This window comes from Microvirga arvi, from assembly GCF_016892765.1.
GTDB classification, from domain to species: domain Bacteria; phylum Pseudomonadota; class Alphaproteobacteria; order Rhizobiales; family Beijerinckiaceae; genus Microvirga; species Microvirga arvi.
In genome coordinates this window covers 1-56,368 of sequence record NZ_JAFEMD010000036.1, presented here as the reverse complement: position 1 = coordinate 56,368, position 56,368 = coordinate 1, and the positions used below count along the sequence as shown (strand labels likewise).

Below are 56,368 nucleotides of genomic sequence, written 5' to 3'. Positions count from 1 at the left end.
CGCGGCCGGCTGAACCATGCCTGGCTTGCGGCGCTCGCCGAAGACATCGCCGATCTTCATGCCAAGGGCGCCGATGTTCTCGTCGTCTCCTCCGGCGCCATCGCCATGGGGCGAACGGTGCTGGGGCTGCCGTCCGGTCCGCTGCGGCTCGAGGAGAGCCAGGCGGCGGCGGCCGTCGGGCAGATCGCGCTCGCCCGCATCTGGTCGGAGGTTCTGGCCCATCACGGCATCACGGCGGGCCAGATCCTGGTGACGCTCGCCGATACGGAGCAGCGGCGGCGCTACCTGAACGCCCGCGCCACCGCCCTGAAGCTTCTCGAGATGCGCGCCGTTCCGGTGATCAACGAGAACGACACGGTCGCAACCTCCGAGATCCGATACGGCGACAACGACCGCCTGGCGGCACGCGTCGCCACCATGATCGGCGCCGATCTCCTGGTGCTGTTCTCCGACATCGACGGGCTGTACACGGCGCCGCCTGCCTCCGATCCCGATGCCGAGCACATCCCGGTGGTCGAGCGCATCACGCCTGCCATCGAGGCCATGGCGGGAGGCGCGGCCTCCGAGTTGTCGCGCGGCGGCATGCGGACCAAGGTCGAGGCCGGCAAGATCGCGACGGCCGGCGGCACGCATATGATCATCGCCGATGGCCGCACGAAAAATCCCTTGAAGCGTGTCACCGAGGGCGGGCGCTGCACCTGGTTTCTCACGCCGTCCAATCCCGTGACCGCCCGCAAGACCTGGATCGCGGGTGCGCTGGAACCGCGCGGCACGCTTTACGTGGACGAGGGCGCCGCGCGAGCGCTGCAGAGCGGCGCAAGCCTGCTGCCGGTGGGCGTGCGGCGGATCGAAGGTTCATTCCATCGCGGCGATGCCGTGACGATCAGCGATGGACATCGGGTCCTGGGCCGAGGCCTCGTGGCTTATGACGCGGATGAAGCCTCCCGAATCATCGGCCGCTCCAGTCGGGAGATTGAAGCCGCTCTCGGCTATCCCGGTCGCGCCGAGATGATTCACCGGGACGACATGGCGCTCAGTGACTAGCGCATCGTGCGGAAAAGTGGACCCGGTTTTCCGCAGACAACGATGCGCGTTTCAAAGAGTGGAGCATCGGACCCAAAAGTGGAGGCCACTTTTGGGTCCGATGCTCTAGTCCTCGCCCAAGAGGCTCCGCAGGGTCTGCGCGTCGCCGGGAGCTGCGCTCTTGATGTCGTTGTCGAAATAGACATAGACGCTGCGCTCGTTCCTGCGCCAATCTTTGATGCGGTGGGTCCAGTCCTGCAGGGTCTCGGCCGAGTAGCTGCCGGCATAGCGTCCATTGGTGCCATGCGCACGCACATAGACGAAATCCGCCGTGGCCTCCCAGGGCGCCGGCGCATCCGCATGATCGGAAATGCAGAGCGCCGCGTTGTGATCGCGCAGGATCCGGAAGGCATCCTCCTCGTACCAGCTCGATGGCGGAATTCGAAGGCGCAGCGTCGGTCTTGAGGCACGAGCGACAGGCAGCGCGCCACCCGCTCCCGTGTCTCGGCATCGGCCTTGAAGGTGGGCGGCAGCTGGAACAGGACCGGGCCGAACTTGTCGCCCAAGGCATTCATCCGGCCGAAGACCAGATCGATGCTCTCCTCGATCCCTTTCAGCCGCTTCATATGGGTGATGAAGCGCGAAGCCTTCCAGGCGAACAGAAACTGTTTCGGCGTGGCATCGTGCCAGGCCTGCACCGCCTGCTCGGTGGGAAGCCGGTAGAAGGAATTGTTGATCTCCGCCGTGTCGAAGCGCTGGACGTAGTAGGACAGGAAATCCTTGATCTTTAGGCGTGCCGGGTAGAAAGGTCCGTGCCAGGATCGGTAGTGCCAGCCCGAGGTTCCGATCCGGACCTCCGGCGCGGACAGGGCAGGGGAAACGGCACGGCTTGGCTCCGGCTCTGCCTGTCGTGCTATGGGTATCGATCGGGACATTTCCCCTGAAGGGGTCAGGGGCTGGGACTTGGACATGGACGACATTCGCGCCTTGATTGCAGAAGTGCTCGCTGACCACCTCAACGCGCCAGGTGCGACTTCGGTTGGAAACCCGGATTTTCCGGCTCTCATGAATGAACTCGGCCGCCGGGCACGGGCGGCTGCGCGGCGCGTGGCCCTGGCCTCCGCCGAGGACAAGAACACGGCCCTGCGGGCGATGGCGGGCTGCATCCGGGCACAGGCCGATGCGATCCTCGCAGCCAATGAGAAGGATCTGTCCGAGGCGAGGGCCAAAGGTCAGCCTGCCTCATTCATCGACCGCCTCATGCTGGACCCAAGGCGCCTCGAAGCCATCGCGGCTGCGGTCGAGAGCATCGCCGACCTGCCCGATCCGGTCGGGCGCGTGCTGGCGCGGTTCGAGCGCCCGAACGGCCTGCAGATCGAGCGCATGGCGACCCCGCTTGGCGTCATCGGCGTGATTTTTGAGAGCCGCCCCAACGTGACGGCGGATGCGGGTGCGCTCTGCCTCAAGGCCGGCAATGCCGCGATCCTGCGAGCCGGTTCGGAGAGCTTCCGCACGTCGCTGGCCATCGCCCAGGCGATGGGAGAGGGGCTGGAGCAGGCGGGCCTGCCCGCCGACGCGATCCGCCTCGTGCCGACCCGCGACCGGGAGGCGGTGGGCGCCATGCTCTCAGGCCTCGACGGCAACATCGACGTGATCGTGCCGCGCGGCGGAAAAAGCCTGGTGGCGCGGGTGCAGGAGGAGGCGCGGGTGCCGGTCTTCGCCCACCTGGAAGGGCTCAACCATGTCTACGTGCATGGCAAGGCCGATCTGGAGATGGCGAAGACGATCGTTCTGAACGCCAAGATGCGCCGCACCGGCGTCTGTGGCGCGGCCGAGACGCTCCTGGTTGACCGCGCCTGCGCCGGAACCCATCTGAAGCCCCTGATCGCCGCACTGATCGAGGCAGACTGCGCCGTGCGCGGCGACGAGGCCGTCCAGGCAGCCGATCCGCGCGTGACTCCGGCCACGGAAGAGGATTGGCGCACCGAATACCTCGACGCCATCATTTCCGTGCGGATTGTCGATGGACTCGACGAGGCCATTCGGCACATCGAGGCTTACGGCTCCCACCATACGGATGCCATCGTGACCGACGATCAGGCCGCCGCCGAGCGCTTCCTGGCCGAGGTGGACTCAGCCATCGTGCTCCACAACGCCTCCACCCAGTTCGCCGATGGCGGCGAGTTCGGCTTCGGGGCCGAGATCGGCATCGCCACGGGGCGCATGCACGCCCGCGGTCCCGTGGGCGTGGAGCAGCTGACCTCGTTCAAGTATCGAATCCGCGGCTCGGGCCAGACGCGTCCGTGAAGCCTTCGACATCCCGCTTCCGCATCAGGCCCTCGGGCCTGTCCCGTCTGCCGCGGGCTGTTCCCGGCATGCGGATCGGCCTCTATGGCGGGTCCTTCAACCCGGCGCATGACGGGCATCGCCATGTCAGCCTCATGGCCCTGAAGCGGCTCGGCCTCGACCGGATCTGGTGGATCGTCACGCCAGGCAATCCCCTGAAGGACACCGGCGAACTGGCGACGACCGCGATGCGGGTGGAAGAGGCCCGGCAGGTCGCAGACCATCCCCGCATCGATGTGACCGCCTTCGAGGAGGAGATCGGGGCCCGCTACACCGTGGACACCCTGGCCTATCTCAAGCGTCGCTATCCGAAGGTGCGCTTCGTCTGGATCATGGGGGCGGACAATCTGGCGAGCTTCCACCGCTGGCGGGGCTGGCGACGGATCGCCCGAATGATGCCGATGGCCATCGTCGACCGACCCGGCTGGACCCTCAAGGCCGTCCGCTCCCGCAGCGCCGCGGCCCTGTCGGCGAGCCGGGTCGCCGAGGCCGAAGCCAAGGCCCTGCCAGGGCTGAGGCCGCCCGCCTGGATCTTTCTGCATGGCCCCCGCTCCCATCTCTCATCCACGAAGCTTCGCCAGCTGCGGCGAACTTCTCCCATCAGAGGACGTTGAAAAATGGGGCCTTCCCGCATTATCTTAAGGGTCGGCACCCTTGAGTGCCGTTGAGAAAGGGTCTGAACCTGAACCGACTATCTTCCGTCGAAGCGGATGTTAACCCGCTTCCGCCTCTCTCCGGAGCGAATGCTCCGCACGATGAGGATATCCGGGCCGTTGCCCTGGCTTCCCTCGAGGACATGAAGGCCGAGAACACGGTCGAGATCGACTTGGCCGGAAAAACCTCGCTTGCCGACACCATGATCGTGACATCGGGCCGTTCCGACCGCCATGTCGGCGCCATCGCCGACCGCGTGATCAAGGACCTCAAGGACAAGGGGTTCGGGAATGCGCGCGTCGAAGGCCTGCCAGCCTGCGATTGGGTGCTCATCGATGCCGGCGATGTGCTGATCCACGTTTTCCGTCCCGAGGTTCGTGGCTTCTACAACCTCGAGAAGATGTGGGGCGCCGACCGCCCGCAGGACCGCGCCAGCTAGCATAAGGCTCTCATCGTGCGACTGAGCTTGCTGGCCGTAGGCCGTCTCAAGAGCGGCCCCGAGCGGGAGCTGGTCGAGCGATACAGGCAGCGGGTCGAAGGCATGGGCCGAGCCCTGGGCTTGGCCGGGTTCGATATTGTCGAGCTGCCCGAGAGCCGGGCGCGCCGGGAGGACGACCGGCGCGCGGAAGAGGCTGCAGCCTTGCTCGAGAAGGCCGGCTCCGCCGTTCTGATCGTTTTCGACGAGCGCGGCAAGAGCCCCTCCAGCGAAGCCTTCGCCGACCGAATCAGGCAATGGCGCGACGAAGGCCGGTCGGGAGTGGCCTGCGTGATCGGCGGCCCCGATGGCCTCGATCCCAAGCTGCGCCAGCGCGCCGATCTCGTCGTATCCTTCGGGGCGCTCACGATGCCGCACCAGATCGTGCGGGCGCTCGTGGCCGAACAGCTCTATAGAGCCATGACAATCATGGCCGGTCACCCCTATCATCGCGCCGGCCACGATGATTCCTGACGGATGACCCGCTTCAATTTTTTTCCCTCCAGCAAGGCCATTGGTCTTGCCGCATGCATGGTTGCTGCCAGCCTGAGCCCGGTGAGGGCTCAGCAGCCTGCATCTGCGGCACCGTCCGTTCAGGCTGAAACGGCCGAGGAGAAGGCCCGGCGCGAACAGGATCTCAAGGTCCTGGAGGAGGCCATCACGGCCAACGCCGAGGCGCGCCGGCGCCTTGAGGCCGAGATCGACTCCATCAAGGCGGATCGGGCCAAGCTCAATGCGGCCCTGATCGAAACCGCCGAACGGCTCCGCGGCACCGAAGATCGGATCGGAGGCCTGGAGCAGAGGCTCCAGACCCTGACCTCCAGCGAAGCGGCCATTCGCCGCTCCCTGCAAAGCCGTCGGGGCGTCATCATCGAGGTCTTCGCCGCTCTGCAGCGCATGGGCCGCCGCCCGCCGCCCGCTGTGCTGGTCCGGCCCGAGGACATGCTCGAGGCGGTCCGGGCCTCGATCATGCTGGGCGCCGTTCTGCCGGAGCTGCGCGTCGAGGCCGAGATTCTCTCAACCGATCTGGCCGAGCTCGTGCGCCTGAAAGAGGCGATCGGCACCGACCGGACGACCCTGAATGGGGAACTGACAGCCCTCAATCGTGAGCAGGAGCGCATCGCAGCCCTCATGGAAGCCCGTCAGGGCCGTATCGCCGAGGTCGAGCGCAATGCCGGCGCCGAGCAGAAGAAGGCCCAGGAGCTGGCCCGGCAGGCCGGAACCCTGAAGGAGCTCATCGACCGCATGGAAGGGGAGATTGCCGGCGCGCAAAGGGCTGCGGAGGAGGCCCGCAAGGCCGCGGAAGCGCAGCAGCGCGAAACCCGGGAAAAATTTGCCCAGCTTGCCTTCAGGGATCCTGCCCGGCTGGCTCCGAAAATTCCGTTTGCGGAGGCCCGTGGCCTCCTGCCGCGCCCCGTCGGTGGCGAGACGGCCCTGGATTTCGGCGCCCCTGACGGCTATGGCGGAACGACGCGTGGCATTTCGATCACGACACGGCAGAATGCAACTGTGGTATCACCCGCGGACGGATGGGTGGCGTTTGCCGGCCCCTTCCGGTCCTATGGTCGACTCTTGATCATCAATGCCGGTGGGGGATACTATGTTCTTCTGGCCGGCATGGACCAAATCAAGGTCGATGTCGGACAATTCGTGCTCGCTGGCGAGCCCGTTGCGACTATGGGAGAGGCTCCTCTCATGAGTTTGATCGGCGCTGCCATAGAAAAGAACAATCCCGTCCTCTATGTTGAGTTCAGGAAAGACGGCGGTTCAATCGATCCAAGTCCCTGGTGGGCAAAATCGCAAAGCGAAAAGGTTCGCGGATAATGCGCAAACTATCCCTCTTGATTCTCGGTGCGGCTATCGGCGCAGGCAGCGCGACCATGGTGTCGCAGACCAGCCTCCTGTCGGGCATGAGCGCGATTGCCGCCTCGTCCGACACGTACCGGCAGCTGAGCCTTTTCGGAGACGTCTTCGAGAAGGTTCGCACGGACTACGTTGAAAAGCCCGAAGAGTCGAAGCTGGTCGAGGCTGCCATCAACGGCATGCTGACCTCTCTCGATCCGCATTCCAGCTTCATGGATGCCAAGAGCTTCCGCGACATGCAGGTGCAGACCCGCGGCGAGTTCGGCGGCCTCGGCATCGAGGTCACCATGGAGGACGGCCTCGTCAAGGTCGTGACCCCGATCGACGAGACCCCTGCCTCCCGCGCCGGCGTGCTGGCCAACGACATCATCACCCACATCAACGACGAGCCTGTTCAGGGCCTCAACCTGAACCAGGCGGTCGACAAGATGCGCGGTCCGGTCAATTCCTCGGTCACCCTCAAGATCCAGCGCAAGGAAGCCAAGGATCCGGTGGTGGTGAAGCTGACCCGCGAAACCATCAAGGTGCGCCCGGTCCGGGCCCGCGTCGAGGGTGACATCGGCGTGCTGCGCGTGACCCAGTTCAACGAGCAGACCTTTGAGGCCCTGCGCGCCGGCATCGACAAGCTCTCCAGCGACATCGGCGCCGACAAGGTGGCCGGCTTCGTCATCGATCTGCGCAACAACCCGGGCGGCCTGCTCGACCAGGCGATCATGGTCTCCGATGCCTTCCTCGACCGCGGCGAGATCGTCTCGACCCGCAGCCGGAATGCCGAGGACACCCAGCGCTTCAGCGCCAAGGCAGGCGATCTGACCAAGGGCAAGCCCCTGGTGGTGCTTGTCAACGGCGGCTCGGCTTCGGCCTCCGAGATCGTGGCCGGCGCCCTGCAGGACCACAAGCGTGCGACGGTTCTCGGAACCCGCTCCTTCGGCAAGGGCTCGGTGCAGACCATCATCCCACTCGGCGGCAACGGGGCCGTGCGCCTGACGACGGCGCGCTACTACACCCCGGCCGGCCGCTCGATCCAGGCCAAGGGCATCGATCCTGACATCGAGGTGCTGCAGGACGTTCCCGAGGAGCTGAAGGGCAAGGACGAGACCAAGGGCGAAGCCGGTCTGCGCGGCCACCTGCAGAATGGCGGCGAGAAGGAAGAGCGCGGCGGCTCCTCCGCTTACGTTCCGCCGGATCCGACCAAGGACAAGCAGCTCATCGCGGCCTACGACCTGCTGCATGGTGTTCGCAAGGGCGCGGCCAACACGACCACGACGCCGAACTAAAGCGTCGGACCCAAAAGTGGATTTGCACTTTTGGGATCCAATCCGATGCCTGCTCTAAGGACGGATCGTCCTTTCGTTCGAGAAACAGTGATGCAGAAGGGCCTGGCGAGTTAACATCCCGCTAGGCCCTTTCTTGTTCGGGCTTCCACAGCCCTGCGGAAAGGCTTGTGCAAGGGCCGGTGAAGCGGCACTCTCTTGACTTGCGTTGGAACCATGAGCAAGCGCCGGCACTATCAAGAACCGGCCACATCGGGTTCTGCAATCAAGGGAGTAAAAGTCGGATGAGGAGCGCAAGAGGATCACAGGCCAGAAAGGATCTGCCCTACCGCTCCTGTGTCGGAGTCATGCTGATCAACAAGGATGGTCTGGTCTTGATCGGCCGGCGCCGTTCAGAGGCCGATGCCGCGTCGGATGGTTATTCGTGGCAGATGCCCCAAGGCGGGATTGATCCTGGTGAGGAGCCTTATCAGGCCGCTTTGCGCGAGCTCTACGAGGAAACGAGCGTCCGCTCCGTGAGTCTCCTGGCCGAAGCGCCCGAATGGTACGCCTACGATCTGCCATCCATGGTGGCGGGTCGTGCCTGGCGCGGGCGCTATCGCGGACAGAACCAGAAATGGTTCGCGTTCCGCTTCGAAGGCGACGAGAGCGAGATCAACATCCTCCAGCCGGGCGGCGGTGGGCACAGGCCCGAATTCGACGAATGGCGCTGGGAGGAAATGCACCGCCTTCCGGAGCTGATCATCCCGTTCAAGCGCCCGGTCTATGAGAAGGTCGTCGCAGCCTTCGCACCCTTCGCATCCGAGCGTCTGCACACCTCGTGAAAAGCGGGTGAGGTGACATGCAGGCTGTGCAAAAAAGCGATTGTTTCAGCCGATTTCGTTCATATTCCTGAACCGCGGATGTACGCCGCTGCCCCTTGAGAAGGGGAGGGGAACCCGCCCTGAGAACCTCCGTTGATACGCAGCAAGAGGGCCCCTTTTGGGCTCTGTATCATCGGGAGGTTTCATCCAATGCGTGTCACTTTACTGGCTGGTGTAGCGGCAGCGGCTTTTTCCCTGAGCGTGGCGGCGATGGCGCAGACGAGCGGCAGCTCAGGCGGCGGCAGCAACTCGGGCGGTTCCTCCGGCGGCTCCACGATCATGACGCCCGGCGGCTCCTCAGGCTCTTCGTCCGGAGCGACGATGGGCGGCTCGGGCACGTCCGGCACATCGAGCGGGACGACGTCGGGTTCCGCCTCCAGCAGCACCGGCGGCTCGTCCGGCACCTCGACGACAGGCAGCAGCGCGACGGACAGCGCCCAGTCCGGAACATCCGGCACGACGCGGGGTAATGCGTCCGGCACCGCTTCGGGCGGCACGAGCACCACAGGCAATGCGTCCAACGCGACAGGCGGCGCGGCCAATACCAACACCACCGGCAGCACAGGTTCGGCCGGCTCCGCGAACATCAGCGTCACCTCGGAGCAGCGGACCCAGATCTCACAGTCGTTCCGCAGTGTGAACGTGCAGCCGCTGACCAATGTGGAGTTCAGTGTCAGCGTCGGCTCGACCATTCCGGCTTCCGTGACGACCTTGTACGATTGCCCGGACAATGTTGAGCGGATCCTGACCGGTCTGCCGGAATGCAAATACATTGTCGTACGCGATCAGGTCGTGATCCTGGAGCCGCGCACCCGGCGGATCGTGACGGTCATCGAGCGTCGCGGCTGATCGTTTCCGTTCCAGCATCAACCTCTTGAAGGCCAGCGCCCGCGGTTTCGCACCGCGGGCGCTGTCACATCAGGTGAGCATTTTCTGGAGGAAAGACCTGGGTCTGTCAGGGTGCATTCCCGCGCGTTGAAACAAATGTCCTGATAGGGCGCTCGGAAACTACGCCGCGTAAGGAAAGGAGATGGGCTCTGCTTCTGCCGCTTGCTGCCGGCGATGCTGGACGAGCATCTCCAAGGCTGCACGGGCATAGAAACGGAACTCTTCCTTCACGATGTCAGGTTCGCGTTCCCAAAGCTGGGTATCCTCTTCGGCAGAGTGCAAGGCGCGCGCAACGCTTTCGATTTCACAATCCATGGCAAGCCCCTCTCCTCGTGGTTTGAAACGTTTGTCTGTTCTGCCGAAAAGCCCTTGGCGACGCCCTTGGCATTGCCGAACCGCCGTATCTGGCGTTTTCGACCGCGGCCATTTGTTCCAAACGGGGTGCAGCTCGCAAGATCGAAGGTGGGGTAGCTCAGAAGTGCTAGTTGGCCGAGGTCTCTGATCCAAGGTCGTGCCACGTGCCAACAGGCTTCCGTGAGAGTGGAAAGACCCGATAGTAACGTACAGCCATCGGGACCTTGTTGAGCTGCCCGACCTATGACTCGCGCCTGGGACCATCAAGCACAACCATGAATGCGCTCTGAAAACCTAGGGTCGATGAGATGGCGCCTGGGCTCTCGTGGCGCAGGATATCCCGAGAGCTTGGGAAACGATCGATTTTCCTGAAGCTTTATGCCGTACCATCTGAAAAGGCTATGGTGCCCCTGGCCGGGATCGAACCAGCACTCCTTGCGGAACTCGATTTTGAGTCGAGCGCGTCTACCAATTCCGCCACAGGGGCAAGGACCTGCGACGTACCATGAGGCATGAAGGGTGGTCAATCTGCGAGATGTGAAGGGAAGCCGCACGGCTGGCCTCTCGCATTTCCAGGCGCCTTGTGCTCAAAGGTCGCCGGGGCGGTGAGCCTCCTGAACCGGTCGGATCCTTATGCTCAGACGTGTCTACGATTGGACCCTTTCCCTCGCGGCGCGGCCCTCGGCCCCCTATGCGCTGGCTGTGGTCTCGTTTTCGGAGAGTTCGTTCTTTCCCGTCCCGCCGGATGTGATGCTCGTGCCGATGATGCTGGCCCGGCCCGACAAGGCCTGGTTCTATGCCCTGATCTGCACGATTACCTCCGTTCTGGGAGGCATCCTGGGCTATTTCATCGGGTTGGGCCTCTACGACTCCATCGGGGCCTGGCTCTTCCAGCTCTACGGCCTTGCCGAGGGAGCAGAGACTTTCCGGCACGCCTATGCGGAATACGGCCATTGGGTCATCCTGTTGAAAGGTCTGACGCCGATTCCATACAAGCTCGTGACCATCACTTCGGGCTTTGCGGGCTATCACCTAGGCTGGTTCATCGTGCTCTCGATTTTGACCCGTGGCGCCCGGTTCTTCATCATCGCTCTGCTGATGAGCAAGTTCGGGCCGCGCATCAAGTCGATCATCGACAACAACTTCAATCTGGTGGCGGCTCTGGCCATCGCGGCCTTCATTGGTGGTTTCGTCGCCTTCCGCTATCTTTTCTAAAGGAGAGGGATCGATGCAGATCGGCCTCACCATCCGTCAGGCGGCCCTGGCCGTCGCCCTGGGTGCGGCGGCGACTGTCGGTGGCGCTCTCGTGTTCGAGCATGTTTTCGGCTACGTGCCGTGCAAGCTCTGCCTGATCCAGCGGAACCCCTATTACGCCGCCATTCCTCTGGGCTTGCTGGCGGCTCTCCTGCCGCCACGCTGGACGAGGGCGGGTCTGTGGCTGCTGGCGCTGATCTTCCTCGTGAGCGCGGGGCTCGGCGCCTATCATTCAGGGGTTGAGTGGGGTTTCTTCGCAGGCCCGAGCGATTGCGGCGGCGGCGGGGCGGGCGCCGGCGCGGGCAATGTGGGCGATTTCCTGAACCAGCTGCAGAACACCCGCGTCGTCAGCTGCACGGAAGCCGCCTGGCGCTTCCTCGGCCTCTCGCTGGCGGGGTGGAACGTGCTGATCTCTCTCGCGCTTGCCGGCTTCGCAGCCATGGCTGCAGCCCGCAAAGGCTTTTATCCCGGACGGTAAAATACTGACGCATCGTGCACCCCATAAGAGGTCGTCGCGGCAGGCCTCGCGGGCAGCACGAGGACCGGACGCTCCCATGTGATCCGTCCGGAAGCAGGACTCGTGCCGACCGGCACGGCGCCCATCCGCTTGTAGAAACCGGCCGAGGGCGGATGGGAGACGATCCTGACCGACATGAGGCCGAGGCGCGCGGCCTCGGCCTCATGTGCCTGAACAGGCGGGCACCCAGCCCTGCGCCCTGTGCGGCGTCGGCCACGAACATCAGGTCGAGCTCGGGTTCGCCGCCTGTGATCAGACTGTAGAACCCGAGCACCTCGCCACCATGTGCAGCCAGTACGACATGGTCCCGCACGATCTGGTCGGCGCTGATGACGTATCCGTCGAGGATGCGACGGTACTCGCCCTCATAGGCGCGCGAGGCCTGCATGAGGTGGTTCAGGGCAGGCAGGTCCGTCTCCTGGGCGCGGCGAAGTACGACCTCGCGTGCCGAGGCTCCGGCGCTACGGGCAAGGAACGCGTCGTCGGGCATGCTACGCGTTCCGTTCGCGCACGCGGGCGACGGCCGGGATCTGTGCAGCCGCATCGGCAGCCGCGAGCAGCTTCGGGCAGTGCTCCGCGAACCAGGCGCGCCCCGGGTTCCAGGCGGTCATCACCACGAGATAGAGGTCGAGCGCCGTCAACGCCGATCCAAGCGCATAGGGCGCCGGCGAGACCAGGGTTTCCATGTGCCGCCAGATCCGCATGCGGCGGGCGTCGCTCTCCCCCCGGAGACGGGCGGCCGCAGCATCGTCGAGCCCGAGCTGCTTCGGCTCGTCCCCGAAGGTGAAGGTCGGATAGACGGCGCCGACTAGGACGACCAGCAGATTGAAGAACACGGCCCGGTTGTCGACGTCGGGGGGAACGAGCTCTGCCTGCGGCGCCACGTCGTGGATGTGCAGCACCATGGCAGCGCTCTCGGTCATCGCGGTGCCGTCCGGCAGAATCAGCGTCGGCACCTGCCCCAGCGGGTTGTGCGACAGCAGCCGCTCGCGCCCGGGTCCCGGTTCGAGGTAGGGGATCAGCGTCACGCGATGCGGCAGGCCTGCCAAGGCCAGCGCCATCTCGATCACGGCAGAACCGCAGCCTTTGGAGGCGATCAGTTCATATTCGGACATCAGTCATTTCCTTGATGGCTCGGAAGGGGTCCCATATGCCTCAGACAGCGAGATCGAGGTCCATCTCGAACTGGCTGATCGGCGTCCGCTCGAACCCCATGCAGGCCATGAAGCCGGGAGCGAGCTCCTCCGGGAAATTGGCCGAGATCAGAAGATCCTGCTCCGGATGAGCCGCCGCCAGGGCAGAGATCATGGCGCGCCCCAACCCACGCCCACGCGCATCACGATTGACGAAGAGAGTGCGCAGGGCGAGGCTTGCGGGCTGCGGCGCAGGCTCCACGATGGCGAAGGTTCTCCCTTCCAGGCACAGTCCGCGCGCGGGTGCCGCGGTTGCGGCGAGGGTTTCAGGAGCCAGGAACCACGGAAGGTCAGCCGGTCCTTCCGCGGCAAGCCTGCGGGCGATCGACAATGGATCGACCTCAACCAGGTCGGCCACGGCTGAAGGTGTTCCGGCCGCTGCAGGACGGCGATAGCCGATCAGCCGACGACGGACCTCGAATCCGAGGCTGCGGTAGAGGCGTAATGCGGGCTCGTTCGTGTCAATGACCTCGAGCAGGAGGCGTCGGTCGCCGAGCTTGCGCAGGTCGTCGATGACCTCACCCAAGGCGGTCCGCCCGAGGCCACGAGCCCGGTAAGCCGGAACGATGCCCATCGCGGCGATCCGGGCCGTCCAGCCGCGGCGGGCCACGAGGATGAGAGCGACAGGGTGCCCGCCTTCCATGAACACGCGGCTGGCGCGTAGGTCGAGGGTCTCGCGCCTGAAGCGGGCGTTGAACATCTCTCCGTTGATCGCCTGGGGCACGACATAGCCCTCGAAGCAGGCGGTCATGATCTCGGCAAGGGCGCTTGTGGTGAACGCAAGGGCAGGGTGGGTGGCCACTCCGGCAGGCAGGGGCATCGGGAATGTCTCCAATGGCATGGGTCTGGATAGGGAAAGTCGTGAAGGGGGGCTAGTCCGGAGGGAGCCAGGCCGCGATCTGCTCCGGTGTCAGGTTGGCGCCGCACAGGACGGTAGCCACACGGGCGCCTGAGTAGTCCTGCCGGTGCCGGATCAGTCCGGCGAGGCCTGCGGCGCCCGCCGGCTCGACGGCGCGTCCGAGATGTCGCCGGACGAGCCTCATGGCTTCGAGGATCAGATCATCGCTGACGAGCACCACATCGTCGACGGTGTCCTTCATGGATGTCACGGCGAAGGGCACCGGGACCCGGACGGCGATGCCGTCGGCGATCGTATCGACGGCTGGCGTCTCCAGCGGCCGGCCCGCTGCGAAGGAATCTGCCATACACTGCGCCCCCTCCGCCGCGACCGCGACGATCCGGGTTTGCGGCGATCGATGCTTGAGCCAGCACCCCATTCCAGTCGCGAGCGCGCCGTTCCCCAGCGGGATGAACACGGCGTCGAGCGCGGGCAGGGCTTCCGCGATCTCCAGCGCGATCGTGCCCGCCCCCTCGGCGATGGCGGGCTCCGCCCCGTCCTCGACGAAGCGGAAGCCCTGTTCGGCTGCGAATGCCCGCGCCTCGGCCTTGGCGGCATCGAGATCCCGCCCATGGAGGACGACCTCGGCTCCGAGCCGCTGCATGGCCTCGATCTTGAGCGGGCTCGCCGTCTCGGCGGCGAAGACGACGACCCGGTGCCCGGCCCCGACGGCCGCATAGGCGAGCCCCTGGCCGAAGTTGCCGGCCGAGGCAGCGACCAGGGTGGTCGTTGCGCTCACCTCGCGCTTCACGAACAGGCTCGTGCCGCGGCCCTTGAAGGAGCGGATCGGGTTCTCGGTCTCGTCCTTCAGCCACAGCGACATGCCGAGGTGCCGGTCGAGATCCGGCGAGGTCCGCAGGGCGGAGCCAAGGAAGATCGGATCGATCAGGTGCGGGGCCTGGGCGATCCGGGCAGGTGACAGACGTGCAGTGTTCATGCGATAACCTTAGCAGCACTTCGCGCGGGATGATCGCGATTTCATGGGCCTCTACGCCGTGGTAGCGCACCGAGTACTCGTCTTATGCAGGTTTCTCGCATGCCTGACCTCGACGATCTAGATCTCCGCATTCTCGACTTGGTTCAGGAGGATGCTGAGATGCCAGGTGAGGCGATTGCCGGCAGGGTGGGGCTGTCGGCGTCCGCCGTGCAGCGGCGGCTGTCGCGCCTGAAGAGGGACGGCGTCATCGAGAAGGTTGTCGCCTTGGTCGAGCCCCGCTCGATCGGGCGGACGGTGACGGTGCTGGTCGAGGTGGAGATCGACAACGAGCGCCGCAGCGCCCTGGAAGCCTTCCAGCGCTGGGTGGTCGAGGCGCCGGAGGTACAGTCGTGCTGGTATGTCACGGGCGACGCGGACTACGCGCTCCTGGTCTCCACCCGCGACCTCGACAGCTATAATTCCTTCATCGAGAGGCTGATGACGGAGCAGCCCGTCGTGCGCAAGTACAAGAGCCTAATCGCCCTCAAGACGATCAAGCGCGGACTGAAGGTGGCGACGAATCCCGACTGAGGCTATTCGGAGACATTCGGAAGTCTCGATCAAACCTCTCGGCTTGGGAGCTTAGGCCTGAGCGATCTGCCCACCTTCGATCAGGTCAAGGAAACGTCCCTGTGGATCAGATCATTCTCTGCCAGGGAGCTCTCTCCGGGAAAGATAAGGAGGGTCGGACTGTCGGTAGGGGCTCCGGATCCCCAGATACATCGCATGAGCCAGGAACTTCGCCGTCAGGAGCCGCTTCCGTCATCCGCCGGCAGCACGGCACCACCGGATATCGCCCTTTCGGAGGATGATCGCGCGGCGCTGCGGCGAGCCATCAACGCGCTGGAGGGGCCGAGTTACGTAGCCCGGCTGTCCGCCCTGGCCGGGCGGCCGATCGAATTGCTCGGGCAGGCTCTTCCCCAGGTGGCATCCGACATGATCTCGAAGGCGACGCAGGCGGCGCTCACCCGAGCCCTGCGGTATGCGCTCCTGACGATACCGAAGGAGGGCAGGGATCCCGAGAGCCGCGTACACAAGGCGCTCGCGGTCTTGTCCGGGGCCATGGGCGGAGCCTTGGGCATCTCGGCTGTCCTGATGGAGCTCCCGATCTCGACAACGATCATGCTGCGGTCGATCGCCCGGATTGCTCAGAGCGAAGGCGAGGATCTTGAGGATCCCGAGACGGCTCTGGCCTGCCTCCAGGTTTTCGCCCTGGGCGGGCGCACCGGTTCGGACAACCTGCACGAGACGGGCTACTTTGCCGTGCGGGCGGCGATGGCGAAGTCCGTCAGTCGCGCCCTACAGCAGGTGGCCGGGCGGGGCGTCGTCGATGACAGCGCCTCGGCCATCGTGCGTCTGCTGGCCCAGATTGGGTCCCGGTTCGGGCTGGTCGTCTCGCAGAAGGTCGCCGCCCAGGCTGTGCCGGTCGTAGGGGCGATCGGCGGCGCGGCCGTCAACGTCACTTTCGTTGACCATTTCCAGACACTCGCCCGAGGGCATTTCATCGTGCGCCGCCTTGAGCGTACCTACGGCAAGGGTACAATCCGCAGAGAATACGAACGTATCCGGGCTGAGGCGGCCTGCTCATAGCACGTCTCCGGCACATCCCCCGCTTCACCGAGTGGTGCAGCCAGCAGTTGCCCGTTGGCACAATCCTTCCCTTGCATGTTTATGGGGTGTAACGAGACGTTCTTGTGGGGTGACGCGCAAGGCTTATGGGGTGCGCGATAATGACGGTGCCGGGCCTTAAGGCTCCAGCTCGCTGTCCCAGTAGAGATAATCCATCCAGCTCTCGTGGAGATAGTTCGGCGGGAAGAGGCGGCCGTTGGAATGGAGATCGTGGATGGTGGGGGCGAAGGGGCTCTGCCGGGGCCACATCTCGACCTCGCGGGGCAGCTTGTCTCCTTTCCTGAGGTTGCAGGGCGCGCAGGCGGCGACGACGTTCTCCCAGGTGGTCTGCCCGCCCTTGGACCGGGGGATGACGTGATCGAAGGTCAGGTCCTCGCGGTCTCCGCAATATTGGCAGCTGAAGCGGTCGCGGAGGAAGACATTGAAGCGGGTGAAGGCGGGGTGCCGCGACGGCTTGACGTAGGTTTTCAACGAGATGACCGACGGAAGCCGGATCTCGAAGGTGGGACTTCGCACGACCTTGTCATATTCGGAGACGATGTTGACCCGATCGAGGAAGACCGCCTTGATCGCATCCTGCCAGCACCAGATGGACAAGGGATAGTAGCTCAAAGGCCGGTAGTCGGCATTGAGGACGAGGGCCGGGCAGGCCTCCGGTCGCACAACAGGCTGGACGTGTATCGTCACCTCACCTCCTCTTTAACTTAAGAGAAGAGTCATTTCCCGTCCGAGTAGACTATAGGCAGTGTGACGCTGTTGTGAAGACGAAAGGCGGAACGTCTGTGACGCACCCACAGAAGATGCGGCGCGGACGAAGCATGGCTGGAGCATCGGATGCAAAAGTGGGTCCACTGTTCGCTGACGCGGCCCTTCGGGTCACTGACGTGGCCCTCTGGGTCCGCACGATGCGCTGGCTGGAACTCTCAGCCATCGATCAAAGCGGGTCCCTTGGAACCGGCGCCCAGGAGGTCGAAGCCATCCCGTGCTTGGAACTGCCTAGCTTGAACCAGCGTTTTTGTCCTACGCAGCCCAATTCCAGGTGACCCTTGATCCGTGCCTTCCTCTACGACGCCGACGGACACGACCAGGAGGTCGACCTCAACGCGCAGTGCATTGCCGAGCTCAATGAACGGAGCCTGCTCTGGATCGATGTCCTGGGGCGCGAGCGCCGCGAGATGGAGCAGCTCGTCGACCTTCTCTCCCTCGACCGGGGCTCGCTGCGCGAACTGCTGAATCCACAGGAGGCGCTCTATCTCGACAATTACGGCGAATACTTTCAGTTCGACGTCATCGGGCTTGCCGATGCAGGTGAAGGAAATGGCGAGCGGGCGCTCACCAAGCGGCGCCCGGAGCATCTGGAGTTTCTCGTCGGACCGCGCTGGATCATCACGGTGCACGAGGCTGAGCTTCTGTTCCTGCAAGCCTTCCGCGACCAGAACAAGGGCGAAACCCTGATCGGAGCGCTCAGCCCGCCGGCGCTGGCGGCTTCGCTCCTCGACTGGCACCTGACCACCTACTTCGAGGCAGTGACGGAGCTCGAGGCGCTTCTCGATCGCCTCGACGAGGCGTTGCTGAGTGGCTCTGGCCGCAGAAGCCTTCTGGCCGGCGTGGTTGCCACCCGGCGCCGTGTCTCCGAGCTGCGGCATCTGCTCGCCGTGCAGCGACCCGTGTTCTACGGACTCTCCCGTCCCGACTTCGCCCAAGTCGTCGAGTCCGATGCGGCGGCGCATTACCGCTCCCTGGAGCGACGCTACGAGCGGGCGGTCGATGCGGTTGACCATGCGCGCGAGCTGGTGAACGGCTCGTTCGATCTGTTTACGACCCGCACCGCGGAGGCGACGAACGACCTTGTCCGTCGCCTGACCTTCATCACCATGATGCTGGGCGTCGCGGGCGCTGTTGCGGGCATCTTCGGGATGAACTTCGAAACACCCTACACCCAGACGGGCGTTCCCGGGTTCTGGGCCGTGCTTGGAGGCTTAGTCCTGTTCATCGTGAGCGCGGTGATCGTCGCCAGACGTAGGGCTTGGATCTGAAGCCGATGGTGAAGTTGGCATGAGCTCAAATGGAACGCCCCAGCCGAGGCAGGCCAAGGGAAGTCTCCGTCAGGGAATGCGTCCGTTGAACTGTCCGACGCTCTAGCGCATCGTGCGGACTTCTGAGCCCGCATGACATCGGAGGCGGCGCGATCCGGGCTTTCCCCTTGACCAGGTGTCGCGATGAACTTTCTTCAACAAGGCGTGGCCTGGATCGAGCCCGCGATCGGCGCTTACGGCGTATGGGCCCTGCTGGTCGTTCTCTATTTCGAGTCCTTCGGCGTGCCCCTGCCCGGCGAGAGCGCCCTGATTGCGGCGTCCCTTCTGGCCGCGCGTGGCGATCTTGAGATCGAGCATGTCTTCCTGGCGGCCTGGCTTGGCGCCGTGCTCGGCGACAGCACAGGCTATCTGATCGGCCGCTTCGGAGGCCGGCTCGTCCTGAGCAGGTTCGGCCCTTGGCTGAAGCTGACGCCGGAGCGCCTGTCCAGGATTGAGAGCCTGGCGAAAACCAAGGGGTTCTTCATGGTTCTGACCGCGCGCTTCATTGTGGTGCTGCGCCAGCTCAATGGCATTGTAGCCGGATCGGCGGGCATGCCATGGCACCGTTTCGTGATAGCGAATGCCCTCGGGGCCATGCTCTGGGCCGGCCTGTGGAGCTTCGGCCCCTACCTCTTCACCGATGCGTTCAAGCGTCTGATCTGATGCTCTTTTTTAACTGGCGCATCGTTGAGCGCGGCCCGCTGGGTCCGCACGATGCGCTAAAGCTGCTTTAACGGGTCGGAACCGGCTTCTCGCCGCGGTAATCGTAGAAGCCGCGCTTCGTCTTCCGCCCGAGCCAGCCGGCCTCCACGTATTTCACGAGGAGAGGGCAGGGGCGGTACTTGGAATCGGCGAGGCCCTCGTGCAGCACCTGCATGATCGACAGGCAGGTGTCGAGGCCGATGAAATCGGCGAGCTGGAGCGGGCCCATGGGATGGTTGGCGCCGAGGCGCATGGCCGTGTCGATGGCCTCGACCGATCCCACGCCCTCATAAAGGGTGTAGATCGCCTCGTTGATCATCGGCAGCAGGATGCGGTTGACGATGAAGGCCGGGAAGTCTTCGGATACGGTCGAGGTCTTGCCGAGCTTGCCGATGAACTCCTTGGCGGATTCATAGGTCGGATCGTCGGTCGCAATGCCGCGGATCAGCTCCACGAGCTGCATCACCGGCACGGGGTTCATGAAGTGGATGCCGATGAACTTCTCCGGCCGGTCGGTGGCGGCCGCGAGCCTCGTGATCGAGATCGACGAGGTGTTGGTGGCGATCATCGCGTCGGAGCGCAGCGACGGGCAGAGATTGGTGAAGATCTTGCGCTTCACCTCCTCGTTCTCGGTCGCGGCCTCGATGACGATGTCGCAGGTCGAGAGGTCGTCATAGGTGCGTGCCGGTCTGATCCGCTCGAGAGCGGCCTGCCGGTCGCCCTCGGTGAGGGCCCCTTTGGAGACCTGACGGGCCATGTTGCCGTTGATCGTGGCGAGGCCGGCATTGATCCGCTCCTCCGAGAGATCGTTGAGCCGGACGTTGAACCCCGCGAGCGAACAGACATGGGCGATGCCGCTGCCCATCTGTCCCGCGCCGATCACGCCAACCGTCTTGATCTCAATGCCCATCGATCTGCTGCCTGCATCCAACCGTCACAACGGCCGGGCGGAGGTTCCGCCCGGTCCGTCACTATTCCTGACCTTATTGACCGGCTTTGGTCAACTCCTCCTTCAGTTCAGGGAGGATTGTGAAGAGGTCGCCGACAAGGCCGTAATCGGCCACCTGGAAGATCGGGGCCTCCTCGTCCTTGTTGATCGCCACGATCACCTTGGAATCCTTCATACCCGCCAAGTGCTGAATGGCGCCTGAAATCCCGACCGCGATGTAAAGGTCGGGCGCCACCACCTTGCCGGTCTGGCCCACCTGCCAGTCGTTGGGAGCATAGCCCGCATCGACGGCGGCGCGGGAAGCGCCCATGGCCGCCCCGAGCTGATCGGCAATCGGCTCGATATACTTGGTGAAGTTTTCCGAGGAGCCGAGCGAGCGGCCGCCGGAGATGATGATCCGGGCCGAGGTCAGCTCGGGCCGGTCGTTCTGGGCGATCTCCTCGCCCTTGAAGCTCGACGTGCCCGGATCGTCGGCGGCATTCACCGTCTCGATCGCGGCAGAGCCCCCCTCAGTGGCGGCCGGGAAGGCGGCGGTGCGCACGGTGATCACCTTCTTAGGATCGGTGGCCTGCACGGTCTGGATCGCATTGCCGGCATAGATCGGCCGCTCGAAGGTGTCGGGCGAGATCACCTTGATGATGTCGGAGACCTGCATCACGTCGAGCAGCGCCGCCACGCGTGGCATCACATTCTTGCCCTTGCTGGTGGCAGGGGCCACCAAGGCATCATACGAGCCGGCGAGCGACACGATCAGGGCTGCTGTGGGCTCGGCGAGCTGGTGCTCGTAGGCCGGAGCGTCGGCGAGCAGCACCTTCTCCACGCCTCCCAGCTTGGCGGCGGCTTCGGCCGCCGCGCGGGCGTTCGATCCGGCCACCAGCACGTGAACCGGAGCGCCGAGCGCCTGGGCAGCGGAGAGTGCCTTGTGGGTGGCGTCCTTCAGGTGAGCGTTGTCGTGCTCGGCAAACAGCAAGGTGGTCATTGTTCTAAAAATCCTTCTCAGAGCACGCCGGCTTCGACTTTGAGCTTCGAGACCAGTTCGGCCACGGAGCCGACCTTGACGCCGGCCTTGCGCCCGCCCGGCTCGGCGGTCTTGACCACCTTCAGGCGCGGAGCGACGTCTACGCCGAGCGTCTCAGGGCTCGTCTCGTCGAGGGGCTTCTTCTTGGCCTTCATGATGTTGGGCAGCGACGCATAGCGCGGCTCGTTGAGGCGCAGATCCGTGGTGACAATGGCCGGCAGCTTCAGGCCCACCGTCTGCAGGCCGCCATCGACCTCGCGGGTGACGTCGATGGAACCCTCACCCACGTTCACCTTGAAGGCGAAGGTGCCCTGCGGCCAGCCCAGCAGGGCTGCCAGCATCTGGCCGGTCTGGTTGGAATCGTCGTCGATCGCCTGCTTGCCCATGATGATGAGATCAGGCTTTTCCTGCTCGACCACCTTGGCCAGGATCTTGGCAACCGCCAGCGGCTCGACGGTGGAGTCGGTCTTGACCAGGATGCCGCGGTCGGCCCCCATGGCGAGCGCGGTGCGGATGGTCTCACCAGCCTGCTGCGGGCCGATGGAGACGGCGACGATCTCGGTGGCCTTGCCCTGCTCCTTCAGGCGCACCGCCTCCTCGACGGCGATCTCGTCGAAGGGGTTCATGGACATCTTGATGTTGGCGAGTTCGACGCCGGAGCCATCCGGCTTCACCCGGATCTTCACGTTGTAGTCCACAACCCGCTTCACACATACAAGAAGCTTCATTCGTCCATCCTCACCAAAGGTCAGATCCGGATATGGCCGAAAACCGGCCCTCCGGACATATAGGAAAAAGGCGGATGGACCCTAGAGCATCGGACCCAAAAGTGGAATGTACTTTTGGGGTCGATCCGATGCTCCTTTTTTGGTCCGCACGATGCGCGGGCGGCCAGCATCCGATTGTCAACGCGGCGCTTGCAGTTCCTGCGCCTGGACGCGGGCGAGCACAGGGTCGTAGCGGCGGCGCATGAAGGGGATGAGAATAGCGCCCACGATGAACCCGCCAAGATGGGCGAACCAGCCCACGCTCTCATCGCCGCCCAGGAAAGCCGAGGCGAACTGAAGCACGAACCAGAAGCCGATGGTCCAATAAGCGGGAAGGTGCAGCGGGATCCCTTTGAGGAAGAGGCCCCAGATCTTCACCCGCGGATAGAGGATGAGATAAGCCGCCACCACGCCGGAGACGCCGCCGGAGGCCCCGATCAGGGGGCGGTGGGGTTCCGGCGTGATGAAGGCATGGGCAAGGCTCGCGGCCGTTCCGCAGAGCAGAAAGAACACGACGAAGCGGAGATGCCCCATGGCATCCTCCACATTGTCGCCGAACACCCACAGGAACAGCATGTTGCCGATCAGGTGGAAGAAGGAGCCGTGAAGGAAGATGTTGGTGACCAGCGTCAGCTCCACCGGCACGAAGGGATAGCCCTCGGGCAAAGTTTCCGTGCCGAACAGGACGGACGGGATGAAGCCGAGGCCGCCGACCATCGCATCCGCGCCCACCGGGCCGTAGAAGGTCAGGAGATAGGCGAGGATGCAGATCCCGATGAGGAGCCGCGTCGCGAGCGGCGTCTTCAGGTTCTTGAGCGGGACGCCATCGTGAAGCGGTAGAAACATGATCCGCTCCTAAAGCATCGAACCCAAAAGGGAAATCAACTTTTGGGAGTATCCGATGCGCTACCGGTTCTGCCCCGGCACCCAGAGGACGTCGAGCGCACCCTTGTCGTTGACGTAGCGGGATGCGACGAAAAGGAAGTCGGACAGACGGTTCAGGTACTTCACGGATTCCGGAGAGACCTTCTCGTCCGGCTTTTCCATGAGCTCGACCACATGCCGCTCCGCACGGCGGCAGATTGTACGGGCAAGATGAAGCGCTGCGGCGGCAGGCGTGCCGCCCGGGAGCACGAAGGAGCGGAGCACCGACAATTCGCTGTTGAGACGATCGATCTCCTGCTCGAGGCGATCCACCTGCGCTTGGGTGATGCGCAGGGGTTCATAGGGTAGGGGCTTGTCCGTCTCGACCGTTGCGAGATCGGCGCCGAGATCGAACAGGTCGTTCTGGATGCGGCCGAGCATGCTATCGATCTCGTGGCCTGCCGTGTGGAGGCGGACCAGTCCGATGCAGGCATTGGTCTCGTCCACCGTGCCATAGGCCTCGATGCGCAGATCGTATTTCGGACGGCGCCCGCCAGCGGCCAACGCGGTGGTGCCCTTGTCGCCGGTGCGGGTGTAGATGCGGTTCAGAACGACCATGAAAGGCCTGACAGGTTGGATGTGCTCTTCTTCAATGTAGCATCGGATGGGTCCCAAAAGTGCAATCCACTTTTGGGTCCGATGCTCTAGAACGAATACCCAACCCGTGCGCCGACATTCGTCAAGCCTCTATTCTCGTCCGAGCAGGTTCCGCCATCCGACAGGTGCTCGATGGTCGCCATCACGTTCCAATTGGCGGAGAGCCGTACACCGACCGATCCGGATTCACGGAACAGGGGAGAGCATCCAAGCGCCTGACGGTTGGAGAATCGATCGGATGAATCTCTGCCGTTGTGGATGGCGCCGCCGAAACTGCCCTCGACAAAGATGCTTGGCGTGACATCGATCGTCCAGGACAGGCCTGCATAGGCGAAGCTCGTGCTGTCGTTGAAATTCAGGCTGCCGCCGATATGCGGTCGCGGAATGAAATAGCTGGTGAAAAGGTCCGATGCGGTGAACGGCTTGTCGAAAAGGATCTCGCCGGTCAGGTTGGCCGATCCATCGCGCCCTTCGCGGCCCCAAGGATCCTGCGCGGAGAGTCCAAAACGGAATTCGGACAGAAGGCTCGGTTGAGGTGACGGAAGGGAAGAATTCGCCTGTCGCTTAAAATCGGAGCCCAGGACGCCCGACGATCCCATCAACAGGACCAGAAGGCTCAAGCCTATGGCTGGGCTGGTGCGCATTAAGAGATCCACAACTCAATAAAAATAACGCCAACAGGCTACGCCGTTATGGCTAATGATCTCTTAATACAAACCATGGCGAAAAAGTGTCAATACAGTGAAGCCCGGAGCGTCGTGCGGAAAACCGGTCCCGGTTTTCCACGCCTAAAGCTAGGCCATTCACAAACGCTCATCGACGAGGGGAACAAAGGTCGTGTTTCCGCCTCCGGATCCGATGCTCAGGCGGCTCTCCACCAGATCACGCCCATGATGACGATGATGGCGATAAACTGCAGCAGAACGCGCATGCGCATGAGATGCTGCGACCGATTGGCATTGCCGCCGCGCAGCATGTTCAGGAGGCCCAGAAGCAGAACGAACGCAACCGCAACCACCGCGATCGGCACCAGCAGGTCAGCAAAACTCGTCATCTTGATTCCATAGAAAGGTTCGGGCGACCGTGGCCCGAACCTGTAGGGGAGGCAAGAGGTCCGTTGACCCTAAGCCTCAGTTCCTGCGCAGCAGCCGCTCGAAGTAATCGAGCTCCTCCTGCGGACGGGTCGGGTCTCCCAGCTTGCGCCGCAGCTCGTCCAGGATGCGCTGGGCACGCTGGGCCGGCGACATGTTCAGGGTGGGCACCTCGACACGGCCATCCGAGTAGTCTCTGTTCCGCATGGGTCGCCCGAGCGGGTCGGTGTCGCGCTGCCCTGCCTGCTGGTTACCTTGCGGATTGCCCTGGCCCGGCTGGTCGCCCGCCTGTTCGTTCCCCTGGCCGTCGCCCTGCTGCATCTGCTGCATCTGCTGGGCCATGCCCTGCATGCCGCGGCGCAGGTTCTCGAGAGCTCTTCCCTGAGCATCGACCGCAGGACCGTCCTGTCCCTGACCGAGGGAGCCCTCGGCATCACGCATGGCCTGTTCGGCATCGCCCAGGCCCTGCTCGCCCTGCATGCCCATGCCCTGCATGCGCCGCTGCAACTCCTCCAGCCTCTCTCTCAGGGCCTGCTGCCGCTGCCGCAGCCCCTGCTGGCCCTGCCCATTTTCAGCCTGCTCCTGGCCTTCGCCCTGCTCGCCCTGTTGACCTTGCTGCCGCTGCCGCTGCCCCTGCTGACGCTGGCCCTGTCGTTGCCCCTGCTGGCGCTGGCCGTTGCGCTCGCCCTGCTGCATGCGCCGGTTCTGGCCCTCGCGGAAGGTCTCGTCGCGCAGGTTCTGCTGCTCGCGCGCCATATCCTCGAGATCCTGCATGGCCTGGTTCATCTCGCGTCCGAGCGGATCGGTCATGCGGTTGTTGGGCTGGGCGGTCTGCAGGTTCTCCAGAATGTTGCGCAGCTGTTCGAGCAGGCGCTGGGCCTCCGCCACGTCGCCGCGGCGCATGGCCTCCTCCATCTGCCGCAGCATGCGATTGAGGTCATCCTGCGAGATCATCCTGTCAGGGGAGCGCTGGTTCTGGTTCTGTGACTGCTGCTGGTTCTGCTGCATGCGCTGGGCAAATTCTCTCAGGAATTTATCCATGGCCTGGCGCAGCTCATCCGTCAGGCGTCGGATTTCCTCGTCCGCGGCGCCCCGGTCCATGGCCTCCTTCAGGCGATCCTGAGCGGCGCGCAGCTCGCGTTCCGCATCGGAGAGCCCGCCATCCTCGATCTGCAGCGCCATCGCCCAGAGCCAGTCGGCCAGATCGAGCAGGTCTTGGTCGGTCTTGGCGACCCGCAGGCGCTCGGCGCCCGTGCGCAGACCCATGAACACGCCCCATTGCGGCGTATATTCCTCGGGGGCAATCAGCAGTGCATCGAGCGCCACCTGCACGCGCTTGCGGTCGTCGGGGCTCAGCACGAGAGTGCGCCGCTGTTCCACCAGAGCCTTGGCGAGGGGATTGGTGAAGGGACGTTGCGGCAGGGTGAAGGTGATGGCCTCGCTCGTGGCTTCCTGGCCCGCTTCGTCCTTGGCCTTGAGCCGGATCGTCACCGGTGCGCCCGCCCAGGCATGATTGGTGAGATCGACGGGAGATTTGGTGTCCGGCGCATTCTCTTCGTGGCTGGGAAGAGCCAGGGTGAGCTGAGGCGCAGGAACCAGGGATCGGCCCTTGCTCTTGTCCACCTTCTCCACGATCCCTTCGAGCGCGACGATGCCGTAATCGTCCTTGCCCTTGTAGCTGAGGGTGAAGGTGCCGCGCGCATTCACCTCGGGTGGAGTGGTGAAGGCGATCTCGGGCAGCCGGTCGGGAATGGCCTCGATGGTGAGGGTCACGCTGTTGGCAAAGCCCGTGCTGACCGTCAGCTCGCTGCTTCCTTCAAGCTTGTAGCGCTCCTCGCGCATGTCGGCCCGCTGGCCGGTCTTCGGCGGCAGGGGCGCAAGATTCTTGCCTGGCTTGACCTGTGCGCTGCCCTCGCCCGCGATCCGGACGACCACGGTGGAATGGATCGGAGCCCTCAGGCTCTGGCCCCGGGCGAGGTCGATCATGAGGGGCGGAGTGCGGGTATAGAGAGGCGGGTCGATCCAGCCGTCGATGCGGAAGGAGGCGGACGCCGCCTCCACCTTGCGCCAGTCGAAGGCCGCCGCAAGGCGGGAGCCGATCTCCGGGCCGGCCACGAAGGCGCTCGTCACCAGGGCAAGCAGGCCCGCCGCCCTCAAGGCAAAGCGGTCGCGCCTGGGCATATCGGGCCGCGGCAGGCCCACGCGCATCCGGCTGACGGCCTCTTCCGCACGCCTGCGATGCAGGGCCCACAAGGCCCGGGTTCCGGGATCGGCCGAGCCCAGGGCGAGGCCGTCGTCGAGGACGCGGGCCGGCCCTGTGGTGAGGCCCGCCTCCCGGTCGAGGCGATCGAGCGCGCGCGTCCGGCTCGGCATCCTGAGGCGCAGCAGAGGCCAGAGCGAGAGGAGAAAGGCCGCGGCGAAGAGCCCGAGGCCGATCCTCCGCCACAGGACAGGCAGGTCGAGCCACAGGCCGAGCCAGGACAGGGTCAAGAACAAAAGAATGATGGCAAGCGGCAGCCAGAGCCGGGGCCAGGCCTCCTCCCACCAGAGGGACCAGCGCGCGTGAGAGACCAATCGCCCAAACCGCTGGTTCAGGTGGCTCTGCCCAGGTGTCGGGTTCGGGCCGTCGCTCATGCAAAAACTCTCCCGCTGCACCGGATGTGCAGGCGCCCCCCTTCACGAAGCTAGCACGGCGGACCTGGATGACCAGCGGTCAAATGGGCACGGACCTTCAAGAACAGGTGACCGGGAGCCGCAGCCGAAACCCGTTATGCAGGCTTGAGGGCATGCCCGCAGCCGGCAGAACCATTGCTCAGCTTGACCTTATTAATATTATACCGATACAGAAAATCGCATTGTTCAAAGACAATAATTTATCCATCGGGGCAGATCCATGGCGACCATCAATCTTTCATCGCACTCCGTGCCGGAGGATGCGCAGGCCTCCCGGCCGGTCGGCATCCTGAGCATCGAGGATGGAGCAGAGGGCGAGACCTTCACGTTCACCCTCAACGATGAACGCTTCGAGATCGCCGAGGGTGAAGGCGGGCAATATGCTATCGTCGTGAAGGCCGGCGCGAGCTTCGAGTTTGAGGGCGGACCGCGGCAGTACACCATCGCGGTTCAGGCGACGGGCAGCCTGAACACGCCGGTCGATCCCGCCTCGTTCCAGATCGATGTCACCGACGTCAACGAGGCGCCTACCGGAATCGAGGTGACGGGCGGGTCGGTCGGCGACAATGCAGATCTCGGCACGGTGGTCGCGACGTTGCAGGGCCAAGATCCGGACGAAGGGGATGAGTTCAGCTATACCTTCGTCACCGATGCGACCGGGAACAACCACGCGCAATCACGATCTCTTCGAGATTGTCGACAACGAGATCCTGGTGAAGGGAGAGCTTGCGGTTGGAACCCACAGCCTGTGGGTCAAGGTCAAGGATTCCGGCAACCCCGCTCTGTCCTACGTGAAGTCGATCACGCTCACGGTCACGGACGCCAACGAGGCCCCCGAGGTGACCTGGGACTTCGTGGATGTCGTGGAGGGTGCGGGCGGCGGCACGCCTGTCGGCACGTTGAGTGCTATCGATCCCGAGGGCAACGACGTCAGCTACAGCCTGTCAGCGGCCAGCGACGAGATTTTCGATCTCGTGGACAATCGCGACGGGACCTGGAGCGTCGTCGTCGATTCGCGCGTCAGGCTCAGCCTCAAGGAGGCGGCTCACCAGAGCTTCACCGTGACGGTCTCCGACGGCTTCAATACGTTCGAGGAAACCTTCGACATCAACCTCGTGGAGAACCAGGCGCCGGAAGTGACCTTCGAGCCTGCTGATCTGGCGAAGACCACACCTGCCGGTACCGTTGTCGGCATTCTCTCCGCAATGGATAACGAAGATGATGCCGTAGATTACACGCTCCGCGGGGCCAGTGCGAATCTGTTCGAGATCGCTGTCGTCGAGGGCAACGTCGTCGTCAGGAGCCTGGTCGAGATCAGTTTCAGCAACCCCGCGCATCACAGCTTCGCCGTGCAGGTATCCGACGGGCTCAACGCCTTCGAAGAGAGTTTCGATCTGAGCTTCTCGAACGAGGCGCCCCAAGTCGATTTGCTTCCCGTGACCGTGCTTGAGAATGTCCAGGGCGCCAAGGTGGGTGAACTCTCCGCGACGGATCCGGAAGGGAATGCACTCGCATATCAGCTGGTCGGCGACAATGCTCATCTGTTCATGCTCGCGAAGAGTGGCGGCGGCTACGATATCCTCCTCCGGCCGGGCGTGGCTCTCGATTTTGAGAACAATCAGCATCACAGCTTGTCGGTCGAAGTCTCCGACGGCGTCAACGCCGTCCGGGAATCGATGACGCTCGATATCGACGATGTGGACGAGGCTCCCGTTCTGACCTTCGCTACACGGGCAGTGGACGAAGGGGTCAAGGGCGGCACCATTGTCGGCCACTTAAGTGCGGCGGATCCTGAAGGGGGAGAGGTTTCCAGCTACACCTTGTCCGCCACGAGCGCGACGTATTTCACGCTGATCGAAAAAGGCGATGGCGGTTACGATGTCGTGGTCCGTTCAGGCGTCAGGCTCGATTACGAGAACCCTCAACATCGCTCCTTCCAGGTTACTGTTTCCGACGGCGAGAACGGGGTCTCAAAAATACTTGCGCTCGATCTCCTTGATCGTGTCGACATGGTGATCGGCACCCAGCGCAAGGATACCCTGAAAGGGGCATCGGGAAGCGATGTGATCAAGGGTCTCGGCGGCGATGATACTCTCATCGGCAACGGCGGGAACGACACGCTCTATGGCGGCGCGGGCAAGGACGTCCTGACCGGCGGCGCTGGCCAAGACGTGTTCGTGTTCGATACTAAGCCGAGCAAGACGACGAACGTCGACCGATTGACCGATTTCGACGTGAAGGACGATTCGATCTGGCTCGAGAACAAGGTCTTCACCAAGCTCGGCAAGGCCGGATCCCTCACTACGCCGGCGCAGCTCATCAAATCCTCTTTCGCCATCGACCGGGCCAAGGACAAGAACGACACCCTGATCTACAACAAGAAAACCGGAATCCTCTCCTACGACGCGGACGGCTCGGGCTCCCAATCGACGGCAATTGAGATTGCACAGCTGAAGAAGGGGCTCGGCCTGAGCTTCAAGGACTTTTTCGTGATCTGATGTCCAGATGAGTTGTGGCCTGACTTGCTCCAACATCATGCCGCCGCGACTCAGCAGGAATGGTGCTTGGCAGCGGCTGTGGGGAGTAAACACCCATTGCCCGCAACAATGCTGGTGCCTAGTCAATCGGGCATCGGATCGAAAGAGGCCCTCGGTTCGAATGTGCATGATCTTCTCGACAGAGAGGTCATGCTGCAATGCAATCTTTCCTAAAGGTTGTTGAAACAGTATAATAATTTAATCATAATTATGCCCTCTAGCCTTCTTTCATCGACAGAGACTGAACCTTTGCGGTGGAGGCCTGGGCATTTATTGCTTGAGGGGCATCGAAATGGCCTTTTCAGTCGTCCGGCTGGGCAGCGAAACGCGTGTTAATACCTTTACCACCGACTACCAGGGCAAACCCTCGACCGCACTTCTTGAGGACGGTCGCTGGGTCGTTGCATGGGATGGCTCTGGACCTGACCAACGGGGCGTCTACCATCAGGCTTATAATCCCGACGGTACGCCGCTCTTCAAGCAGGCAGGCGATCCTTCCGAGCAGCGGGTCAATGTCGCTTCCGGCATCCAGAATTTCGACAGCGACGCATCGGTTGCAGCCTTCGGGGATGGTTGGATCGTCACTTGGCAGAGGCGCACGAACAGCTTTGACAATGATATTTTCATGCAGCGGTTCGACGCCGCCGGCCGGCCTGTCTTCCTGAACAACAATCAGCCGGTCGACGTCCCGGTCAACAGCTCTACCGGCGGGAATCAATGGGGCTCGAAGATAACGGTTCTGCCCGATGGCTGGCTGGTGACATGGGTCGATGCCGCGCGGGGCGGGATCTATCAGCAGCGCTACGATGCCAATGGTCAGGCGCAATATCTGGACAACGGAAATCCCGTCGAGCGCCGCATCAACACCATGTCCAACCTGGACATCAAGGGTCACGATGCTGTTGCCGTCAATGGGGGGGCCATCGTCGTCTGGACACATAAGGCCAGCACCACGACGCCAGGGCAGGTTTATCTTCAGACGTTGAACGAAGCCGGCGATTCGGTTCTCACGGTCGATCTTCAGATTGCTGTTGGAAGCACCCAATACTGGGTGCCGAGGATCAAGGCCCTGCCCGATGGCAACGGCTTCATGCTGGTCTGGACCGGCACCGATGACAAAGGGGACGGGGTTTACGTCCAGAAATTCGATCTCCAGGGCAACACGTTGTTCCAGCCTATGCGCGTCAACTCGGCGACGGCCGGCCGGCAGCACGATGCCGACATTGAGTGTCTTGAGAACGGCAACTTCGTTGTCACCTTCTCGACTGATTACGGTTCTTTCCACTCGACCGACAACGACGTCTTCCAGCGCCTGTTCAACAGCGACGGCGAACCCCTTGGGCCGCAGATCCCCATTGCAAAGGGAATCGGGAGCTATTGGGACCGGGAGACGAATGTCTCGTATCTGGGAGGAAACAGATGGGTTGTCGCCTGGTCGACCATGTATGGCGGGAATGACGATTCCAGCGGCGTCGCGCAGCGCACCTTCACCCTGGCCGATACAGCAGTGCTGACAAGCGCGGACGAGATAGCCTATGGCTCCGAGGTGGCAGAAACTCTTGAGGTCCGCCTCGGCGGTCTCTCCAGCAACGACAAGGTCGACGGAGGAGGGGGTATCGACAGGCTCCTCATGATCGAGGCCGGGCTCCTCGATCTCTTCGCCCCGCTGGAATTCAGCGGCATCGAGAGCATCCAGGGAACCAGCGGCGCCGACACGATCATCACCGATGCGGCTCGCCTCAAAGACATCATGACCATCCACGGCGGCGATGGTGATGACGAACTACAGTTTTTCGACGGCGGGGCATACGATTTGAGCGGCAAGAGCCTCACCGGGATCGAGCGTATCACTCTCAAAGACTTCGCAACGACAGTCACGACAGATGATGCGGCTACAGGTCTGCTGATCCATGGCGATGGGGTCGATGACAAGGTGGTTCTCTCCGGAGGTAGCTTCACGAAGGCCGACCGATACCGGCTGTTCAAGCAGGGAATAGAGACCGTGCAGGATGATGGCGGAACCTACTTGAAGACACTGGGCGAGATCCTGAACCTGAACGGAGATCAATCCTTCGCTCAGGCAGGCTCGACCGTCCGGCTCGATGACGAGATGGACTCTGTCGTACCCACGGCTCCACCGTCATACCTCCGCCTGACCGTCGCCATCACCAATTTCGTCCCCGGCCATGATCGGTTGATCGTCAGCAACGCCAACGGCGTCAGTGTCGAGAATGGAGGAATCTCGGTTGACGGAGTCGGCGTGGGCTGGTTCATGGATGACGTCACCCATGAGAACGTGCTGGACATCAGTCTTCTCCCGACCGCAACCCCCGAGCGGGTGCAGAAGCTTCTGCGGGCCTTGTCCTATATGAACATCGCAACGGGAGCGACGGTCTCAGGCCAACGCATTGTCAATATCACGCTCGAGGATGTGGGAGGCTCCATCACCAGCGCGACGGTCAACGTGAATGTGCTCGGTCAAGGAGAGAACATCCCGCCCACCGTGTCCTTCAGGAGCCCCGGCCCCGTTCCCGGTACGGATACCGGATTGGTGTCACCGCTGGCCGACATCCGCATCGAGGATGGCAACAGCCAGGACGACGTCACCGTCACCGTCTCCTTCTCTCCGGAAAACGGGAGGCTCGTTCTAGGCAGTGAGAATTTTGGAAATTATGATCCCGCCACCGGCAAGTATACGGTGACGGGCGATCCCGACGACGTTACTGATGATCTGCGTGCGCTTCAGTTCGATCCTCGCGACCGCAGCGATCCCGTCGGCCATATCGAGTCGACGGAATTCACGATCCACGTCACCGATGGCAGAGCGCAAAATACTGGATCGATCACAGTCAATGCGGCAACGGCAAACCGCGCACCCGGAAAGCCGATCCTCTCGAATGCCAGCATCAAAGAGCTGGCCGCAGACGGAGCCTCCATCGGAACGGTGAGCGGCTCAGATCCGAATCAGGGCGATGCCGTCACATACTCTCTTGTGGGCGCCGAGAATGCTCCCGTCCGGCTCGAGACGCGCAACGGAGTCGTCCATCTTGTCGTGACGAACGGCATCAAGCTCGATTACGAGCAGCACCAGGACTACGTCTTCACGCTGCGTGCCACGGATTCGCAGGGCCTGTCGAATGACACGGTCGTGGTGCTCAAGGTCGATGATGTGAGCCCTGAGAGCACCGCTGGCGCGTCCACGAACGACGTGATCAAGGGCGGTGCCGGCAAGGATAGCCTCGGCGGCGGCTTGGGCAACGACATCCTCTGGGGCGGTCTCGGCAACGATGTGCTCATCGGCGGCAAAGGTAAGGACATCTTCGTGTTCGACACCAAGCCGAACAAGAAGACCAACGTCGACAAGATTGGCGACTTCTCAGCTAAGGACGATTCGATCTGGCTCGACAACAAGATCTTCACGAAGATCGGCAAGGGCACGGAGCTGAAGCCCGGCAAGCTGGCGAAAGATATGTTCTGGACCGGCAAGGCGGCGCATGACGCCTTGGACCGGGTGATCTACGACAAGGCTTCGGGTGTGCTCTATTACGACATGGACGGCACCGGCCGGGCAGCACAGGTAAAGATCGCCATCCTCAAGAAGGGGCTCTCACTGACGCAAAAGGATTTCTTTGTGATCTGAGACGGAGGATGAGCAACGAGAGCGCTCCATCGAACGGAAGGACTGGCTGTCCTCCCGGCGTGTCATGCTTGGCTCCTGATGTCCCGTTCGGATGGAGAGCATGCCAGAACCTGGGGCGGCGGGTGGACAAACCCCGTCAAACCTTGGATCGTCGCTGCCCTTGCCTGAGAATCGCGCCTTTGGGGATGGCGCGCCTCCTCTTCTCCGATATCTTGGATGCCCCCCGCGGCGAACCTTCTTTAGATGACGTAGAAATCCGCCGCCGTCATCGCGAGCTGCTTCTTCAGCACCGCAATCTCGACCTGAGCTTTGCGGCCGGTGCCATCCTCGTCGTAGAAGAGCTTTCCGGTTGCCTTGTCGTAGATGATGTGGTCGTCGCGATCATGCGCCGACTTGCCGGCATGGAAGAAGCCAGCCTTCATCTTCCCCGGGTTCTCCGGTGTGCCTTTGCCGACAGTCTTGAACACCGCGTTCTCAAGCCAGATCGAATCGTCCTTGACCGAGAAGTCCTTGATCGTGTCGACGTTCTTGGTTTTGTTCGGCTTGGTGTCGAAGACGAAGACGTCGCGACCACCGTCGCCGCGCAGGGTGTCCTTGCCCAGCCGGCCAGCGAGGATGTCCGCTCCGGCTCCGCCGGAGATCACGTCCGCCGCACTGCCGCCGACGATGTGGTCGTTGCGGCTGCTGCCGGAGGTGCGCTCCGGATTCACGTCGCCGACCGTGATCGTCACCACCCGGTCGTTGAACAGGCCGCCTGAATCGGTAGCGCGGATGGTGAATGTGTGGGACCTCGCCTGCTCGTAATCGAGCCCGATGCCGTTCTCGACAACGAGCTTGTTGTCGCGAATGGCGAACAGGCCCTGCGGCGCGCCGACGAGTGAGAAGACGAGCGCGTCGCCACCATTGGGATCGCTGCCCAAGAGAGTGCCCACCACCGTGCCATCCTTTTCCAATTCGTTGACACTCGTGCCGGTGAGCACCGGTGCGGCGGGGGCGCGGTTGGCGCTGCGGGTATCGACCGCTAGGGTCTCGGTGTCGGTCGCTGTCCCATCGTCGACCACCACCGTGAAGGTGGTCCGCTCGACCGTGCCGATCGTATCGTTGCGGTCGCGTGCGTCGAATTGCAGGGCGCTGAGCGCTTCGGTGGCCCCTGCGGCGGTGCCGTGATAGGTGAAGACGCCGGTCGCAGCGTCGTACTGGCCACCCTTGCCGGCGATCAGCACGCCCTTGGCCCTGTCGTCGAGAGTCACCGTCACCGTGATCGTCTGACCAATATCGACGTCGCGCACCAATGCGCCGGCGAAGAGCGACATCTGAGCGGTATCGACGCCGGATAGAGGGCCGGCCGGAAGCTGCAGGACGGGAGGCACGTTGACCGACTTGACATCGACCGTGACGTTCGCCGTGGTCGCGTCGCCACCGTCATTGGTGAGCGTGATCGCGATGTCCCGCGCCCGCTGCACGGCTGAGTCGCTGCTGGTATTGACATAGGTCAGCACCCGCAGGAGCGCCTGCACCTGCGCCGCCGTGGCGGCATCGTTGAAAGTGACCGTCAATCCTTGAGCATCGCCGTCGGCCGTGATCGTGCCGATCGCGGTCCCGTTCACGGACACCACGCTGTTGATCGCGACGCCGTTCGACAGGGCCACCGGCGAGTCGTTGGTATCGATGCCGAGCCTATCCTCGTCGGCATTGCGATTGGTGATCACCACCGTCAGGGTATTGAAGCGCCCGACGGAATCGCTCAGCATGGCGTTGCCGTCCCGGTCGAGGCGAACGGATTGGCCGGCGAAGCCGGTCACCTGATCGCCGTTCAGGTTTCCAATGTCGGGCGCACCGGATCGATACGTGATTCCGCCGGCGATGATCGTGTCGATGCCCTGGCGGAAGAGCTGCAGACGCTGCTCGAAGTCGAAGGTACCTACGGTCAGTTCGAGCGTATTGCCGTCCTGGGCCGCATGGACGAGAAGTGCCATGTCGATCTCGTCGACAAGAACCTTACCATTGAAATCCGTGAGGACGATGCGTTCGATGTCTTCGATGGTCTTGGCTGTCAGGTCATAGGGGCTCAGGGCATCGAAAAGCTCGAGCCTGTCCTCGCCGTCGCCCCCGTCGATGAAGGTGAAATCGGCGAGGCGGCCGGCATCGGTCACGATGGTATCGTCATCGGCAGTTCCGATCAGACGCTCGATGCCGGAGATGCTGCGCGCGCTGAACAGATCGATCGTTTCCGAATCGACGTTGGCGCGATTCACCATTTGCAGCGTATCAATGCCGCCGTTGCCGACTACGACATCGCGGAACAATCCGCCATGCTCGACCTGCACTGTTTCATCGCCATCCGTGCCGATGGTGATTTCGTAAGTGGTAGTGAGGATATTGCCGCCCGTGGGGGTGAATGAACGTTGCGCAATGCCAGCAGAATTGCTCGTGTCTTGCCATTCATTCTGCCAGGTTACGACCCAGCCACCCTGAGCTAGAGCGGAAACCTCGGAATGATAGTTTGAAAAGCTGCCGAGCCATGCCGGAACCACAAGGTCGGGGCCGGTCGTCCTGCCTTCGGAATCGTAGTGCCTCTGGAAAACATCGAAGCCGGAATTCCAGGTGACCACCCAACCGCCGTCGGAAAGCCCTGTGACGCTCGGCTCCTCTTGCACCCCAGTCGTCGTCTTGGAAACCAGCTCGTTCTCGCCGACGGCCATTCCGCTGCTGCTGTAGCGTTGCTGGTAGACATCATAGCCATTCGCTTCGGTCTTGCTGTGCCATGTGACGACGAAGCCGCCGTCGGAGAGCGCCGCGACCCTGGGGCGGTTTTGCTCCAGCGGGTCAGCAGGTCCGACACGAATGTTGTCGCCGACCTTGTTGCCGTTCGCATCGAAAAGCTGGATGAAAACGTCCGCTGCCGGGTCGTTGCGGACGGCACTGCTCCAGGCGACGACCCAGCCGCCGGTTGGGCCCTTGAGCGCCGTTACGGATGAGTAATCTTCCTGCGTCGCTGTCACGGTGTTGACCGTCACGGCAGCGCCAAGCTCGGTGCCGTTACTGCCGAACCTCTGTTGCATGATGTCCTTCGTCGTACCGGTCGAACTCGACCAGGTGACGAGCCAGCCGCCATCCGGGAGGCCGGTGAGGCCAAGCGCATCGTAGCCGGGAAAAACGGGACGAGAGCCGGAGACGGATATCTCGGAACCGACGGGATTGCCGTTCCTGTCGTATTGCTGCAGATGCACCCTGTAATCGGCAATGCTCTGCCATGCGACGACCCAGCCGCCGTCCGAAAGCGCGGCGGTCACGGGCGGGTACTGATCCGAGGCTGTCGCGGTATTGACCTGGATCTCGCCGCCTTGCTTCACGCCTTGCGCATTGAAGCGCTGCATGTAGACGCCGGTTCCATTCGCATCGGAGGCGCGCCACGCGACGATCCAGCCGTTGTCATTCAAGGTGGTGACGCTTGGGCGGGTCTGGTCTCCTTCGACGGTGGTATTGACCTGGATCTCCGCACCTGCCCGGTAAACTGTGAATGCCATGGCGCTGCCCCTTTTGAAACAGGGCGTCAAGGCCCCAGGGTCCGGGGCCCTTTGCAGACCTGCCCGGACGTCAGATCCTCCAAGTTATCAGAAAGATATATCATAACAAGGAATAAATGAACATATCGTCCATTCCAATCCGAGATCTTCGGGTCTCGCTACGCTCGCCCATGGATGGCGCGCGTTACGGCATCCTCAAGGTGGCATACGATGCCTAGGGTGCGCTCTACGAAGATGCGGACGGCATCGGCTGTGCGATATAGGTGAAGGTCGCGACCCTCAAGAAGGGTCTTGCACTGACGGAGAAGGATTTCTTCGCGATCCAAGTCAGCGTTTCTTCGTATAGAAAAACCCCGGTGGGTCACCGCCGGGGTTTTTCTCTTTGATGGAACGGATGGATCGGCTCAGCCCAGCCAGCCGGGAACCCGATCCAAGCCGATGAGGTCCTCATAGGTCGGGCGGGGGCGAACCACGGCGTGGTCGTCGCCGCGCACAAGCACCTCGGGCACCAGCAGGCGCGTGTTGTAGGTGTTGGCCTGAACGGCCCCGTAAGCCCCGGCGGTCATGATGGCGATGAGGTCGCCGGCCTTCACGGCGGGCATGTCGCGGGACAGCGCGAGATAGTCGCCGGTTTCGCAGACGGGACCGACCACGTCGGCAACGATGCGCGGCGTGTCGGGCGAAGCCTCCCGCACCGGCTTGATGTCGTGGTGAGCCTCGTAGAGCGTCGGGCGGATGAGGTCGTTCATGGCCGCGTCGACGATCACGAAAGGCTTGTCGGCGCCCTGCTTCACGTAAATCACCCGGGCGATCAGCACGCCCGCATTACCGGCTATCATGCGGCCCATCTCGAACACGAGTTTGAGGCCGAGATCCTTGGTGTGGCTCTTGATGATGGCGGCGTAGGCCTGCGGGTCGGGCGGGGGCTCGTTGTCCTCGCGGTAGGGCACGCCGAGACCGCCGCCGAGATCGATGTGATGCAGCCTGTGCCCGTCGGCCATGAGGTCGCGGGCGAGCTCGGCCAGGAGCGCGGTGGCATTGTCGAAGGGCTGAAGATCCGTGATCTGGCTGCCGATATGCATGTCGACGCCGGTCACCTCGATCCCCTTCAGCGCCGCCGCCCGCGCATAGACCTCGCGGGCGCGGGCGATGGGGATGCCGAACTTGTTCTCGGACTTGCCGGTCGAGATCTTGGCATGGGTCTTGGCGTCCACATCCGGGTTGATGCGGACCGAGACCGGTGCCCGCACGCCCTTGGACAATGCGACCTCGGAGAGCGCCTCGAGCTCGGGCTCCGATTCCACGTTGAAGCACAGGATGCCGCTGTCCAGCGCGAAGGCCATCTCGGACCTCGTCTTGCCGACCCCGGAGAACACGATCCGCTCCCCCGGAACGCCAGCGCTATGCGCCCGGCGCAGCTCGCCCTCGGAGACGATATCCATGCCGGCACCCAGGCGGCCCAGGGTCCTGAGCACGGCCTGGTTGGAATTCGCCTTCATGGCGTAGCAGACGAGGGCGTCCGTATCGGCGAAGGCCTCGGCGAAAACCCGGTAATGCCGCTCCAGCGTGGCGGAGGAGTAGCAATAGAACGGGGTTCCGACCTCGTCCGCGAGGCGGCGCAGATCGACGCCCTCCGCGTGGAGGACGCCTTCACGATAGGCAAAGTGATGCATCGAAATGGCCTAAAGCAGCGGATCGAGAATGAAGGGCTTGTTCGGGATCGTGTAGCCCTGGCGCGGCGCGGAGCGGGGCGTGCCGACAGGAGAGGGCAGGGTGGACGCGCCAACCGTGCTCTCCTGCTGCGCCTGGGCCTGCGCCGAGGCGCTCGGCGGCGGCTCGAGCGCGCCACGGCGGCCACAGGCGGAGAGACTCAAGGCAAGAAGACCCGCCACCAGAACTATGCGGGGAAAAGACAGGCTGGACGACATCGAGAGGCTCCGAAACGTGGCCGCACCATAGCGGGAAGCGGTTTCAGATGCGAGAGGCAAAGCTCATGTGCACAGATTAGGTATCGCTCGCCTTTGAAATAAAATTTCAAATTATCGACGATTATATGAACGATGGAACATCTCAGAATAAGTGACGTTACGTTAGATCTTGAAAGAAATAATACATCATTTAGGGCACCTTTCAGGAGGCTCACATTGGGGGCCTAGGAGGAACCAACATGCCAGTTCGTTATGACGAATTTCGTCTCGTAATTCTGGAAGATGGTGAGACAACCTTCACCCTTGCAGAAGCCGATGGTGCGTTCAATGTTCTCGGGAATGATGACGCCAATACGATTACAGGCAATGCATTCGACAACATCCTGAATGGCGGCGGTGGAGCCGATGCCCTGAATGGCGGCGCTGGCAATGACACCTACGTTGTCGATGATGTCGGCGATGTCGTCACCGAGCTGGAAAACGGTGGCATTGACACGGTTCGCTCCAGCGTGACTTTTTCCCTGACGGGAACGGCTGCGTTCGCCGAGAATCTCACCTTGATTGGCATTGCTGCCATTAACGGAACCGGCAACGCCCTTGCCAACACCCTGACGGGGAATGCGGGCGCCAATGTCCTCGACGGTGCAGGCGGCGACGATTTCCTGCTCGGCGGTGCCGATGACGACAATCTATTGGGCGGTGAAGGCAACGACCTGCTCGACGGAGGCACCGGCAACGACGAGATGACGGGCGGCGCTGGTAACGATACCTACGTGGTGGACAGCATCGATGATGAGATTACAGAACTCGCCGGCGGAGGTGTCGACACTGTCAATGCTTCGATCACGTACTCTCTCGCGGCGCAAGCCAACCTTGAGAACGTCGTCCTGACCGGCACCGCAGCAATCAATGCAACCGGTAATGCGGGCAGCAACAGCCTGACCGGCAACGCTGGCATCAACGAGCTTGTCGGCGGCGCGGGCAATGACACGCTTGACGGCGGCGTCGGCGCGGATCGCCTGAATGGAGGCGCCAACGACGATACTTATGTCATCGACAACATTGGTGACGTGATCACCGACAGCGACGGCATCGACACGGTCGTGTCCTTCCTGTCGGACTACACCCTCGCAACCGGACTCGAGAACATGCGGGCCGGCGGTGCGGGAACCGTCAATCTCACGGGCAATGCTGTGGCCAACGTGCTGACGGGCAACAGCGGCGCCAACGTCCTCAACGGCGGTGCTGGGGCCGACAGCATGACGGGCGGCCTCGGCAATGACACCTACATTGTCGACAGCGCGTTCGATGTCGTCACGGAAGCCATTGGCGGTGGCGTTGACACGGTTCGCGTCACCTCCAACTTCTCGCTTGCCGCCAATGCCGAGGTCGAGTTCCTGCTCGCAGGCACCAACTCGGCTCTTCGGCTCGGCGGCTCCGAGTTCGCCAATACGATCGTTGGCGGCAATGGTCGCGACGTGCTTCTCGGGTTTGGCGGCAACGATGTACTCGATGGCGGGCGCGGGCGCGACGACCTGCGTGGTGGCTTGGGCAAGGACTTCTTCAAGATCGATGATCGTCCGACGCGCACCACTGTCGATCGCATTCTCGACTTCAGCGTTCGGGACGACACCGTCATGCTCGACAATGCCATTTTCCGGAAACTCGGGAGAGGCACCGAAGACAGTCCGGGAAAGCTGAGCACCGCGTTTTTCCGCATTGGAGACCGGGCGCTCGACTCGAACGATTATCTCATCTTCAACCGCGCCACGGATGACCTGTTCTACGATGCCGACGGCTCCGGCCAAGGCGCTGCGATCAAGATCGCCGACTTCAACAACGTCAATCTGACAGCGAAGGATTTTCTCATCATCTAATCTGGATGATGGGAGCGAGGTCCTGGCGGTCTTACCGCCAGGACTTTTTTATGGGATGTACGACGCTTACTGCATCGTGAAGCCTAGGAGCGAGCTCAAGCAGGTCTCGGGGCTTGAGGTTCATCGTGAAAGGCGTCACATCCATGCTATGTCGACGACACAACAATCTCCGTCAGCCCGCAGCCGCCTCTGGCTGGCGGGCCTTGCCACCCTCGCTATTGTTGGTGCCGGCGTCGCTTGGTATGGCCTTGTACCCCGCGGCCTCGTAGCCTCCGGCCCGGCCGAGTGCCGGGCTTCACAGGCAACGACTGACCGCCTGAAGCCGCTGGCCAAGGGCGAGGTGGCCGCCGTCGGCGTGAGCAACGCTCCCAAGCCGCCTCCAGTGATCGCCTTCACAGGCCCCGAGGGCCAGGCAATGGGCCTTGCCGACTTCAAGGGCAAGACCATCCTGGTCAATCTCTGGGCGACCTGGTGCGTGCCGTGCCGGGAGGAGATGCCGGCGCTGGACAAGTTGCAGGCAGATCTGGGCGGGCCCGACTTCCAGGTGGTCGCCATCAACGTGGACACCCGCAACCGCGAGAAGCCGAAGGCCTGGCTCAAGGAGAATGGCATCACGAATCTCGCCTACCATGCCGATCCGGAGGGCAAGCTGCTGCAGGTCCTGCAGAAATCGGGCCATGTGGTCGGCCTGCCCACCACCTTCGTGGTCGACGCGGCAGGCTGCGAGATCGCGCTGCTCAAAGGGCCGGCCGAGTGGGCTTCGACCGATGCGCTGGCGTTCATGAAAGCGGCCTTGAACCGTCCTTGAGCGGCGGGAGGGCCGGGCTCAGGCGGCGTAGAGCTGCACCGGAGCCTCGAAGCCCTTCAGCTGGTACTCCCGCCCTTCTCCCCTGACCAGGTCGCGCCCGGCCCGTTCGTAAACATTCCGGGTGACCAGGATCTCGCCCGTTCCGGCCGCGGCCTGCGCGCGGGCGGCGGTGTTCACCACCGGTCCGATGGCGGTCAGGTCACGATGCGCCCGGCCGAACTCCCCGAAGCTGGCGGTCCCTGAGTCGATGCCGATCCCGACTCCGAGTTCACGCCCTTCAAGGCCCCTGTTCTCAGCCAGGAGGGTCTTGCGACGAGCCTCGCAGCGGCGCTGGATCTCGCGGGCCGCCCGCACGGCCTGCTCGGCATGATTGGGCTGCCGGATCGGGAAGTTGAAGATGGCCATGACGGAATCGCCGATGGTCTTGTTGAGAAGGCCGTCGTAGTCCCAGATGGCCTGCGCACATTCGTCGTAGAAGGCATCGAGCAGGGACGAGACCGCGTCGGGCGGGAGCGACTGCGACAGGGCCGTATAGCCCCTGAGGTCGGCAAACAGGATGGAGACGTCGACCGGGATCTTGCGGGCCTTCATGATGCGCGTGAACATGAGCTCGCAGACCGTGCAGGTGTTCGGGTTCATCCGGCTCGGGCGGATGCCGAAGGCGCGAAACGGCACGGAGGCCGGGCCGCGCAGGGGCACGGGAATCCGCAATTGCTGCCAGCAGCCCTTGCAGATTCGGGATTGGGCGGGCGACATTCACAGGTCCCCTTCCAGGTCGTATGGCGTGCGGATCGGCAGGCAGCAGACCTGAATCGCGGCTCGACGCTGCGTGCGGATCAACCTGGACAGCCTACACCCAGGTCGGCCAAGCACCAACAGAGCAGCCAGGGTTAGGTTGGAACGGCCTCGCCGTCGGGGACGCCGATGGTTCCGGAGAAGGCTGGCTTCGACAGGCGCCAGGGCCGGTCCATGGCTCCCTTCGCCTCGCCGCGCTGGAGCCGGCGCGGTGCCCCATCGGCCATGATCTCCTCGATTACCAGGAACCCTAGGGCCTGCAGCATTACGGCCGCCGCCTTGGTGGCCCGGTCGTCGGCCTGCAGGGACAGGGAGCCGGCGGCGTAGACCCGCTCCATGAGGCTCTTAGGGTGATGAACGACTGCCGCGCGCGGCTTGAAGGCGACGACGTTCGTCTCCGGTTCCAGCATGAAAGGCCCCCAAGTTTCGGCCGCCGGCTTGTGTTTTGTTATCGGCGGCTTCGATCAGTCCGAAGCGGCATTGTGCCGGAAACGGGGCCGTTTGAGGAATGCGACATAAGACGCCCCCTGCGCCGGAGGGGAATACGAAAAGAAAAGGCGGGGCACCGGCCCCGCCTTGATCGATTCCAGCAAGCGGCGCGATCAGGCGCTCTGCTGGACCTGGATGCCCTTGTCGGCGAAGAGCTGCTGCAGCTCGCCGGCCTGGAACATCTCGCGGGTGATGTCGCAGCCGCCGACGAACTCGCCCTTCACATAGAGCTGCGGAATGGTCGGCCAGTTGGAATAGTCCTTGATGCCCTGGCGCACGCCCTCATCCTCGAGCACGTTGACGCCCTTGTACGGCACGCCGAGGTAGTTGAGGATCTGGACCACCTGGCCCGAGAACCCGCACATGGGGAATTGCGGCGTGCCCTTCATGAAGAGCACGACGTCGTTGGACTTCACTTCGGTGTCGATCACCTGATGGGCGTCGGTCATGGAATGCTCCTTGGTCCCGGCGGTCAAGGCGCCGGGTTTACGTCTCAATTGTCGGGTGCCAGCGTCGTCAATGCAAGGGCGTGCAGCACGCCGCCCATGCGGCCTTGCAGCGCCGCATAGACCATCTGGTGCTGCTGAACCCGGGATTTGCCCTTGAAGGCCGAGGACGTGACGGTGGCGGCGTAGTGGTCGCCGTCCCCCGCCAGATCCTTGATCTCCACGACCGCATCCGGCAGGGCGGCCCTGATCATGCTCTCGATTTCACGCGCATCCATTGGCATGGATCAAACTCCTTGAAGACCTGCCGGTCACGATTTGCCGGTCATGTAGGCTGGCAGCCAGGATTCGTGAGCCGCCTTCAGCTGCTTCACCGATATGGCCCGTTGCCCTGGCAGAATCAACGCATCGCCCCCGGTCAGCCCGAGCGTGACGGCCGGGATGCCGATGGCTCCGGCCTCGTAGAGGATGTCGGCAGCCACGTCCTCGTCGACGGCGATCAGGTAGCGGGCCTGGTCCTCGCCGAAGAGGAAGGCATGGAGGGGCAGGCCTTCGGGCATGGCCGTGATCTCGGCGCCGACGTCGCCCGCCATGGCCATTTCGGCCAATCCAAGCGCAATGCCGCCGTCCGAGAGGTCATGGACCGTCGTCACCTGTCCGGAGCGGATGAGCTGGCGCACGAACTCGCCGTTGCGCTTTTCCTGCACCAGATCGACCGGCGGCGGAGCGCCGTCCTCACGGCCGCAGACATCGCGCAGATAGAGGGACTGGCCGAGCCAGCCTGCGGTGGCGCCGATGAGGATGATCGCCTCGCCCTCGTTCTTGAAGGCGATGGAGGCGTTGACCGTCACGTCGTCGATCAGGCCGACGCCGCCGATGGCGGGCGTCGGCAGGATGCCCTGGCCGTTGGTCTCGTTGTAGAGGGAGACGTTGCCCGACACGACGGGGAAGTCGAGCGCCTTGCAGGCTTCGCCGATGCCTTTCAGGCAGCCCACGAACTGGCCCATGGATTCGGGCCGCTCGGGGCTGGCGAAGTTCAGGTTGTCGGTAATCGCCAGCGGCAGGCCGCCGACCGCCGTGATGTTGCGCCAGGCCTCCGCCACCGCCTGCTTGCCGCCCTCGAACGGGTCGGCCTCGCAATAGCGCGGCGTCACGTCGGTGGTGAGCGCCAGGCCCTTCGGCCCGTCCTCGACGCGCACGATGGCCGCGTCGCCGCCGGGCGTCTGGACCGTGTTGCCGAGGATCAGGTGATCGTACTGCTCCCAGACCCAGCGCTTGGAGCATTGGTCCGGCGAGCCGACGAGCTTCAGGAGCGCCTCGGCCTCGGACATCGGCGCCTTCACGCTTTCGGCTGAGATGACGGGCTGCCTGGGACTTTCCACCCATGGCCGGTCATAGACCGGGGCCTCGTCGCCCAGTTCCTTGATCGGCAGGTCGGCCTTCACCTCGCCCTCGTGCTTGATGACGAAGCGCAGGGTGTCGGTGGTCTTGCCGATCACCGCGAAGTCGAGGCCCCATTTGTGGAAGATGGCTTCCGCTTGCTTCTCCATGCCGGGCTTCAGCACCATGAGCATGCGCTCCTGGCTCTCGGACAGCATCATCTCATAAGCCGTCATGCCCTCCTCGCGGCAGGGCACCTTGTCGAGGTCGAGCTCGATGCCGAGGTTGCCCTTGGCGCCCATCTCGACCGCGGAGCTGGTCAGCCCCGCCGCGCCCATGTCCTGGATCGCGATGACGGCGCCGGACTTCATCAGTTCGAGGCAGGCCTCCAGCAGGAGCTTCTCGGCGAAGGGGTCGCCCACCTGCACGGTCGGGCGCTTCTCCTCGGACGCATCGTCGAACTCCGCCGAGGCCATGGTGGCGCCGTGGATGCCGTCGCGGCCGGTCTTGGAGCCGAGATAGACGATCGGGTTTCCGACGCCGGTGGCCTTGGCGTACCAGATCTCGTCCGTGCGGGCGAGGCCCACCGCCATGGCGTTGACCAGGATGTTGCCGTTGTAGCGTTTGTCGAAGCCCACAGAGCCGCCGACGGTGGGCACGCCGAAGGAATTGCCGTAGCCGCCGATGCCCGCCACCACGCCTGAGACGAGATGGGCGGTCTTGGGATGATCCGGCTCGCCGAAGCGCAGGAAGTTCAGCGCCGCGATGGGCCGCGCGCCCATGGTGAATACGTCGCGCAGGATGCCGCCGACGCCCGTCGCCGCGCCCTGATAGGGCTCGATGAAGGATGGATGGTTGTGGCTCTCCATCTTGAAGATGCAGGCGAGCCCGTCGCCGATGTCGATCACGCCCGCATTCTCGCCCGGGCCCTGGATGACCCAGGGGGCGCTGGTGGGCAGGCCGCGCAGGTGAATCTTGGAGGACTTGTACGAGCAGTGCTCGTTCCACATGGCCGAGACGATGCCGAGCTCGGTGATGGTCGGCTCGCGGCCGATCAGCTTCACGAAGCGCTCGTATTCATCGGCTTTGAGCCCGTGCTCCTTGACCAGCTCCGGGGTGATGGCGACGTCGTTGCGGATCATCGGTGTCTTGCCTTCTTTACCCTCTCCTGTTTGGGAGAGGGTCGCTCGCGTCAAGCGAGCGGGGTGAGGGTTGTGAGCGGAAACGATGAAAATCACCGGGACCGCCTTGAGGAGGGATCAGGATCTTCGCGCCTTATCAGGCAGCGTCATGCCCTCACCCCTGCCCCTCTCCCACCCGGGAGAGGGGTCAAGCTGCGCGCGCAAAACTCGACACGAGGCTTTCGAACAGACCGCGTCCGTCGGTGCCGCCCACGAGGTCCTCGATCAGGTTTTCCGGATGGGGCATCATGCCGAGCACGTTGAGCTTGTCCGAATAGATGCCCGCGATGGAGTTCATGGAGCCGTTGCGGTTGGCATCCTGCGTGATGTGGCCCTGCGCATCGGAATAGCGGAAGGCGACCAGCCCTTCGCCTTCGAGCCGCTTCAGGGTCTCCTCGTCCGCCGTGTAGTTGCCCTCGCCGTGGGCGACGCAGACATCGATGGCCTGGCCCTTGGCATAAGCCTTGGTGAAGGCGGTGTCGTTGCGCTCGACCCGCAGGAACTGCCGGTGGCAGATGAATTTGAGGTTGGCATTGCGCATCAGGATGCCGGGAAGAAGCCCCGACTCGCACAGGATCTGGAAGCCGTTGCAGATGCCGAGCACCAAGCCGCCGCGGGCTGCGTGCGCCCGCACCGCGTCCATCACGGTGGCGCGGCCGGCAATCGCCCCGCAGCGCAGGTAGTCGCCATAGGAGAAGCCGCCGGGAAGGACCACGAGGTCGGTGCCCTTCGGCAGCTCGGTCTCGGCATGCCAGACCTTCTCAGCTTGAGAGCCGGCCGATTTCAGCGCCCGCAGCACATCGCCTTCGCGATTGGAGCCGGGGAAGACGATGACGGCAGATTTCATCATTTCATCCTTCTATCGTCATGGCCGGGCTTGTCCTGGCCATCCACGCCTTAAGGCGCGGCAAAAACGTGGATGCCCGGATCAAGTCCGGGCATGACGGTCAGGTCAATTCGACGCGATAATTCTCGATGACGGTGTTCGCTAGCAGCTTCTCGCAGGCGGCCTTGAGGGCAGCCTCGGCCTGGGCCTTGTCAGCAGTCCCGAGCTCGATGTCGAAGACCTTGCCCTGGCGCACGCCGGCAATCCCCTCGACGCCGAGAGACTTGAGGGCGCCTTCGATGGCCTTGCCTTGGGGGTCGAGAACGCCGTTCTTGAGGGTCACGGTGACACGCGCTTTCATGGAGGCCTCGGGCTGTTTTGAAATGTGCCCCACGCCATAAAGGCATTAGGCGGAAGAGACAACGCCTTCAGGAGCCCAATTCACGGGCAGCAACCTGCTTGGCTGTTTCACGCACAGCATCCTGCGTTTCGCCGATCACGAGCACCACCGACAGGGTCTCGCCCTCCCGCTTTCCGAAAGCAGCGCCGTAGGCCGGGGGCTTGCCGCCGTCGGCAGGGGCAAGATCGATGGCGAAACCCGGAAACGGGCTGCCTGTCAGGCGCTCGACGGCGATCCGGGTCTTCACCGGCTTCTCGCGGCCTGCCGGCGAGCGGAGCCCTCGGGCAAGACGCTCCGGATCCTTGAGGAGGGCCTCCGTCACATCCGCATCCTTGCCCGTCATCCGGACCACGCTGACGGCAAGGCCGGGGCTGCATTCGGGTGGGGTGCAGAAGGACAGAGCGATGGGTTCGGCCCGATCCTCCGCCAGCCATTTGCGCAGGGGCAAGGCGTCCCAGGGCGTGCCGGGCGGCACCCCGGCCACGGGCCGGGGGATGTAGCCGCAGCTGCTCAACGAGAGGGCAAGGATCAGGAGGAGAAGGCGGGAACACAACAGGCGGAGAGACATGGCTCTGTTATGCGCGAAACGGGTGGGGAGTGGAATGGTTTCGTGCCCTTATTCCTTCACCCAGACGCACGAAGTGCAGCTTACGCGGCGGCAAGGCACCCCAGGGATTGTTGGGCAAGTCTGTCTGAGGCGAGAGCGTTTCAGAACACAGAGGGTGTCATTCCCGGCGGCCGTAAGTTTGGGAAGGGGATCCGGGATCGCGTGCAGGATGAGGCGCGTGAACCCTCCCCCTGTGCGGGGGAGGGTGGCGAACGAAAGTGAGCCGGGAGAGGGGGCGTGATTGCACGAGCACTGCCCCTCTCCCGACCCTCGCTGACGCGAGGGCCACCCTCTCCCGCTAAAGGGGAGAGGGCAGGGTGTACGTTCTCATTTTGTTCTTGACAATCGTCCTAAGCTGGGCTATATCGTTGGGCATCCCCGCCCTCGAGGGGCGCGCTCGCGAGGCGTCGCAAGAGTGGGGCAGGGAGCGGTCCCGCCGCAGGTCTCGCACGCCTGTGATCGCGGGTGGCCGATCCTGGCTTGATCCAGGTCCGCTGAAACAAACCGCGCGTGACGAGCAGTTCGGCTCTTCCCTTTCACCACACACCATCGAGCCGGGCTGCCCGACGCGCCACCCTCGATCTCCCCGCAAGGCTCGCAGCTTAGGCTGCGGGCCCCAAGGCGCTGGCTCTTTGACACCCGACCATCAGCGTCATCCCGGACGGCGCAGCCGATCCGGGATCGCAAGACCAGGAAAGCGCTATCATCCCGGGGCTGCGCAGCAGAGCCCAGGATCCATAACCACGACCTTCGACCAGTCTGTCACCGTCGGCGGTTCTGGATCCCCGCCTGCGTGGGGATGACAGGGTCGAGGTTCAGGCTCTCTTTCCTGTACCCAATCGCGGATCGGCTCGGCCGTCCGGGATGACGCTCTCGAACGAGGAGCCCTCCTACTCCCTCACCATTCCCGGATGAGGTGGTTTGCGATCGGGAGGGAAGGGCCGTCAAGGCACAACAAAAAGCCCGGCACGAGGGCCGGGCTCAGGACGACAGCATGAAAGCGAAGCCCTACTGCACGAGGCGCGGGCCGCCGGTGACCGGGTTCTCGTTCTCGGACAGAATGCCGAGGCGGCGGGCCACCTCCGTATAGGCCTCGACCAGCCCGCCCATGTCGCGGCGGAACCGGTCCTTGTCGAGCTTGTCCTTGGACTTGATGTCCCATAGGCGGCAGGAATCCGGGGAGATCTCGTCGGCGACGACGATGCGCATCATCTCACCCTCCCAGAGACGGCCTGTCTCGAGCTTGAAGTCGACGAGGCGGATACCGACGCCGAGGAAAAGGCCGGACAGGAAGTCGTTGACACGGATGGCCAGCGCCATGATGTCGTCGAGCTCCTGAGGGGAGGCCCAGCCGAAGGCGGTGATGTGCTCCTCGGAGACGATCGGGTCGTTCAGGGCATCGTTTTTGTAATAGAATTCGATGATCGAGCGCGGAAGCTGGGTGCCCTCCTCGATCCCGAGGCGGGTGGCGAGGGAACCGGCCGCCACGTTTCGCACGACAACCTCGAGCGGAATGATCTCGACTTCGCGAATCAGCTGCTCGCGCATGTTCAGGCGGCGGATGAAGTGGGTCGGGATGCCGATATCGTTCAGATGCTGGAAGAGGTATTCCGAGATCCGGTTGTTCAGCACGCCCTTGCCGTCAATGACTTCATGCTTCTTGGCATTGAAGGCGGTCGCGTCATCCTTGAAGTGCTGAATGAGCGTACCGGGTTCCGGGCCCTCATAGAGGACCTTCGCCTTGCCCTCATAGATGCGACGGCGACGATTCATAGGCGTGTACCGTGGTTTGAGAAAATCCATGTGCCGTGGCTCCTGGGGATGGTCATTTTTTAGATCCGCGGCTGGCGAAGGCGCGGCTTTTTCCGCCGGCGCTCCGCTCCAGGGGCAACCTATCCGATCCCTCAGGCAAGTACAACGCGGGGAGAAGGGTGCATAATTGCAGCCGGGTAAAAGCACCAATCTTAAAGATGGGGAGCGTCTGGCATCGGCGCGAGTGCGCCCTTATATCGCATGAAGACCCGAGCTTTCAGGAGAATGATGAAATGACCGCTTTCGACGACCGGAGAAGCGCCTTCGAGAAGCAGTTCGCCCACGATGAGGATCTGCGCTTCAAGGCGACCGCTCGCCGCAACAAGCTGTTCGGGCTCTGGGTCGCCGAGCGGCTCGGAAAGTCCGGGGAGGATGCCGAGGCCTATGCCAAGAGCGTCGTCCTGGCCGATTTCGAAGAGGCAGGCGATGGGGACGTCCTGCGCAAGGTTCGCCAGGATCTCGAGAGCGCCGGGAAATCGACGGGCGATGCCGAGCTCCAGGCCAAGCTGACCGAGCTGACCGGGCGCGCGATCGAGGCGATCAAGGCGGGCCGTTAGCAGCCTGCCCTATCCGCTCCGTCCCACCTCGAGACCTTCAAGAACCAGCCGAAAGGGCGCCATGCTGACCCATCCATCGTTTCCCGAGCGCCTGAAAGGCGGCAAACCCCTTCTGACGGCCTGGTGCGGCCTGCCGGATCCGTCCGTGGCCGGGATCCTGGCCCGAGAGGATTTCGATGCGGTGGTGTTGGACACGCAGCACGGCTCCATCGATTTTGCCGCCTCCCTCCAGGCCGTTCCGCTGATCGCAGCGGCCGGAAAGCCGGCCCTGGTCCGCATTCCCGTGGGAGACTTCGCCTCCGCCTCGCGTTATCTCGATGCGGGCGCATCCGGCATCATCGCGCCCATGATCAACACCGTCGAGGATGCTCGCCGCCTCGCCGCCTTCACGAAGTTCCCGCCGGTGGGCGAGCGGAGTTGGGGCGCCTATGGGGCGCTGGCCCTCTCGGGGCTCGAGCCGGGCGAGTATCTCCGGACGGCCAACGACCTTGCCGTCTCCTTCGCCATGGTGGAGACGCGGGAGGCGCTTGCCATCATCGACGACATCCTGGCGGTGCCGGGGATCGACGGGGTCTTCATCGGCCCCTCCGACCTGTCGATCGCCCTCGCGGGCGGCAAGGGGCTCGACCCGACCAGCGCCGAGGTCGACAAGGCTCTGGATCACGCGCTCGCCCGGGTGAAGGCTGCCGGCAAGATCGCGGCCATCTATGCGGTCTCGGGCGCGCGGGCGGCAGAGCTCTCCGCCAGGGGCTTTCACATGGTGGCCATCGGCAGCGACATCTCCATGCTGCGCACCGGGGCGCATGCGGCCCTGGCAGCAGCCAGGGCTTAGGCTTTCTCGGGATAGGGGAGGCCGAAGGCCTGAGCCAGAAAGAGGCCGCCCTGCCGAAGGCCCTCCCCATCGATGCCGTGGCCCAGCCCCGCCGAGAGGTGCCACTGGCAGGGGATCTCCGCGGCACCCAGGGCCTCCTTCGAGAAGAAGAACATCTCGACCGGAACCACATCGTCCCGGTCGCCATGGATCAGCAGGATCGGCGGTGCCGTCTGCGTCATGGCCATCAGGCTCTCCGGCCCCTCGCCGTCCTCCAGCACCAGAAGCCCCGAATAGCCGACGATGGCAGCCGGAGGGATCGGCCGGCGCAGGCCCGCATGCAGCGCCATCATGGTGCCCTGGCTGAAGCCCACGAGAGCGAGCTTCGAGGGCGGCACTTCATGATGGGCCAGCTCCTGATCCAGGAAGGCATCGAGACCTGGCCCCGCATAGGTCACGCCGCGCCAGAATTCCCGCGGATCCGTCAGGGTGAGCGGAAACCACTCGCGGCCCATGGGCACGTTGCTGCAGGGATCGGGCGCATGCGGGGCGACGAAGGCGGCATCCGGCAGCCAGTCGCGCCATTGCTCCCCGATTTCGATCAGGTCGTTCCCATCCGCGCCGAGGCCGTGGAGAAGGACCACGAGCTGCTTCGCGACCCCGGATTTCGGCGCGAGGCGCGGACCGGCGATGGTGGCCATGGAGCGTATTCCAATCGTTGGAGTGCTGGTGAATTGCAGAGCGGAACGGCCTGTCCGTCAAGCAGGCGCTCCCTCGCGCGCCTTGAGCACCCGGTAATAGGCCCACAGCACCTTCGCGGCGACGCCCCGCCAGGGCCGCCAGCGCTCGGCCAACGCCGTGAGTGCCTTGGCATCCGGCCTTTGCTCCAGCCCATAGGCGAGGCGGGCCGCTTCCTGCACGGCCAAGTCCCCGCTCGGAAAAGCATCCGGATGCCCCAGGCAGAAGAGCAGGTAGATATCGGCAGTCCAGGGACCGATCCCTTTCACCCGTGTGAGGAGGTCATGAGCCTCGTCGGCTGGAAGGTCATGAAGCTGGTCGAGCGGAAGCCGGCCTTCGAGGATCTCCATGGCAGCATTGCGCAGGGTCCGAACCTTCCCGGCCGAGAGGCCGGCAGCCCGCAGATCCTCGTCGGGCAGCCGCAGAAAGGTCTCCGGGGTCGCAGGTTCGAGGATCGCCCGCAGGCGTCCCCAGATCGCCGCGGCGCTCGCGGTCGAGACCTGCTGGCCCACCACGATCCAGGCCAAGCCTTCGAATCCGGGCGGGCGCTTGCGCAGCTGCGGCGTCACGCCCTCGGCGGCAAGCCGCGCCATGACGGGGTCTGCGTTCTCCAGGGTGGCAAGGCCCCTCTTGAGAACCGCGTCCGTTTCGAGGAGGGTGACCATTCCTTCGCGTTCCTTCCGATCCCCAGGCTCCCGTGACGAAGCCCGTATTCCGATTCGCTCCCAGTCCCAACGGCCGGCTTCATCTGGGGCATGCCTATTCGGCCCTGCTCAACGCCGATTTCGCCCGGCGCTTTGACGGGCGCCTCCTTCTTCGCATCGAGGATATTGATACCACACGCTGCCGTCCCGCGTTCGAGGCGGCGATCTATGAGGACCTCGCCTGGCTTGGGCTTCGATGGGAAGAGCCCGTCCGGCGCCAATCGGAGCATTTTGACGAGTACCGTGCCGCCTTTCGGAGGCTGCAGGGCAGGGGAGCGGTCTATCCGTGCTTCTGCTCCCGCAAGGACATCGCCGCTGCGATTGCCTGCCGGGAGGCGGAGGGCGGTCAGCCCTGGCCGCGCGATCCGGACGGCGCCCCGCTCTATCCCGGCACCTGCCGGCTCCTACCGGCCGGCGAAGCCGAACGGCGCATCGCAGCCGGCGAGCCCCATGCCTGGCGGCTCACCATGGCAGAGCTCCAAACGCTGTGGCCGGGGCCCTACAGCTATGGCAGGTTCGACCGCGACGGCCTTGAGGAGAGGGTGGCCGCAGATCCCTGGCGCTGGGGCGATGCGGCCATCGTGCGCAAGGACACGCCGACGAGCTATCATCTCTCCGTCGTAGTGGACGATGCCCTCCAGGGCGTCACCCATGTGGTCCGCGGCCAGGATCTCGAAGCGGCCACCGATCTCCATGTTCTGCTGCAGACCCTGCTCGGGCTCCCGACGCCCCTCTACCATCACCACGGCCTCGTGCTCGATCCCGAGGGAGACAAGCTGGCCAAGAGCCGCCAGTCGCAATCCTTGGCGGAGCTGCGGGCTGCGGGCGCCGCGCCTCAAGATATCCGGCAGCGCCTGGGTTTTTAGGCTTCAGCCCACACCCAGCACGTAAAGCCAGACGAGGGTGCTGCCCAGGGCCAGAAAGGTCGAGAGCGTCACGGCGCTCGAGGCCAGGGCCACGCCTTCTCCATAGCGCTCGGCGAAGAGATAGGCGTTGATGCCGGAGGGGCAGGAGGCGAACAGCACGGCCACGCCGGCCCAGACCGGCGGCATCTGGAAGACGTAAGTCGCAAGCAGCAGCACCACCAGGGGATGCACCACGAGCTTGAGGAATGAGATCACCGTCGGCAGCTTCCAGCCCATCTGCAGGCCGTAGCGGCGCAGCGCGATGCCCATGGAGATCAGGGCGCAGGGCACGGCCGCACTCGCGAGCAGGTCCATCACCTGCCAGGCTGGCGCCGGCACATAGGAGGCAATCGGCCGGCAGGCCGATCCGGCCAGAATCCCGACCACAATGGGATGGGTCAGGAGGCGGCGCAGGATCATCAGGGGCGAGGCCTGACGCCCCTCGGCCAGGATCGTCGCCAGGGTCATAGTGACGGGCAGGTGGACCGCAATCAGCAGGAAAAGCGGAACGGCCCCCGCGTCGCCATAGGCCTTGAGGATCATCGGGATGCCGACGAAGACCGTATTCGCCTGGCCGGCCGAGAACCCGGCAACGACGCCGGATACACCTTTGATCCCGAAGAAATGCCGGCCGATGCTGGTGGCAAGCAGCCAGACCACGGCCACGCCGGCGAAATAGGAGATCCAGTAGCCCCAGGGCTGGACGGCCGGAATCTCGGCGCGGACAAGGGTGCGGAAGATCAGGCAGGGGAGTGAGAGGGTGAAGACGAATTCCGAGAGCCCTTCGCCGACCCGCTCGGAGACGAAACCCGTCTGGCGCGCGACATAGCCGATGGCGATCAGGCCGAAGACCGGCAGGACGATCGCGAACAGTTCCAGCATTGGGGCTTATCGCAGCTCGGCGCGCTGGGAGAGGCTGGCGGATGCCACGCTGTGGGACATCAACTCATCGACCTGCTCGCGCTGGCGCTTGAACTCCACCAGACCGCGGCCTTCGAGCTCGCGTCCGCGGGGAAGGCGGATCTTCAGCGGATCGACGAAGCTGCCGTTGATGATGACCTCGTAGTGAAGGTGCGGGCCCGTGGAGAGGCCGGAATTGCCGACATAGCCGATGACCTGGCCCTGCTGCACCCTTTTACCGGGGGCGATGCCCTTGGCGAAGCTCGACATATGGGAATAGGCGGTCACATAGCCGTTGGTGTGCTGCAGTTCGACCCGGCGGCCATAGCCTGAATCCCATTCGGACTTGATGATCGTGCCGTTGCCGGCGGCAATGATGGGGGTACCGACCTTGTTGGCCCAATCGACGCCGGTGTGAGGGCGCGAATAGCCCAGGATCGGATGGAAGCGCGAGCCGAAGCCCGACCGCAGAATGCCGTCGGCGATAGGCTTGCGGATCAGGAACTTCTTGAGGGAGCGGCCTGAGTCATCGAAGAAATCGATGGCGCCGTCCTCGCCTTGGTAGCGATAGACGCGGCGCTGCTCTCCACCGACCGTCAGGGAGGCGTAGAGAACTTCGGGCGCCCCGTTCTCGTCATCAGAGCCGAAGAAGACCTCGAAGGAATCGCCTTGCGAGACCCTGCGCTGGAAATCGACGTCGTAGCCGAAGATGCGGACCAGCTCATCCACGGTCTGTCGCGGGAGATCGTTCTTGAGCGCTGTCTCGTACAGGCTCTCGTAAAGGCGCACGCCGCCGCGTGCATCATCGTCTCCCTCTTCCTCGGATTCCTCCGCGACCTGCCGCGTCGAGGGATCCTCCGGAGGGGTGACCGACACGAAGACGCCGCGATCATTGGTGGCTGCGATGCCTTCGATGCCCCGTTCTCCGAATGCGATCACGCGCACGATCTGCCGAGGATCACCCAGGCGAGGCCCCGGGGCGATGAGAATCCGCAGCCGCTGTCCCTCGGTCATCCCCTCCACCTTGATCCGGACCGAGAGGGCGGAGGTGATCGCGACGATCTGCTCGGGCGTCCCCCCATAGCTCCGCAGGACCGTCTCGACGGTTTCTCCCTTCCGGAGAACGACGTCACGCTCCTCGATGAGAGGGGGCATGGCCTTCTTCTCGATCTTGGGGAGATCGGTCACATTCTCCGGCACGACCCGAACCTCGATCGTGCTGAAGGGAGCATCGACCACGCGGGCATAGCCGAGGGCATCCCCCAGGGTTTCAGGCTGCCGCAGCGTCCTGAACAGCATCTGCTGGGCAGGGATCGGCACGGAGGTCCGACGCCCGGCCTCGTTGAAGACCCGGCGCTCCTCCTCCAGGATCGCGAGCACGTCGTTGTCGGTCAGCGAGGGGGCGCTCGCTTCGATGGAGACCTGGCCGAGGTCGCGCCGGAGGACCGAGACATCGGCGTCGGTGACCTCGGGGGCCGGATCGACACGCTCCGCCGTCTCCTCCGCGAACAGGCGCAGGGGGTTGAAGGGCGGAATGTCGGATGCATAGGTGCCGGCGCTCAGGGACAGGTTCGTGGCCACGCGGACGAACTGGCGCACCTTGATCGCCTCGCGCTCGCCGTTGCGGATCGTCATCGGGGCCTTGAAGCTCTGGCGGGCGGAGACCGTGTTCTCCGTCATGTTCAGCCTGTTGGCCTTGCGGGCTATGTTCGTCGCCCGTTCCTCCTCTTTTCCTGAGGCGCTACGGCCGCCGACCGCCGCACGTTCAGGGGGGCGGGCCGATATGGCCGCTCCTTCGAGGGTGATGTAGATCGAGGCCCCGATCAGGGCCGCTCCCGTAACGCCGGTGAGGACGCTGGCACCCAGCCAACGCAGGTTCACCTCCCGCTTGTCGATCTCTGGGGCTGCGCTGCCGCTGCTGTTCAGAGGCGGCTCATGTCCGAGATCGATGCCGGATGACCGATGCGACATGCCCCTGCGGGCACCTTTGGCATGGCTGTCATCGGGAGGGAGGTGACTCATGATCTCTGTCGAGTGTCGATGCGGGTGGGTTGCTGTCACAGACACCAGAGGCCATCTAGCACAAGAGACAGCAACAGCACAGGCCAATAGATAAGCTTGCTTGGGCCGCCAACCCTTCGGGAAAAGGGGCGGCCGCGGCTTTGCTTCCTGCTTTACTGTGTCCGCAGTGAGGCAGGAGCTGAAAAACCTGTGCGGCGGGCCTCCCGACCGAGGGGTGAGCGATGGGGTGATCAACCCGTCAAAAAACTTTCAAAAGCCCGTTGACAGGCCAAAAGGGTTCGGCCTATATACCGGCCATCGACGCCGCTGCTGATGCAGACGGCGCCAAGAACTTCCTCAGAGACCGGGCTGTTGTGCCCGACTTCGGTCGGGAACAAGGTCTGTTCTGCGGAAGTCTCTTTTTCTGTCTCCTTGGTGGGGCAGGTGCTCTTTGACATTGTTGAGAGGAGAAGAGAAGCGTAGGCGGCGGTGTCCT

The 56,368-nt window shown here is 63.7% G+C and carries 53 protein-coding genes, 1 tRNA gene and 1 pseudogene (1 of these 55 cut by a window edge); 22 read left to right on the top strand and 33 right to left on the bottom strand.

From position 1 onward, the window contains the following. Positions 1–1,044, top strand: partial view of a glutamate 5-kinase gene (gene proB / locus ILT44_RS20255; protein WP_204241426.1) — the 3' portion only. 72 nt of this gene lie to the left of the window's left edge; the window shows 1,044 of its 1,116 coding nt (coding positions 73–1,116); the start codon falls outside the window, past its left edge; the stop codon is at positions 1,042–1,044. A 105-nt stretch (positions 1,045–1,149) separates the two neighbouring features. Here proB and ILT44_RS20250 read toward each other — a convergent pair. Then, positions 1,150–1,958, bottom strand: a pseudogene (locus tag ILT44_RS20250) (DUF72 domain-containing protein). Between the two features lie 130 nt (positions 1,959–2,088). Between ILT44_RS20250 and ILT44_RS20245 the strand changes: the two are divergent. The 8 genes from ILT44_RS20245 (at position 2,089) to ILT44_RS20210 (ending at position 9,347) form a co-directional block, all read left to right on the top strand. Then, complete coding sequence (locus ILT44_RS20245; RefSeq protein ID WP_372441195.1) at positions 2,089–3,330, top strand: glutamate-5-semialdehyde dehydrogenase; 1,242 nt, start codon at positions 2,089–2,091, stop codon at positions 3,328–3,330. Further along, positions 3,327–3,983, top strand: coding sequence for a nicotinate-nucleotide adenylyltransferase (locus ILT44_RS20240; RefSeq protein ID WP_204241423.1), 657 nt, complete (start codon positions 3,327–3,329; stop codon positions 3,981–3,983). Before ILT44_RS20245 ends, ILT44_RS20240 begins: the two co-directional genes overlap by 4 nt. A gap of 149 nt (positions 3,984–4,132) precedes the next feature. Then, the gene (rsfS, locus tag ILT44_RS20235; RefSeq protein ID WP_307826596.1) at positions 4,133–4,462 is read left to right on the top strand and encodes a ribosome silencing factor; all 330 of its coding nucleotides are present in this window, start codon (positions 4,133–4,135) and stop codon (positions 4,460–4,462) included. Between the two features lie 15 nt (positions 4,463–4,477). Next, on the top strand, positions 4,478–4,972 hold the full coding sequence (gene rlmH, locus ILT44_RS20230; protein WP_204241422.1) for a 23S rRNA (pseudouridine(1915)-N(3))-methyltransferase RlmH: 495 nt from the start codon (positions 4,478–4,480) through the stop codon (positions 4,970–4,972). A 3-nt stretch (positions 4,973–4,975) separates the two neighbouring features. Further along, a complete protein-coding gene (locus ILT44_RS20225) occupies positions 4,976–6,322 on the top strand; it encodes a murein hydrolase activator EnvC family protein (RefSeq protein WP_204241421.1) in 1,347 nt (448 codons plus the stop codon). Next, positions 6,322–7,638: a S41 family peptidase gene (locus ILT44_RS20220; RefSeq protein WP_204241420.1), complete on the top strand. Its 1,317-nt coding sequence runs from the start codon at positions 6,322–6,324 to the stop codon at positions 7,636–7,638. Before ILT44_RS20225 ends, ILT44_RS20220 begins: the two co-directional genes overlap by 1 nt. 281 nt (positions 7,639–7,919) lie before the next feature. Next, complete coding sequence (locus ILT44_RS20215; protein WP_204241419.1) at positions 7,920–8,459, top strand: RNA pyrophosphohydrolase; 540 nt, start codon at positions 7,920–7,922, stop codon at positions 8,457–8,459. A 189-nt stretch (positions 8,460–8,648) separates the two neighbouring features. After that, the gene (locus tag ILT44_RS20210; RefSeq protein ID WP_204241418.1) at positions 8,649–9,347 is read left to right on the top strand and encodes a DUF1236 domain-containing protein; all 699 of its coding nucleotides are present in this window, start codon (positions 8,649–8,651) and stop codon (positions 9,345–9,347) included. A 159-nt stretch (positions 9,348–9,506) separates the two neighbouring features. Here the strand turns inward: ILT44_RS20210 and ILT44_RS20205 are convergent, their stop codons facing one another. Beyond that, positions 9,507–9,701, bottom strand: coding sequence for a hypothetical protein (locus tag ILT44_RS20205; protein WP_204241417.1), 195 nt, complete (start codon positions 9,699–9,701; stop codon positions 9,507–9,509). Between the two features lie 441 nt (positions 9,702–10,142). After that, positions 10,143–10,227, bottom strand: a tRNA-Leu gene (locus tag ILT44_RS20200). A gap of 146 nt (positions 10,228–10,373) precedes the next feature. Between ILT44_RS20200 and ILT44_RS20195 the strand changes: the two genes are divergently transcribed. Beyond that, complete coding sequence (locus ILT44_RS20195; RefSeq protein WP_204241416.1) at positions 10,374–10,955, top strand: YqaA family protein; 582 nt, start codon at positions 10,374–10,376, stop codon at positions 10,953–10,955. A 13-nt stretch (positions 10,956–10,968) separates the two neighbouring features. Then, positions 10,969–11,472: a disulfide bond formation protein B gene (locus tag ILT44_RS20190; RefSeq protein WP_204241415.1), complete on the top strand. Its 504-nt coding sequence runs from the start codon at positions 10,969–10,971 to the stop codon at positions 11,470–11,472. A gap of 530 nt (positions 11,473–12,002) precedes the next feature. On the opposite strand, the gene ILT44_RS20185 is transcribed toward ILT44_RS20190, so the two are convergent. The 3 genes from ILT44_RS20185 to ILT44_RS20175 are packed head-to-tail and all read right to left on the bottom strand — an operon-like array spanning position 12,003 to position 14,539. Beyond that, complete coding sequence (locus ILT44_RS20185; protein WP_204241414.1) at positions 12,003–12,626, bottom strand: glutathione S-transferase family protein; 624 nt, start codon at positions 12,624–12,626, stop codon at positions 12,003–12,005. Between the two features lie 40 nt (positions 12,627–12,666). Next, the gene (locus ILT44_RS20180; RefSeq protein WP_204241413.1) at positions 12,667–13,524 is read right to left on the bottom strand and encodes a GNAT family N-acetyltransferase; all 858 of its coding nucleotides are present in this window, start codon (positions 13,522–13,524) and stop codon (positions 12,667–12,669) included. Between the two features lie 52 nt (positions 13,525–13,576). Further along, positions 13,577–14,539 carry a threonine ammonia-lyase gene (locus ILT44_RS20175; RefSeq protein ID WP_204241412.1) on the bottom strand — a complete coding sequence of 321 codons (963 nt, stop codon included), beginning with the start codon at positions 14,537–14,539 and terminating at the stop codon, positions 13,577–13,579. A 99-nt stretch (positions 14,540–14,638) separates the two neighbouring features. On the opposite strand from ILT44_RS20175, the gene ILT44_RS20170 reads away from it, so the two are divergent. Both ILT44_RS20170 and ILT44_RS20165 read left to right on the top strand, forming a co-directional pair. Further along, complete coding sequence (locus ILT44_RS20170) at positions 14,639–15,109, top strand: Lrp/AsnC family transcriptional regulator (RefSeq protein WP_204241411.1); 471 nt, start codon at positions 14,639–14,641, stop codon at positions 15,107–15,109. 195 nt (positions 15,110–15,304) lie between these two features. After that, the gene (locus ILT44_RS20165; RefSeq protein ID WP_204241410.1) at positions 15,305–16,168 is read left to right on the top strand and encodes an EcsC family protein; all 864 of its coding nucleotides are present in this window, start codon (positions 15,305–15,307) and stop codon (positions 16,166–16,168) included. 156 nt (positions 16,169–16,324) lie between these two features. Here the strand turns inward: ILT44_RS20165 and ILT44_RS20160 are convergent, their stop codons facing one another. Continuing rightward, the gene (locus ILT44_RS20160; protein WP_204241409.1) at positions 16,325–16,894 is read right to left on the bottom strand and encodes an HNH endonuclease; all 570 of its coding nucleotides are present in this window, start codon (positions 16,892–16,894) and stop codon (positions 16,325–16,327) included. 359 nt (positions 16,895–17,253) lie between these two features. Here ILT44_RS20160 and ILT44_RS20155 point away from each other — a divergent pair, with 359 nt between their 5' ends. Together ILT44_RS20155 and ILT44_RS20150 are read left to right on the top strand one after the other, a co-directional pair. Further along, entirely contained in the window at positions 17,254–18,243 is a 990-nt protein-coding gene (locus tag ILT44_RS20155; RefSeq protein ID WP_204241408.1) for a magnesium transporter CorA family protein, read from the top strand. Between the two features lie 204 nt (positions 18,244–18,447). After that, positions 18,448–18,945, top strand: a complete 498-nt coding sequence (locus ILT44_RS20150; protein ID WP_307826595.1) for a DedA family protein — start codon at positions 18,448–18,450, stop codon at positions 18,943–18,945. 67 nt (positions 18,946–19,012) lie between these two features. Here ILT44_RS20150 and ILT44_RS20145 read toward each other — a convergent pair whose 3' ends face one another. The 9 genes from ILT44_RS20145 to ILT44_RS20105 all read right to left on the bottom strand — a co-directional run bounded on the left by ILT44_RS20145 (position 19,013) and on the right by ILT44_RS20105 (position 27,679). Continuing rightward, the gene (locus ILT44_RS20145) at positions 19,013–19,894 is read right to left on the bottom strand and encodes a 3-hydroxybutyryl-CoA dehydrogenase (RefSeq protein ID WP_204241406.1); all 882 of its coding nucleotides are present in this window, start codon (positions 19,892–19,894) and stop codon (positions 19,013–19,015) included. Between the two features lie 73 nt (positions 19,895–19,967). Further along, on the bottom strand, positions 19,968–20,912 hold the full coding sequence (locus ILT44_RS20140) for an electron transfer flavoprotein subunit alpha/FixB family protein (RefSeq protein WP_204241405.1): 945 nt from the start codon (positions 20,910–20,912) through the stop codon (positions 19,968–19,970). A 17-nt stretch (positions 20,913–20,929) separates the two neighbouring features. Continuing rightward, complete coding sequence (locus ILT44_RS20135) at positions 20,930–21,679, bottom strand: electron transfer flavoprotein subunit beta/FixA family protein (RefSeq protein ID WP_204241404.1); 750 nt, start codon at positions 21,677–21,679, stop codon at positions 20,930–20,932. Between the two features lie 177 nt (positions 21,680–21,856). Further along, positions 21,857–22,564, bottom strand: a complete 708-nt coding sequence (locus tag ILT44_RS20130) for a rhomboid family intramembrane serine protease (protein WP_204241403.1) — start codon at positions 22,562–22,564, stop codon at positions 21,857–21,859. Positions 22,565–22,624: 60 nt separating this feature from the next. Then, positions 22,625–23,200 carry a cob(I)yrinic acid a,c-diamide adenosyltransferase gene (locus tag ILT44_RS20125; RefSeq protein WP_204241402.1) on the bottom strand — a complete coding sequence of 192 codons (576 nt, stop codon included), beginning with the start codon at positions 23,198–23,200 and terminating at the stop codon, positions 22,625–22,627. A gap of 86 nt (positions 23,201–23,286) precedes the next feature. Next, on the bottom strand, positions 23,287–23,883 hold the full coding sequence (locus tag ILT44_RS20120; RefSeq protein ID WP_204241401.1) for an acyloxyacyl hydrolase: 597 nt from the start codon (positions 23,881–23,883) through the stop codon (positions 23,287–23,289). A 218-nt stretch (positions 23,884–24,101) separates the two neighbouring features. Then, a complete protein-coding gene (locus tag ILT44_RS20115) occupies positions 24,102–24,293 on the bottom strand; it encodes a twin transmembrane helix small protein (RefSeq protein ID WP_204241400.1) in 192 nt (63 codons plus the stop codon). A gap of 76 nt (positions 24,294–24,369) precedes the next feature. Beyond that, complete coding sequence (locus ILT44_RS20110) at positions 24,370–26,964, bottom strand: TIGR02302 family protein (RefSeq protein ID WP_204241399.1); 2,595 nt, start codon at positions 26,962–26,964, stop codon at positions 24,370–24,372. A gap of 277 nt (positions 26,965–27,241) precedes the next feature. Continuing rightward, positions 27,242–27,679, bottom strand: coding sequence for a hypothetical protein (locus ILT44_RS20105; protein ID WP_204241398.1), 438 nt, complete (start codon positions 27,677–27,679; stop codon positions 27,242–27,244). On the opposite strand from ILT44_RS20105, the gene ILT44_RS20100 reads away from it, so the two are divergent. Next, positions 27,654–29,501, top strand: a complete 1,848-nt coding sequence (locus ILT44_RS20100) for a M10 family metallopeptidase C-terminal domain-containing protein (protein ID WP_204241397.1) — start codon at positions 27,654–27,656, stop codon at positions 29,499–29,501. The genes ILT44_RS20105 and ILT44_RS20100 overlap by 26 nt on opposite strands. A gap of 331 nt (positions 29,502–29,832) precedes the next feature. Further along, on the top strand, positions 29,833–33,180 hold the full coding sequence (locus ILT44_RS31655) for a cadherin domain-containing protein (RefSeq protein ID WP_305070715.1): 3,348 nt from the start codon (positions 29,833–29,835) through the stop codon (positions 33,178–33,180). A 239-nt stretch (positions 33,181–33,419) separates the two neighbouring features. Here the strand turns inward: ILT44_RS31655 and ILT44_RS20090 are convergent, their stop codons facing one another. The 3 genes from ILT44_RS20090 to lptM form a co-directional block, all read right to left on the bottom strand. Further along, on the bottom strand, positions 33,420–36,707 hold the full coding sequence (locus ILT44_RS20090; RefSeq protein ID WP_204241396.1) for a calcium-binding protein: 3,288 nt from the start codon (positions 36,705–36,707) through the stop codon (positions 33,420–33,422). Positions 36,708–37,111: 404 nt separating this feature from the next. Next, positions 37,112–38,380 (bottom strand): diaminopimelate decarboxylase, encoded by a 1,269-nt coding sequence (gene lysA, locus ILT44_RS20085; protein WP_204241395.1) that lies wholly within the window; start codon positions 38,378–38,380, stop codon positions 37,112–37,114. Between the two features lie 9 nt (positions 38,381–38,389). Continuing rightward, on the bottom strand, positions 38,390–38,635 hold the full coding sequence (gene lptM / locus ILT44_RS20080; protein ID WP_204241394.1) for an LPS translocon maturation chaperone LptM: 246 nt from the start codon (positions 38,633–38,635) through the stop codon (positions 38,390–38,392). A gap of 239 nt (positions 38,636–38,874) precedes the next feature. Here lptM and ILT44_RS20075 point away from each other — a divergent pair, with 239 nt between their 5' ends. Both ILT44_RS20075 and tlpA read left to right on the top strand, forming a co-directional pair. Beyond that, positions 38,875–40,512 carry a calcium-binding protein gene (locus ILT44_RS20075; RefSeq protein WP_204241393.1) on the top strand — a complete coding sequence of 546 codons (1,638 nt, stop codon included), beginning with the start codon at positions 38,875–38,877 and terminating at the stop codon, positions 40,510–40,512. Positions 40,513–40,660: 148 nt separating this feature from the next. After that, the gene (gene tlpA, locus ILT44_RS20070; protein ID WP_204241432.1) at positions 40,661–41,320 is read left to right on the top strand and encodes a thiol:disulfide interchange protein TlpA; all 660 of its coding nucleotides are present in this window, start codon (positions 40,661–40,663) and stop codon (positions 41,318–41,320) included. An 18-nt stretch (positions 41,321–41,338) separates the two neighbouring features. Here the strand turns inward: tlpA and ILT44_RS20065 are convergent, their stop codons facing one another. The 9 genes from ILT44_RS20065 to purC all read right to left on the bottom strand — a co-directional run bounded on the left by ILT44_RS20065 (position 41,339) and on the right by purC (position 49,247). Further along, complete coding sequence (locus tag ILT44_RS20065) at positions 41,339–42,076, bottom strand: adenylate/guanylate cyclase domain-containing protein (protein WP_204241392.1); 738 nt, start codon at positions 42,074–42,076, stop codon at positions 41,339–41,341. A gap of 134 nt (positions 42,077–42,210) precedes the next feature. Next, positions 42,211–42,525 (bottom strand): hypothetical protein, encoded by a 315-nt coding sequence (locus ILT44_RS20060; protein WP_204241391.1) that lies wholly within the window; start codon positions 42,523–42,525, stop codon positions 42,211–42,213. Between the two features lie 192 nt (positions 42,526–42,717). Then, a complete protein-coding gene (gene grxD / locus ILT44_RS20055) occupies positions 42,718–43,053 on the bottom strand; it encodes a Grx4 family monothiol glutaredoxin (RefSeq protein ID WP_204241390.1) in 336 nt (111 codons plus the stop codon). A gap of 44 nt (positions 43,054–43,097) precedes the next feature. Further along, positions 43,098–43,334, bottom strand: a complete 237-nt coding sequence (locus ILT44_RS20050) for a BolA family protein (protein WP_204241389.1) — start codon at positions 43,332–43,334, stop codon at positions 43,098–43,100. Between the two features lie 27 nt (positions 43,335–43,361). After that, positions 43,362–45,572, bottom strand: coding sequence for a phosphoribosylformylglycinamidine synthase subunit PurL (gene purL, locus ILT44_RS20045; RefSeq protein WP_204241388.1), 2,211 nt, complete (start codon positions 45,570–45,572; stop codon positions 43,362–43,364). Between the two features lie 187 nt (positions 45,573–45,759). Then, on the bottom strand, positions 45,760–46,458 hold the full coding sequence (gene purQ, locus ILT44_RS20040) for a phosphoribosylformylglycinamidine synthase subunit PurQ (RefSeq protein ID WP_204241431.1): 699 nt from the start codon (positions 46,456–46,458) through the stop codon (positions 45,760–45,762). Between the two features lie 100 nt (positions 46,459–46,558). Beyond that, entirely contained in the window at positions 46,559–46,798 is a 240-nt protein-coding gene (gene purS / locus ILT44_RS20035; RefSeq protein ID WP_204241387.1) for a phosphoribosylformylglycinamidine synthase subunit PurS, read from the bottom strand. A gap of 67 nt (positions 46,799–46,865) precedes the next feature. Beyond that, complete coding sequence (locus ILT44_RS20030; protein ID WP_204241386.1) at positions 46,866–47,405, bottom strand: hypothetical protein; 540 nt, start codon at positions 47,403–47,405, stop codon at positions 46,866–46,868. A 1,047-nt stretch (positions 47,406–48,452) separates the two neighbouring features. Further along, positions 48,453–49,247, bottom strand: coding sequence for a phosphoribosylaminoimidazolesuccinocarboxamide synthase (gene purC, locus ILT44_RS20025; protein ID WP_239468396.1), 795 nt, complete (start codon positions 49,245–49,247; stop codon positions 48,453–48,455). Between the two features lie 242 nt (positions 49,248–49,489). Here purC and ILT44_RS20020 point away from each other — a divergent pair, with 242 nt between their 5' ends. Further along, a complete protein-coding gene (locus ILT44_RS20020) occupies positions 49,490–49,813 on the top strand; it encodes a DUF1476 domain-containing protein (RefSeq protein WP_204241385.1) in 324 nt (107 codons plus the stop codon). Positions 49,814–49,874: 61 nt separating this feature from the next. Further along, complete coding sequence (locus tag ILT44_RS20015; protein WP_204241384.1) at positions 49,875–50,645, top strand: HpcH/HpaI aldolase family protein; 771 nt, start codon at positions 49,875–49,877, stop codon at positions 50,643–50,645. Here ILT44_RS20015 and ILT44_RS20010 read toward each other — a convergent pair. Both ILT44_RS20010 and ILT44_RS20005 read right to left on the bottom strand, forming a co-directional pair. Beyond that, positions 50,642–51,325, bottom strand: a complete 684-nt coding sequence (locus ILT44_RS20010; RefSeq protein ID WP_204241383.1) for an alpha/beta hydrolase — start codon at positions 51,323–51,325, stop codon at positions 50,642–50,644. The two genes, ILT44_RS20015 and ILT44_RS20010, sit on opposite strands and share 4 nt — an antisense overlap. 57 nt (positions 51,326–51,382) lie before the next feature. After that, complete coding sequence (locus ILT44_RS20005) at positions 51,383–52,027, bottom strand: DNA-3-methyladenine glycosylase family protein (RefSeq protein WP_204241382.1); 645 nt, start codon at positions 52,025–52,027, stop codon at positions 51,383–51,385. Positions 52,028–52,059: 32 nt separating this feature from the next. Between ILT44_RS20005 and gluQRS the strand changes: the two genes are divergently transcribed. Then, positions 52,060–52,932, top strand: coding sequence for a tRNA glutamyl-Q(34) synthetase GluQRS (gene gluQRS / locus ILT44_RS20000; RefSeq protein WP_204241381.1), 873 nt, complete (start codon positions 52,060–52,062; stop codon positions 52,930–52,932). Positions 52,933–52,935: 3 nt separating this feature from the next. On the opposite strand, the gene ILT44_RS19995 is transcribed toward gluQRS, so the two are convergent. The 3 genes from ILT44_RS19995 to ILT44_RS19985 form a co-directional block, all read right to left on the bottom strand. Then, complete coding sequence (locus ILT44_RS19995) at positions 52,936–53,853, bottom strand: AEC family transporter (RefSeq protein ID WP_204241380.1); 918 nt, start codon at positions 53,851–53,853, stop codon at positions 52,936–52,938. A 6-nt stretch (positions 53,854–53,859) separates the two neighbouring features. After that, positions 53,860–55,893, bottom strand: coding sequence for a M23 family metallopeptidase (locus ILT44_RS19990; protein ID WP_204241379.1), 2,034 nt, complete (start codon positions 55,891–55,893; stop codon positions 53,860–53,862). Positions 55,894–56,123: 230 nt separating this feature from the next. Then, the coding region (locus tag ILT44_RS19985) for a hypothetical protein (protein WP_204241378.1) at positions 56,124–56,368 on the bottom strand (245 nt) is incomplete at its 5' end.

Bases quoted from the DNA above. Each gene is read 5' to 3' on its own strand.
- ILT44_RS31655 (WP_305070715.1), top strand. From the start codon at position 29,833: ATGGCCTTTTCAGTCGTCCGGCTGGGCAGCGAAACGCGTGTTAATACC.
- ILT44_RS20165 (WP_204241410.1), top strand. From the start codon at position 15,305: ATGAGCCAGGAACTTCGCCGTCAGGAGCCGCTTCCGTCATCCGCCGGC.
- ILT44_RS20115 (WP_204241400.1), bottom strand. From the start codon at position 24,293: ATGACGAGTTTTGCTGACCTGCTGGTGCCGATCGCGGTGGTTGCGGTT.
- ILT44_RS20120 (WP_204241401.1), bottom strand. From the start codon at position 23,883: ATGCGCACCAGCCCAGCCATAGGCTTGAGCCTTCTGGTCCTGTTGATG.
- ILT44_RS20220 (WP_204241420.1), top strand. From the start codon at position 6,322: ATGCGCAAACTATCCCTCTTGATTCTCGGTGCGGCTATCGGCGCAGGC.
- ILT44_RS20060 (WP_204241391.1), bottom strand. From the start codon at position 42,525: ATGCTGGAACCGGAGACGAACGTCGTCGCCTTCAAGCCGCGCGCGGCA.
- ILT44_RS20090 (WP_204241396.1), bottom strand. From the start codon at position 36,707: ATGGCATTCACAGTTTACCGGGCAGGTGCGGAGATCCAGGTCAATACC.
- ILT44_RS20020 (WP_204241385.1), top strand. From the start codon at position 49,490: ATGACCGCTTTCGACGACCGGAGAAGCGCCTTCGAGAAGCAGTTCGCC.
- lptM (WP_204241394.1), bottom strand. From the start codon at position 38,635: ATGTCGTCCAGCCTGTCTTTTCCCCGCATAGTTCTGGTGGCGGGTCTT.
- ILT44_RS20125 (WP_204241402.1), bottom strand. From the start codon at position 23,200: ATGGTCGTTCTGAACCGCATCTACACCCGCACCGGCGACAAGGGCACC.
- ILT44_RS20010 (WP_204241383.1), bottom strand. From the start codon at position 51,325: ATGGCCACCATCGCCGGTCCGCGCCTCGCGCCGAAATCCGGGGTCGCG.
- ILT44_RS19995 (WP_204241380.1), bottom strand. From the start codon at position 53,853: ATGCTGGAACTGTTCGCGATCGTCCTGCCGGTCTTCGGCCTGATCGCC.
- ILT44_RS20135 (WP_204241404.1), bottom strand. From the start codon at position 21,679: ATGAAGCTTCTTGTATGTGTGAAGCGGGTTGTGGACTACAACGTGAAG.
- ILT44_RS20110 (WP_204241399.1), bottom strand. From the start codon at position 26,964: ATGAGCGACGGCCCGAACCCGACACCTGGGCAGAGCCACCTGAACCAG.
- ILT44_RS20245 (WP_372441195.1), top strand. From the start codon at position 2,089: ATGAATGAACTCGGCCGCCGGGCACGGGCGGCTGCGCGGCGCGTGGCC.
- ILT44_RS19990 (WP_204241379.1), bottom strand. From the start codon at position 55,893: ATGAGTCACCTCCCTCCCGATGACAGCCATGCCAAAGGTGCCCGCAGG.
- ILT44_RS20180 (WP_204241413.1), bottom strand. From the start codon at position 13,524: ATGCCCCTGCCTGCCGGAGTGGCCACCCACCCTGCCCTTGCGTTCACC.
- lysA (WP_204241395.1), bottom strand. From the start codon at position 38,380: ATGCATCACTTTGCCTATCGTGAAGGCGTCCTCCACGCGGAGGGCGTC.
- ILT44_RS20195 (WP_204241416.1), top strand. From the start codon at position 10,374: ATGCTCAGACGTGTCTACGATTGGACCCTTTCCCTCGCGGCGCGGCCC.
- grxD (WP_204241390.1), bottom strand. From the start codon at position 43,053: ATGACCGACGCCCATCAGGTGATCGACACCGAAGTGAAGTCCAACGAC.
- ILT44_RS20005 (WP_204241382.1), bottom strand. From the start codon at position 52,027: ATGGTCACCCTCCTCGAAACGGACGCGGTTCTCAAGAGGGGCCTTGCC.
- ILT44_RS20030 (WP_204241386.1), bottom strand. From the start codon at position 47,405: ATGTCTCTCCGCCTGTTGTGTTCCCGCCTTCTCCTCCTGATCCTTGCC.
- ILT44_RS20215 (WP_204241419.1), top strand. From the start codon at position 7,920: ATGAGGAGCGCAAGAGGATCACAGGCCAGAAAGGATCTGCCCTACCGC.
- ILT44_RS20145 (WP_204241406.1), bottom strand. From the start codon at position 19,894: ATGGGCATTGAGATCAAGACGGTTGGCGTGATCGGCGCGGGACAGATG.
- ILT44_RS20205 (WP_204241417.1), bottom strand. From the start codon at position 9,701: ATGGATTGTGAAATCGAAAGCGTTGCGCGCGCCTTGCACTCTGCCGAA.
- ILT44_RS20170 (WP_204241411.1), top strand. From the start codon at position 14,639: ATGCCTGACCTCGACGATCTAGATCTCCGCATTCTCGACTTGGTTCAG.
- ILT44_RS20100 (WP_204241397.1), top strand. From the start codon at position 27,654: ATGCGACCGGGAACAACCACGCGCAATCACGATCTCTTCGAGATTGTC.
- ILT44_RS20065 (WP_204241392.1), bottom strand. From the start codon at position 42,076: ATGTCGCCCGCCCAATCCCGAATCTGCAAGGGCTGCTGGCAGCAATTG.
- purC (WP_239468396.1), bottom strand. From the start codon at position 49,247: ATGGATTTTCTCAAACCACGGTACACGCCTATGAATCGTCGCCGTCGC.
- ILT44_RS20225 (WP_204241421.1), top strand. From the start codon at position 4,976: ATGACCCGCTTCAATTTTTTTCCCTCCAGCAAGGCCATTGGTCTTGCC.
- ILT44_RS20140 (WP_204241405.1), bottom strand. From the start codon at position 20,912: ATGACCACCTTGCTGTTTGCCGAGCACGACAACGCTCACCTGAAGGAC.
- purS (WP_204241387.1), bottom strand. From the start codon at position 46,798: ATGAAAGCGCGTGTCACCGTGACCCTCAAGAACGGCGTTCTCGACCCC.
- ILT44_RS20190 (WP_204241415.1), top strand. From the start codon at position 10,969: ATGCAGATCGGCCTCACCATCCGTCAGGCGGCCCTGGCCGTCGCCCTG.
- ILT44_RS20210 (WP_204241418.1), top strand. From the start codon at position 8,649: ATGCGTGTCACTTTACTGGCTGGTGTAGCGGCAGCGGCTTTTTCCCTG.
- ILT44_RS20175 (WP_204241412.1), bottom strand. From the start codon at position 14,539: ATGAACACTGCACGTCTGTCACCTGCCCGGATCGCCCAGGCCCCGCAC.
- ILT44_RS20185 (WP_204241414.1), bottom strand. From the start codon at position 12,626: ATGTCCGAATATGAACTGATCGCCTCCAAAGGCTGCGGTTCTGCCGTG.
- ILT44_RS20075 (WP_204241393.1), top strand. From the start codon at position 38,875: ATGCCAGTTCGTTATGACGAATTTCGTCTCGTAATTCTGGAAGATGGT.
- purL (WP_204241388.1), bottom strand. From the start codon at position 45,572: ATGATCCGCAACGACGTCGCCATCACCCCGGAGCTGGTCAAGGAGCAC.
- ILT44_RS20130 (WP_204241403.1), bottom strand. From the start codon at position 22,564: ATGTTTCTACCGCTTCACGATGGCGTCCCGCTCAAGAACCTGAAGACG.
- purQ (WP_204241431.1), bottom strand. From the start codon at position 46,458: ATGAAATCTGCCGTCATCGTCTTCCCCGGCTCCAATCGCGAAGGCGAT.
- ILT44_RS20015 (WP_204241384.1), top strand. From the start codon at position 49,875: ATGCTGACCCATCCATCGTTTCCCGAGCGCCTGAAAGGCGGCAAACCC.
- ILT44_RS20050 (WP_204241389.1), bottom strand. From the start codon at position 43,334: ATGCCAATGGATGCGCGTGAAATCGAGAGCATGATCAGGGCCGCCCTG.
- tlpA (WP_204241432.1), top strand. From the start codon at position 40,661: ATGTCGACGACACAACAATCTCCGTCAGCCCGCAGCCGCCTCTGGCTG.